A 55,602-nucleotide genomic window follows, 5' to 3' on the forward strand; every position below is an offset into this window, starting at 1 on the left:
TTGCTGCCCTGCTTCCGAAACGCCATCGAACAACACCCCTAAACCAATCAGGTGTTGCAGCGACCGCTTGAGCCCAAGCGCCAAATCCACGACCCTGGCCGCAATCTCAGCGGCCGCCCGCGGGCGTGAGCCGGTGCTGTCCTACTGCGACCGCAGTATCGTGACTGACTTGTCGATCTGCTTGAACGACGTGAACGTTTCGGCCGGAACACCGAACACCGCGGACAGCACGCGCGGCGGCAGTTTGCTGATGGATGCGCCGATCCCGATGTCGTCCTTGCCTTCCTGGGTGCTCGCGTTGAAGACGATGACCAGGTTGAGGTCTTCGGGGCCCTTGTTCTCGAAGTAGTGCAGCGAGCCTTGCGGCGCGAACACCACGTCACCGGGATGAGCGTCGAACGTTTCTGTGTTTCCAACGGGATCGAGCAGGGTCCAGGTAGCGACGCCACCGGTGATGACGTTGATCTCCCACGCGCTCGGATGCCAGTGCGGCTCCCGGATACCGCCCGGCTGCAACGTGACAAACACCACGCTGGCCTGCTGGCCCTTGAGAATTGGGAAGTTATCTTCGTGAGCCTGGCGCAGCGAGCCACCGTCGAAGGTGGTAGCGGGCAAGGCGCCAAGATGAAAGAGATGCGATTGCGTGGTGATCAGCTCGGCGGGTATCCGGGGATCCCCGAAACGTGCGGCGTCGTCGGTCACTGGCCCCTCCTCTTTATCGGTCGGATAGCCGGACGGGCCGCCGGACAACGCCCGGTCGACGCCCGCTCCGCTCAGTGCCGCCACTCCGGCAACGCCCGCACCTCCCAGTATTTTTCGTCGGTTGATGGGCATTCCCGGATAGTAGGAAACAAGGCTGTGCGAAGCCTGACAGGTCGGTGTCGAATAGTCGTGGAATCCGCTCGGCTCGCGAGAACTCACGCCCGGGCTTGAGTCTGGGCGCCGTCGTTGCCGTCGCGCAGGGAATGGATCATGCTCTGCAGGATCCGCAACGCGGCTGACTGCTCGGCCTCGGTCAGGCCGGCCAGCATGCGGACCTCGACGGATCGGACGGCGGCGCTCGCCTCGGTAAGGCTGCGTCGGCCGCGGGGCGTGAGCCGCGTGGGAAGAATCTTCCCGACGGGCGCCTCCGCGGGTCTGGTCACGTAGCCGTCGCGTTCGAGGGCCTGGAGCAGCACGTTCATCGACTGCCGTGTTACGAACGCGCCGCGCGCGAGTTCGGAGTTCGACAAGCCCGGTCGTTGAGCCAGCAGCTCGAGGCAGGCGTAGTGCGTCACGCTCATCCCGAGTGGCCGCAGCACCCGCTCCATGGCTGCCCGCAGGACGCTCGACGCCTCTTTCAGCAGGTAGCCCAGTGACGTCTCGAGGTCGACACCGTCTTGACCCATGTCAGTATTCTGACATACATTGATCTATGTCAGAAAACTGACACAACATGAAGGAGCATCATCATGCCCGTCACCGGCCCCGACTTCATCTCGCTGCAAGCGCGCGACCTCGACGCGTCACAAGCGTTCTACAAGCACTACCTCGGCCTCGTCCGCTCGAAGGCCGGACCTCCGCACGCCGTCGTCTTCGAGACGAAGCCGATCGCGTTCGCACTCCGCGACGTCATCCCCGGCACCGATCTCGCATCCGTGGCCCAGCCCGGCATCGGCGCCGCGATCTGGCTCCACACCACCGACGTCCAGGCCATCCACGATGCTCTCGCCGCCGACGGTCACACCATCGTCTCCGCACCGATCGACGGCCCGTTCGGTCGGACATTCACCTTCGCCGACCCCGACGGCTACCAGGTCACTCTCCACGACCGCGGTTGATCGGATGGTGGCGAACCGCCCACACGCTGTGAGCAGGGCGATTAGAGTCGGTGCATTCCGTTGGAAGGAGTCCAGAAATGGTCAAACCGTCGTTGACCAGGCTGGCCGTCGCGGTGGGTGGTGCGGCGTTGTCGTTGACCGCCGGGGCGGGAATCGCGTGCGCGGATCCCGATCTGGGTCCCATCGTCAATACCACCTGTACGTATCCGCAGGTGGTGTCGGCGCTCAACGCGCAAAATCCGGCCGCCGCCGCACAATTCAACTCGTCGCCGATGCAGCAGAACTTTTTGCGTCAGTTCCTCGCGGCCTCGCCCGACCAGCGCCAGCAGCTAGCCGACCAGCTTGCCAGCCAACCCGGCGCCGAGCAGAACTTGACGATCATCCAGGACGTCTTCAACACCTGCAACAACTACTGAGGCGTGCCTCAGTCCTTGACGAAGCAGTACATCCGGTACGACATCCGGCCGGTTTGCAGGGTCCGCAATACCCACGAGCCCTGCGCGCGGGTCAACCCGCGCACCAACCCCGGCACATGGCGGTTGATCACCTCTTGGGTGTGCTGCGACGTTTTCTCCAGCCCGCGCGCCACGTCCGCGCTGATGTCGCGCTGCGACAGCATCCGCAGCGGCGCGTTGGCCAGCGCCTCGTCCCAGGCGGCAAAAGCGTCGGTCAATCGCGAGTCGGCGTACAAGAAATGCCCGCCCGGACTCAGCACGCGCGCGACCTCGGTGAGAAAGACCGGGAAATGCGGATAGTGGACCGACGATTCGATATTGATCACCGCGTCGAAGGATTCGTCGGGAAAGGGCAGCTTCTCGGCGTCGCCCTGCACGAACGTCAGGCCGGGCACGTTGTGCCGCTTTTGACAAAAGGCGATACCGGCCGAGTTCAGGTCCAGTCCGGTGTAGGACGCCGGCTGCAGCACGCGCATCAGATAGGAGGCCCCGCCGCCGTGCCCGCACCCGACTTCCAGCACCCGCTTGCCCTTCAGATCCGCCGCCTGGGTCGCGGTGCGGTGGTAGAGCTGGATGCAGTACCGGTTGGGTTCATCGGCGGCGTCCAGCGGCAACACCATCACGGGATCTTCTTCGTAGCCGTAATTGATGAATACGACGTCGTCGTCGGCAAACCGGCGAGTCACAAACGGGTAAACGTACTTTTGAACGTGTTTGAGACCCAGCTTCTCGCCGAAGTTCCATTCGAGCGGATTCCGAAAGACGCGGTCTTTGAGGTCCATGGCCGGAGTATGACAGAGACGTCGGTGCGGTGCGGTTGATTGCGCAGGCCCGAATAGATTTATCCCGAATCCGGCGGCGCCGCCGTCCGTCAAGCAGCAGCTGCCGTCTGACGCGCGGCGCGTGCCAGCAGCTGTATGCCCGTCGTGATCTGGGACTCAGTGAGGTTCGCGTAGCCCATCACCAAGCCGGGCGGGGCAGCATCGGGGTCCGCGTACCACCGCCGCGTCGATTCGACACGAATGCCGAGTGCGGCGGCCGCCTGCACCAGGGCGTCGATGTCGCAGTCGGCTGGGAATCGTGCCATGAGTTGCACGCCCGCGGCAGCGCCGACCACGACGGCGCTGGGCAGGAACTGTTCCAAGGCAGCCAACAACGCGTTTCGACGCGACAGATACCGTCGACGCATCTGGCGCAGATGTCGGTCGTATTCGCCGGAATTCAACAGCTCGGCGAGCGCGATCTGATCCGTCACCGAGATTCCGCCATCCGCGAGCCCCTTCGCGGCGGCGACGCCTACCCGGTTGGCAGGCAGCGCAATCCAGCCAATGCGCAAGCCGGGGGCCAGCGTTTTGCTCACCGAGCCCAGGTAGATGACGTGTTCGGGCGCAAGTCCCTGTAGGGCGCCAATGGGGCGGCGGTCGTAGCGAAATTCAGCGTCGTAATCGTCTTCGATCACCAGGTTGCCGGCGTGTGCCCACTCCAGCAGGTCGGCACGCCTGGCGGCACTCATGACAACTCCGGTAGGCGACTGGTGTGCCGGTGTGGTGAGCACGGCGGTCGCCGTGCTCGCGCGGAGTACCGCGACATCCAACCCGTGCGCGTCGACCGGGATGGGTACCCCCTCAATTCCGTCGCCCCGGATCACCCCGCGGTGCAGCCAGAAACCGGGATCCTCCACGGCGATAGCGGGTTTCGCGTGCTGACGCAGCATCCGAGCGACCAGGCTCAGGCCCTGGGTCACCCCAGAGCACAGCACGACCCGATCGGGGCCGGCAACGATGCCACGGGTGCGTCGCAGATAGTCCGCCACGGCCCGGCGGGTGCCCGGCAGTCCCTGCGGGGACACGTACCCCAACGATTCGGAGGGCAGGTCGGCCAAGCCACGCCGTAGCGCATGTATCCAGGTGCCGCGTGGAAAGCTCCGCAGATCCGGGAGCCCGGGGCTGAAATCCACGTCGTACTGCGCAACGGGTGGCTCGTCCGCGGGGACGGTGTCGGCCCTGGTGTCGATCCTGGCGACGTAGGTGCCCGCACCGTGTCGGCTCACCAGAAAGCCCTCGGCCACCAGTTGCGCGAAGGCCTCAACGACGAGCCGACGCGAAACACCCAGGTCTGCCGCCAGCACCCGGCTCGACGGCATTCGCGTTTCGGGCCATAACCGACCGGTGCGGATCGCGTCCCGAAGGCTGCCGGTCAGTTGACGGTGCAACGGCTCAGGGCGATCGCGGTCCAGTTCCACCAGCACCTCTGGCCCGCAGGTGGCACCCAAAGACGTCATATCAGCGGAGCTTAATCGTGACCCACTGGTGAGCCGGCGCCGGTGGTACCCGAAAGTGCCATCAAAGTGGAGCCCAATCAGGCACCATTGCCCGGTTAGCGTGGCCTGCATGCCGGTCCTTCCTCAAGCAGCCCGCACCGGGTACGTCACTGCGGTGTTGGTGGTATTCGGTGGGTACTCGGCGGTCGTAGGCCTGTGCATGATGGTGGCGCCGGGCGCATTCTTCGACAGCCTGGGAGCGTTCGGGGTTCGCAACGATCACTACATCTTCGACGCCGGATCGTTTGAACTGCCTTTGGGTTTGCTGTTGTTGGCCGCGCTGCGATTACCGACGTGGCGGCCCGCAGCGTTGGCCTACGCCACTGCGCATTGGGCCCTGCACGCGCTCAGCCATGGCCTCGACACCGATCACGCCGACGGCCGGAGCATCGGACTGGCCGAGTTCGGCGGGCTGGCCATTGGCACGATCGCACTGGGGGTGGCGGTAGCGCTCACGCTTCCACGGCACATCAGCCTGAACGACAAGGAGGATCGATGAAGGTTTTGGTAGCCGGTGCCACCAGCGTGCCGGGTCCGCCGGTAATCCGCGCCCTGTGCGAGCAGGGTCACGACGTCGTCGGGCTCACCCGGTCGTCCGCTAAGGCGGCTGCGATTGCCGAGAGCGGCGCGCGCCCGCTGGTCGTCGATGTACTCGACGCCGCGCAGACTGTCGACGCTCTCGCTGAGGTTTCCCCCGATGTGGTGGTCTCGTTGTTGATCACGCTCCCCAAGCGAGGCCCGATGCGGATGCGGGATTTCGAACCCACCCGGATGCTGTGGGATCGCGGGGTGCCGAATCTCGTGACGGCCGCGCAACGCGCCGGAGTCCGTCGGATCGTGGCCGAGTCAGTGATTTTCGCCTATGGATACGCCCCGACTGGGGACGTCATGCTGGACGAATCCGACCCCTATCCGGGCCCGCCACCGCGCCGCGGGGCGCCCATGCTCGAGGCGATGCGAGGGATGGAACGGGCGGTGCTGTCCTCCGGCGACACCACGGCCACGAAGGGAATCGTGTTGCGTTACGGGGCTTTCTACGGACGAAACGTTCCACACGCCGAGATGATCACGACGTTGGTGAAATGGTGGGCGCTGCCCGTTCCGGGTGGCGACGGAATACTGTCCTGGATCGATATCGACGACCTCGCCCGAGCCACGGTCGCCGCGATCGACCACGGTCGCGGCGGCCAGATCTACAACATTGTCGACGACACTCCGCGGTCCTTCCGCGACTACACCACCGACCTCGCCACCCGGCTGCACCGTCCCCGGCCGATAACCGTGCCGAACCGGCTCGTGCGCCTGGCCGCCCCGTACATGGCCGAAGCATTCGGTACCGCACGGTTGCCGGTGTCCAACGCAAAGGCCAAAGCCGAGCTGCGGTGGACCCCAGCCGACCGACGGTGAACGAGGACCCGCTACCAGCCTGACTACTGCGGTAACCTCATTCTCATAGCGTCGGGAATGCAGGAGGCGAGATGTCCACGGTCGACACCAACGACACCGACGAACCCGTCACCCGCGATGCCCGGTTCATCAAAACCGCGATTGCGATCCTGGGCGAGACCGGGCGCACCGACTTCACCGTGCAAGAGGTGGTGGCCCGCTCCAAGACCTCACTGCGCGCCTTCTACCAGCATTTTTCCAGCAAGGATGATCTGCTGCTGGCGCTGTTCGACAAGACCATGGCGCAGACGGCGCACGCCTGGCGGGCCGAGACCGCCGGCCTGGACAGCGCGTCGGCGCTGAAGCTGGTGATCGACCGGATCAGCGCCCAACCCGAATCGAGCACCCAGGACAGCCTGAACCGGGCGCTGAGCCTGTACAACCAGCACCTGGCCGAGACCCGACCGCGGGACTACGCCCGGGTGCTGTCCCCGCTGCACCAGTTGTTCTGCGACCTGGTGCAGCGCGGGGTCACCGAGGGGGCATTTCGCCCCGGACTCAACGTGGGCTCGGCGGCGGCGATCGTCATGCAGACCGTGCTGGGTGCGCTGCGGTTGCATTGGCTCGGCGCCGAATTGACCGGCACCCCGATCGACGCCGGCCAACTGCACGACTTCTGTGTCGGTGCGCTGACCGCGGACGCCGACCCACCCGCCCCGGCGACGTCGCTCGGTGACGTGTTCGATCAGATCGGGATGCGGGGTACCGCGCTGGGCCACGCCGGCGACGACAGCTATGTCACCGAAATCCCGGTCAGCCCCTTGGTGGTCAACACCTCCGGGGCGCTGCAGGGCGGGCTGATCGCCACCCTGGCCGACGTGGCCGCCGGGGCGTTCGGCCTGCGGTTCATCCCGCCGGGTCACGGGTTGACCACCGCCGATCTGGCGGTGCGCTACCTGCGCCCGATTCGCGACGGCGCGGCGCGGGCGGTGCCCAAGATCTTGCGGGCGGGCCGGCGTTCGGTGATCGCCCAGGTCGACATCTTCCGCAGCTCCGACGACGAACTGGCGGCCACCGCCACCCTCAACTTCGCCGTGGTCGACTACCCGACCGACGGCGCGGCGCCCCGCAATACCTAATCCGCATTCGTCCTATTACCGTCGTCACCCTCCGGTGGTAACGTCATTACCGCGATGCGTTAGCCCATTTGCGTAAGCCGCTGTCCAGGAGGTTGCCATGCCGTCTCGCGAGCTTTCCTTCCCGGTGTTCGACGCCGACAACCACATGTACGAAACCGAGGAGGCGCTGACCAAGTTCTTGCCGGATAACCGCAAGCACGTCATCGACTACGTCCAGGTGCGGGGCCGCACCAAGATCGTCGTGCGCGGGCACATCAGCGACTACATCCCCAACCCCACCTTCGAGGTGGTCGCGCGCCCCGGCGCGCAGGAGGACTACTTCCGGCACGGCAGCGGCGGCAAGAGCTACCGCGAGGTGATGGGTGAGCCGATGAAGGCGATCCCCGCGTTCCGCGAGCCGGGCCCGCGGCTGGAGGTGATGGACGAACTCGGCGTCGACTACGCGCTGATGTTCCCGACCCTGGCCAGCCTGGTCGAAGAGCGGATGAAAGACGATCCCGAGCTGATCCACGACGTCATCCACGCGCTGAACCAGTGGATGTATGAGACCTGGTCGTTCAACTACCAAGACCGTATCTTCGCCACCCCGGTGATCACCTTGCCGATCGTCGACCGCGCCTTAGAAGAACTCGAATGGTGTCTGGAACGCGGCGCCAAAACGGTGCTGGTGCGGCCGGCCCCGGTGCCCGGCTACCGCGGCACCCGCTCGTTCGGGCTGGAGGAGTTTGACCCGTTCTGGCAGGCCTGCATCAAGGCCGGCATCCCGGTGTCGATGCACGCCTCGGACAGCGGCTACTCCGAATTCCTCAACGTGTGGGAGCCCGGCGACGAATTCCTGCCGTTCAAACCCACCGCGTTCCGGATGGTCGCGATGGGCAAGCGTCCGATCGAGGACGCGATGAGCGCGCTGGTGTGCCACGGCGCCCTGTTCCGCAACCCGGAATTGCGGGTGCTGTCGATCGAGAACGGCGCCGACTGGGTGCCGTATTTGTTCAAGCAGTTCAACAGCGTCTACGCGAAGATGCCGCAGTCGTTTCCGGAGGACCCGGTCGAGGGGTTCAAGCGCTGCGTGTACATCAGCCCGTTCTGGGAGGACAACTTCGTCGACATCGCCAAGATGGTGGGCTCCGACCGGATCGTGTTTGGCTCGGACTGGCCGCACCCCGAGGGCCTCAAAGACCCGATCACCTTCGTCGACGACTTGGCCGGTCTGCCGCAGGCCGACATCGAAAAGATCATGGGCGGCAACATGATGGAGCTGTTCAAGATCGCCAAGCCGGTCCCGGCCTAGGGGCGCGGCCCTTCTTCAGCCGCGAGCGTGCGCAGTTGTACGGCGAAACACGCCGAAACCCGTACAACTACGCACGCTCGCGCGCAGGGTGGCCCGCGCCCGAAACGCCCGGCCCGCGTGCTTAGTGGCGCACCTGGTTGAACGGCACGCCGCGGTCGGCGGCGTATTCGCGGGGGAAGTTCAGCACCCGTTCGGCGATGACGTTGCGGGCCATCTCGGTGGACCCGCCGCCCAGACACACCGTCTGCCGGGACAGGTAGCGCAGCCCGGTCTCCAGGCCGTCGCCGGGTTCGCCGACTACCCCGGCGGTTCCGGCGATCGCCAGCGCGGTGTCGACGTCGGTGGTCACCGTCTCGGCGTGGAACAGCCGGATCAATGTTCCGCCGGCCGGCGGCAGGGTGCCCGCTTGCACGCTGCGGGTGACGTGGTCGACCAGCTGATCGCTGACCGCCCGGTGCACCAGCGCCCGCCCGGCCAGCGCGCGCACCCGCTCGTTGTCGGCCTGGCCAGTCTTTTCCGCCAGCGCCACATAGTCGACCGGGGTGGACCGACCGCCCTCGCTGCCGATGCCGCTGGCGAACTCCGAACCCTGCCCCACCGCGCGGCGTTCGTGATACAGCTGCCGCGACGCGACCGCCCAACCGTTGTCCACCTCCCCGACCACGGCGTCGTCGCCGACGTCGACGCCGTCGAGGAACTCCTCGCAGAACTCGGTGGATCCGTTGAGTTGGGTGATGCGCCGCAACGTGATTGCCGGGTGGTTGATCGGCACCAGGAACATGGTCAGCCCCTCATGCTTGGGCACCTCCCAGTTGGTGCGGGCCAGGCACAACCCGTAGTCCGCGGCGAAGGCGCTGGTGCTCCACGTCTTTGCCCCGGTGATCACCCAGCGGTCGCCGCGGCGCTCGGCCCGGGTGATCACCCCGGCCAGATCCGATCCGCCGCTGGGTTCGGACAACAGCTGCACCAGCACCTCGTCGCCGCGCAACGCGGCGGTGAGGTGGCGCTGCTTCTGCTGCTCGCTGCCGGTGTCGAGCAGGGTGGCGCAGCAGATGGTGAACGTCGGGGTGTTGAGGATCAGCGGCATCTCATAGCTGAGGCTCTCCTGGTCGAAAGCGCGCTGGTAGGGGTAGTCCAGCCCCAGGCCGCCGTATTCGCGGGGGAAGCAGATCCCGGCGAAACCGCCGTCGTAGAGCCGTTTTTGCAGGTCCCGGGCGCGCTGCCAGCAGCGTTCGTCGTCGCGGTCGGCGACCGGCGGCGCGGTCGGATCGATGCGCGGCATGTTCTCCGCCAGCCAGGCTGTGGCCCGGGCCCGGAACTGCTCCACCGTTTCGGTCATCACAGCGACCTCCCCGCTTCCGCGCCGGCATACACCCGCAGGTTGTGTTCCTCGGGGGTGCCGAACATGGCGCGGTACAACGTGACTCGGCGCAGATACAGGTGCAGGTCGTGTTCCCAGGTGACGCCGATGCCGCCGTGCAGCTGGATGCAGTCCTGCACGATCCCGGGGGCCATCTCCCCCACATACGACTTGGCGATGCTGGCCGAGCGCCCGGCTTGCGGTGCGCGCGCGGCAATGTCGGCCACCGCGGCCGCGGTGGTGGCCCGGCAGGCCTCCAGCCACATCTTCATGTCGGCGAAGCGGTGTTTGAGCGCCTGATACGACGCCAGCGGCCGGCCGAAGGTGTGCCGATCCCGGGCCCAGGCGACGGTGAAGCCGAACACGGTATCCAAGATGCCGACCACCTCGGCGCACTGCAGCACCTGGGCGAGCTGGCTTTGCCGGTCGATGAGGGCCGCGGTGTCCTCGGCGTCGCCGACGGCCGCGGCGGACTCGACGCGCACCCCGTCGAACCGCACCCGGGCGTACCGCTTGACCAGGTCGATCGACTGCTGCGCGGCGATCCGCACGCCCGGCGCGGTCGTCGGGACCAGGAATTGCCGCACCGCGCCGTCGCAGCGGGCCACCACCAACAGCAGCTCGCTGTCGGCGCCCGCCTCGACCCGGTCCTTGACCCCGTCGATGCGGTAGCCGGCGGCGGTGCGGGTGGCGGTGGCCGACGGTTCCAGCGGCGCCCAGCCGCGGCCCGGTTCGTAGACCGCCCAGGACGCCACCGTCTCGCCGGAAACCAGCGCACCGATGGTGGCGGCGTGCGGCCGCGGATCGGCGCAGCCGGTCAGCCCGGCCAGCACGGTGCTGACCGGGTACAGCGGCCCGGGCGCCACCGTGGCGCCGATCCGCTCGGCGAGCATGGCCAGATCCGCGACCCCGTTGCCCGAGACACTGCCCCCGCCGAACTCCTCGGGAACCAGCAGACCCGTCCAGCCCAGCTCGGCGACCCGACGCCACCACTCCCGGTCGAAGGAGATCCCCGCGGCGTGCAGCTCCCGCACTTTGCTCAGCGGCGTCTCTTGCTGCAGAAACGCCTGCGCGGTCGAGGCGAAGAGTATGTTCTCGGGGGAATCGACGGCGGTCATGTTGCTGATCGGTCCTCATCGGAGTTCGAGTGTCTGCGATGCTAGCAACAAGCGATACCGTAAAAGATACCGGAGTGCAGTCGATAATGACGTTGACGAGCGTGGGCCCGCGTGGCTGAGGACCCCGAAGCGGTGGAGGCAGCGGAGGCCCCAGACGCCACCGACGCCGCCGAGGCCGAGGTTGACGAGCCGGCACCGAAGCGCCGTCCGGCCTGGGCGTCGACGGCGCTGACCGCCGCCGCACTCGTCGTCATCTGCGGTTTGCTGGGGTCAAGCGCCTACCTGGGCTGGCACCACCACGCCGCCGCCCACCAGCGTGCGCAGACGGCCGCGTTCGCCGCCGCCGCCAAGCAGGAACTAATCAACCTGACCTCGTTCAACTACACCCACGCCAAGGACGACGTGCAACGGGTGCTCGACAACGCCACCGGGGAGTTCAAGGACGACTTCACCAAGCGGGCCGACGATTTCACCGGGGTGGTCGAGCAGTCCAAGGTGGTCACCGAGGGCACGGTGACCGCGGTCGCGGTGGAGTCGATGAGCGACGACTCCGCGGTGGTGCTGGTGTCGGCGACCTCCAATGTCACCAATGCCGCGGGCGCCCAAGAAGAGCCGCGCGCCTGGCGGATGCGGATGACGGTCAGTCGCGACGGCGATCAGTACAAGGTGTCGAAAGTCGAGATGGTGTCGTGACCGCCGAACCCCGCGGCCGACGGCCGCTGTCGAGCTGGCGGATCGAGCTGAAAGTCGTTCCGACCGTGCTGGTCGCGCTGCTGCTGGCGTCGGCCGGCCTGACCGCGTGGCTGTATTTCGGCTGGTACCGCACCGACCAGCGCACCGACGAAGCCGTCGCGCAGGCGGCGGTGCGGGCCGCCTCCGACGGCATGGTGGCGATCCTGTCCTTCTCCCCCGAGACGGTCGACGCCGACGTCAACGCCGCCAAGTCGCACCTGACCGGCGACTTCCTGTCCTCCTACGACGACTACACCCGCAAGATCATCGCGCCGGCCGCCAAGGACAAGTCGGTGCAGATCACCGCCGCGGTCGTCGGCGCCGCCGTCGCGGAGTTGGCTCCCGACTCGGCCACCGTTCTGGTCTTCGTCAATCAGACCACCACGAGCAAAGACAAGCCCGGCCCGTCGGTGGCGGCCAGCAGCGTGTTGGTGAACTTGGCCAAGGTCGGCGACACCTGGCTGATCTCGAAGTTCGAACCGGCCTGACCCGCCGCCCCGGACCGCGGCAGCCGCACCGGATCACCCGAAAGGGGTGACACTGAATCGATAATTTGTAAAGCTAGGGGGCCAGCTGGTGACCGATGGCCGAGGAGCGGATCCGCGATGACCGAAGTGCAGAGCGACACCGGGGTGTTAGCCGGCGAGGAGCGGATGCTCATCGACGGCGAGCTGCAGCACACCGCCAGCGGCGCCACATTCGACGTGATCCACCCGGCCAGCGAAGAGGCGGTCGGGCAGGCCACCGACGGCACCACGGCCGATATGGACCGGGCGGTCGCCGCCGCACGGCGGGCGTTCGACACCACCGGGTGGTCGCGCGACGTGGAGTTCCGCTACCACTGCCTGACCCAGCTGCAGGAGGCGTTGACCCGGAACAAGGAGCGGCTGCGCCGGATTCTGGTGACCGAGGTGGGCTGCCCGATTGCGGTGACCGGCAGCCAGATCGAGGATCCGATCGCCGAAGTCGGGCATTGGGCCAACCACGGCAAGGACTTCGCGTACCTGGTCGACACCGGGGTGCACCCCACCCAGCTGGGCCCGGCCCGACGCAAGATCCACTACGACGCGGTGGGTGTGGTCGGGGCGATCACACCGTGGAATGTGCCGCTGTACCTCAACATCGCCGAGACCGTGCCGGCGTTGATGGCCGGCAACACCGTGGTGCTCAAGCCCGCGCAGCTCACCCCGTGGTCGGGCAGCGAGCTGGGCCGCATCGTGGCCGAGGAGACCGACATCCCGCCGGGTGTGTTCAACGTGGTGGTGTCCAACGCCAACGAAGTGGGGGCCGCGCTGGCCGCCGACCCGCGCGTCGACATGATCACCTTCACCGGGTCGACGGCCACCGGCCGCGCGATCCTGGCCGCCGGGGCGGCGACGGTGAAAAAGACGCTGCTGGAGTTGGGCGGCAAGTCGGCGCACATCGTGCTCGACGACGCCGATTTGGGGGCCGCGCTGCCGATGGCGGCGATGATGGCCTGCGTGATGAGCGGCCAAAGCTGCATTCTGCCCAGCCGGATCCTGTTGCCGCGCAGCCGCTACGACGAAGGCGTGGAGATCCTCAAGGCCAGCATGGAAGCGTTCCCGGTCGGCGATCCGTGGGATCCGGGCAAGCTGCAGGGCCCGCAGATCAGCGAGACGCAACGCCAGAAAGTGCTGGGGCTCATCGGCTCCGGGGTGGAGGCCGGGGCCAGTGTCGTCACCGGCGGCGGTGTCCCCGCGGAGCTGCCCACCGGGTATTACGTGGCGCCGACGCTGCTGTCCGGGGTCGATCCGGATGCCCGGATCGCGCAGGAGGAGATCTTCGGCCCGGTGCTGACCGTCACCGGCTACGACGGCGACGACGAGGCGATCGCGATCGCCAACAACTCCATCTACGGCCTGTCCGGTGAGGTGTCGTCCGCCGACGTCGACCGCGCGCTTGGCGTCGCGCAGCGGATGCGGACCGGCAATGTCACCATCAACGGCAAGTCGCACTTCGGGATCACCAGCCCGTTCGGGGGCACCAAACAAAGCGGGCTGGGCCGGCGCAACGGCGCCGAGGGTTTCCTGGAATACCTGGAATCCAAGACCATCGGGTTGCCCGAGTAAGTCGGTGGACGTCCAGCAGATCGGCGACCAGCTGGCCATTGCGGCGTTGCTGGCCACCTACGCCCGCGCGGTGGACACCAAGGACTGGGCGCTGTACCGGTCGGTGTTCACCGACGACGCCGTCATCGACTACACCTCGGCGGGAGCGATCGCCGGGCCCCGCGACGAGGTCGCCGACTGGTTGTGCGCCGGGTTCGCCGCGATCGAAATGAGCATGCACTACATCACCAATATCGAGAGCGACGTCGACGGCGACACCGCCCGGGTGCGGGCCATGTTCTACAACCCGATGCAGCTGCCCGGCGTCGACGGGCTCAGCTACTGCGGCGGCTACTACCACCACCAGCTGGTGCGCACCGGCGACGGGTGGCGCAGCCGCAATCTGCGGGAAGAAAACGTCTGGTTCGTCAATGGGCCGGTCGGTCCATGAAGTTCTGGTCGGGCACCGCATTCATGAAGACCGCGGAGGCGCCGCTGGTGGCGCAGCTACTCGACGAGGCCGGCTTCGACGGCATCACCTGCTCGGATCACCTGATCTACCCGCGGGAGCTGGCCTCGCCGTACCCGTCGCCCACCGGAAAACCGATGTGGTCCCCGGAGACGGCCTGGCCGGACTCCTGGGTGCTGATCGGGGCGATGGCCGCACTGACCCGTCGGCTGCGGTTCTCCAACGCCGTCTACATCGCCCCGGCCCGGCCGCTGCTCGAGGTCGCCAAGCAGGTGGCCACCGCGTCGGTGCTGTCGGGGGGCCGGGTCACCCTGGCGGTCGGGATCGGCTGGATGCGCGAGGAATACGAGCTGATGGGCCAGGATTTCGCGACGCGGGGGCGACGGCTCAACGAGATGATCCCCGCGCTGCGCGCGCTGTGGCGCGGTGGCTGGGTGTCGTGGGACGGCGAGTATTACCGGGTGCCGGAGCTGATGATCGAGCCGCACCCGGAGGCGCCGGTGCCGATCCTGTGCGGCGGCGAGTCCGAGGCCGCGCTGCGGCGCGCGGCGCGTTGCTGCGACGGCTGGGTCGGCGCGGCCTACCCGTGGGATGAGGCGGTCAGTTATGTGCACCGGCTGCACGCGTTGCGGCGCGAATACGGCCGTAACCGTGAGCCGTTCGAGATCATGCTGGCACTGCGCGAAACGCCGTCCGCTGACTTGTTCAAGCGGGCCGAGGACGTCGGCATCACCGCGGTGATGTGCAGTCCGTGGGCCGGGGCCGAGGATGTGCTGTCGGGCAACCACGATCCGCTGCGCCTGGACGCCGAGCGGTACCGGCCGCACATCGAACGGTTCGCCACGAACATCATCGCGAAGACACGCTAGGAGGTGGCCCGATGCGCAACCGGTTCGTCGCGGCGACGCTGATCGTTGGGCTGGCGGCGGTCGCCGGCTCGGGCTGTTACGGGCAGTCCAAATCGCTGCCGCAGAAAACCGCGCACATCACCGTGGACGGCAACAGCCGTACCTCCCACGCCATCTCGTGCACCCAGGTGCAGTCGTTGTTGACCGTGGAGATCGGGGTGGCGCCCGGGCGGGTGCGGGCACTGCTGGAACTGCAGCCCGACAAGCCGATCCCGCAGACCGTCGACATCGAGAACTTCAACGGGTTCCACGGCGTGGCGAACGCGGGGGCCGGCAAAGCCCAGGCCACGTTCCGCGACTCGACCTACACCATCACCGGAACCGCCGAGGGCACCGACCCGGACCACCCGGACCGGGCCAAGGCGGCCAGCTTCCAGATCGAGACGCAGTGCTGAGCTAATCGGCCAGGATGCGCCATTCGGCGGCGTCGCGCTGCTGGCGCCAGAACTCGTCGAAACGTCCGCCGGCGGCGCGGAGTTCGTCGATGCTGCCGTCCTCCACGACCCGGCCGTGGTCGAAGAAGAGCACCCGATCGGCGTGCCGGATACTGGCCAGCCGGTGCGCGACGATCACCCGGGTGCGCGACCGCAGGTCGGCGGTGAGCGCGTCGACGACCGCGGTCTCGTTCTCGGTGTCCAGCGCGCTGGTGGCCTCGTCGACCAGCAGCACCGGGGCGGGTTTGAGCAGCGCGCGGGCGATGCTGACCCGTTGGCGTTCCCCGCCGGACAGCGCCGCCCCGGCCTCGCCCACCACAGTGGCCTCGCCGTCCGGCAGCCGGCCGGTGAGCTCGTCGACCCGGGCCAGGCCGACCGCCCGGGCGATCGCGTCGTCGCCGGCGTCGCGGTCCCCCACCCGGATGTTGTCGCGGATGGTGCCGTCGAACAGGTAGGGATGCTGGAACACCACACTGCTTGCGCCGCGCCGGGTTTCGGGGTCCAACGTGGCGGCGTCGACCCCGTCGATCAGGACCCGGCCGCCGGTCGGCGCGTGCAGGCCGGCGATCAGCGCCAAGATGGTGCTCTTTCCCGATCCCGACGGCCCGACGATCGCCGTGGTGCTGCCCGGCGCCAGCGCGAAGCTGACCCCGTCGAGCACCGGGTCGCCGGCGGCGTCGTAGCGGAAGGTGACGTTGTCGAACTCGATGCGGGGGGCCGCCGTGTCGGTGGGCAGCGTGCCGGTTCCCGCCGTCACCGCCGGTGCGGTGAGCACCGACCGGATCCGGTCCAGGGTGGCGCGGGTGGACTCCAGTGCCGGCGCCAACTCGCTGATGGTGGTGAACGGTTCCAGGTAGCGGGCCATCACCACGATCAGCGCGATGGCCTCGGCGACGGTCAGCGTGCCGGTCAGGGTCAGCGCGGTGGTCGCCCCGGCCAGCAGGATCAGCGCCAGCTGGCTGGCCAGGCTGAACAGCAGCTGGCCGGGGATCTGCATGAGCAGCAACCGGATCGCCGCGCCGTGTTGGGCGTGCAGCGCGTCGCCGACCAGGCTGCGTTCCGGTTCGACGCGGCGGGCGGCCCGCAACGCCTGCTGGGTGCGGGCGAACTCGATAATGCGTTCGGTCAGTGCGGTGTTGGCGTCTCCGGCGGCGGCGTCGGCGCGCCGCGCCAGCCCGCTGGACGCCCACAACGCGCCCAGCATCAGCGGCACCCCCGCCAGCGCCGCCGCGCCGAGCTGCCAGGAGATCGGCAACAGCGCCAGCGCGATCGCCGCCGGCAGCAGCACGGCCGCGATCAGCGGGGTCAGCAGGTTGACGACCAGGCTGACCAGTTCGGGGCCGGTGGCCGCGATCGCCTGCCGCGCGGCGGCGGTGTTGTCGGCGGTGAACCAGTCCAGCCGGACCCGGGGCAGCCGGTCGGCGACGTCGTGCTGGGTGTGGTCGAGCACCGCGAACCCCAGGTCGAAACCGAGCCGGGCGGTGGCCATGTCGATCACCCAGCCGACGGCGGTGGCCACGGTCAGCCAGCCCAGCCACGCCAGCGCGTCACGCGGTGTGTCGCTGAACAGCGCCCCCACCAACGGCACCAGCAGCACGGTGGCCACCGCCCGGGTCAGCACCGACAGCAGGGTCAGCACCATGTAGCGGGCGACTTTGCCGCGCCGGTCGTGCGGGATCAGCCGCAGCAGGGTGGCGATCATTGCAGCACCTCCGGGGCCGCGGCCACGGTGTGGCGTTGTCCGCTCTCCCACAGCCGGCGGTACCGTCCGCCAGCGGTGAGCAGCTCGTCGTGGCTGCCGCGTTCGACGATCCGGCCGTGATCGAGCACCACGATCTGGTCGGCGGCGGTGATGGTGTGCAGTCGGTGGGCGATCACCAGCACGGTGCGATCCTTGGTCAGTCGGTTAAGTGCTTGCTGCACCAGGTATTCCGATTCGGGGTCGGCGAAGGCGGTGGCCTCGTCCAGGATGAGCACCGGCGTGTCGGCCAGGATCGCGCGCGCGATGGTGAGCCGTTGGCGCTCCCCGCCGGACAGCGCGGTGCCCGCGCCCAGCACGGTGTCGTAGCCGTCCGGCAGGCGCAGCACCCGGTCGTGGATTTGCGCGTCGCGGGCGGCGGCCTGCACCTGCTCGACGGTGGCGTCGGGCACCGCCAGCGCGATGTTGTCGCGCACGGTGCCGTGCACCAGCTGGGTGTCTTGCAGCACGAACCCGACCCGCCGGTACAGCTCGTCGGCGCTCAGCGACCGGATGTCCTGCCCGTCAACGCGGATCGCGCCCCGGTCGATGTCGTGGAACCGGGCCAGCAGAGCGGCCAGCGTCGACTTGCCGGACCCGGACGGGCCGACGAGGGCGGTGACCGTGCCGGGCCGCAGGGTCAGCGACACGTCGTTGATCACCGGGACGCCGGGCCGGTAGCCGAAGCTCACCTGGTCGAACTCCACCGTGCCGGACGGTTCGGCACCGGGCTGAGCCTGCTGGACTTCGAGTTCGGGTTCGTCGAGGGTGATCTGCAGCCGGCGGGCCGCCACCATGCCGGCACGGATGCCGCCGAGCCCCAACCCGATGCCCAGTAGCCGGGCGCCGAAGGTGGTGCCCAGCAACAGGAACGGCAGCAGGTTCACCGGGTCCATCCGGCCGGTGACGATCAGCAGGGTGCCGACCACGGTGATCAGCCACAGGAACGTCGAGGGGCGGGTCACCAGGTCCATCAGGGTCTTTTTGCCGATGAACGGACGCTGCCAGTCCACCAGGAACCCGATGTACTCGTCGAGGCGGCGACGGAAGGCCGACGCGGCCGCACCGCCGAAGATCCGGATCACCGGCTGGCCCTCCAGGTAGGTGCCGGCCTCGCCGTTCATCCTCTCCGCCCACCGCTGCGCCTGGATGATGCGCGGACCGGATTGCACCGTCATCGACGACATCACCACCAGATAGACCAGCACCGGGACGAACAGCACCAGCGCCACCCGCCAATCCACCACGAATAGGTAGACCAGCACCGCCAGCGGGGCGATGACCGCGGCGACCGCATCCGGGATGGCGTGGGTGACCAGGTAGTGCAGCGACAGCGTGTCGTCTTGCACCAGCTGCTTGATCGAGCCGGAGCCGCGGGCGGTGAACCAGCCCAGCGGCAGCCGGGAGAGCTTGCGCAGCAGCCGGGATCGCAGCCCGCGGGCGAACCGGACGTCGACCAGGTGCAGCCACAGGGTCAGGCCGGCGCCGAGCACGGTGCCGACGCCCAGCAGCGACACCGCCGCCAGCCCGACCGTCCACAGCCGCGACTGCTCGGCGCCGGACACCAGCAGCCGGGCCAGTTCGACCAGCAGCACGAACGGCGCCAGCTGCAGCAGCGTGATCACCGCCTGCAGCAGCCCGGAGACGATCAGCGGCACCTTCAGCGGGCCCAGCAGCCGGCCGGCGGCCTGGGCGCGCCACCGGCCCGGGACGGCCGGCGGCGGCTGGTCGGCGGTCTCGGTGGCCGGCGCCTCGGTGTCCGGCTCGTCGGGCGTCTCGGTGTCCGGCTCGGCCGTGCGCAGCGTGCCCATCGCCCGGCCGGCGGTCCAGTACGCCTGCGCGTGGATCTCGGATTTGGGAAACCCGAACTCGTCGCGCAGCCGCGCCCGAATGTGCTTGAGGGTGGCGGCTTCCGGGGTGGCCCACGCGTACCAGTTCGACCAATCCCGGGTCTCGATCCCCGCCGCCAGCGACGTCGCGTCGCGGCGGGGCACCCAGTGCACCCGCAGCCGCGGGTGCTGGGCGAGCGGGATCAGCGCGTCGTGGTCGTCGTGGCGCTCCAGATACAGCTCGATCGGCACGTCATCCGGGACGGTGCCGATGATGCCGTTGATGCCGGGGATCGAGGCCGAGTCGCCGAGCAGCAGGTAGCCGGCGGGCTGTTCGTCGGGAATGTCGAAGCGCGCCGAACCCATCAGCGTCATCACCGAGATCGTGGTGCCGGGCTCGACGGTGCGGGCCCACCGCGACGCCGGCCCGGCCGGCTCATGCAGCACCACATCCACCGCGAATTTGCCGGTGGCGGCGTCGCCTTCGGAGATGGTGTAGGCGCGCTGGTGCTCGGTGTTGGACCCGTCCGGGTCCGGAAACCAAAACCGCAGCCAGGCGGTGGGTTCCACGACCGCGTCCTCGAACAGGGTCTCCGACACCATCCGCACCCGGAGGAAATGCGGTGCGATGTGGACGGTTTCGAGCACCGTGGCGGTGTGATCGCGCGCGCCGAAGCCGCGCAGCATCGCACCCTGCAACCCGCGTCCCATTAGCGGTCCTCTCTGGCGGCGGTGAGCTCCGCCACGACGTCGTGGATGGGGCGCGCCGGGGGGATCGCCGACACCAGGCCCCGGATTGCCGCGGTCAACAACAACCGCACGAACTCCGCGCTGGACACCTGCGGCAACGCCGAATGCGTCGCCCCGAACTGCGCATCGGCCACCAGCCGGTCGGCGACCGCGTCGCGCTCGGCGGCGAATCCGCCGGCGTCGTCGCCGCCGGTGGCCTCGGCGTTGCTCTCCTCGCGCGCGGCCAGGCTGATCGCCAGGGTGGCGACCGCGCTGCCGAGCACCACGGCGGCCTCGGCGACGTAACCGCGCCGGCCTAGTGCCTCGACCTCGTCGGCCAACAACCGCGCGCCGGCGGTACCGCGCGGAAACAGCACCTGCAGATACGACGCCAGCCCGCGGTGCGCGGTGGCGAACTCGAACAGTTGCAGGCCGAAGGTCAGCAGATGGCGCTCGGTGTCGGCGCTGGGCTCGTCGCGCAGCTCGAGGTCGGCCAGCAGGCTCTCGCCGACCAGGCGTTCCAGCTCCCAGCGGCCCTCGACGTGCCGGTACAGCGCGGTCGCCGACACGCCCAGCCGGGCCGCGACCGCGTTGACGCTGAGCCGTTGCATGCCCAATTCACGTCCGGCCCGGACGATGTCATCGACCGCGATGAGCGGGGGACGTCCCCCGACCCGCGACGCAACCGCCATGCGCACACCACCTTGAGTAAGTTACCCCCACAAACTAAGGGTGACCTTACCGAGAGTCAACCGCTACGTCGCGGGTGGGCCCGATTCGACGTGCACGCCCCACCGCGGCAGAGCTGTGGGCCGGACAACCAGCATTCCGAGATATATGGTGCCACCGGTAGTACCATATGTTCGTGGAGAAGACGACGGTCTACCTGCCGGGCGACCTCAAGGAGGCACTCAAGCGCGCGGCTCAGCGGCGCGGAGTCTCGGAAGCTGAAATCATCCGCGAATCCATCCGCGCCGAGGTAGGCGGCATCAAGCCGCGGCCGCGTGGCGGTCTGTATTCAGGCTCGGAGCCGATTGCTCGACACGTCGACGAGCTCTTGGATGGATTTGGCGAACGATGATCGTCGACACCAGCGCACTGCTTGCCTACTTCGATGCTGGTGAACCCGACCACGATGCGGTCTCGCGCGTCATCGATACCAGCGACGAGGCGCTCGTCGTCTCGCCGTACGTCGTCGCCGAACTTGACTACCTCGTCGCCGCCCGAGTCGGTCTTGATGCAGAGCTGGCCGTGTTGAGAGAGCTATCCAGCGGCGCCTGGGAGCTGGCCAGCTTTGCGGTGGGCGAGCTGGAGCAGGCCACCTCGGTCATTCAGAAATACGGTGATCAGCGCATTGGCGTCGCCGACGCATCCAACGTGGTGCTAGCCGACCGGTACCGCACCAGGACGATGGCGACGCTCGACCGGCGGCATTTCGAGGTACTCCGGCCGCTTAGCGGGGGACGGTTCCGGGTCGTGCCGTAATCCATTTGCCCCATCGATTCGTCAGGGTCATCGAGACACACGCACGTCGGTTCGACGCGGTCGGCGGCGTTGGCGGGTCGGCTCGATTCCGAGCGCAAGTTGGAGCTGGCGTGCCCACCAGCGCACCTGGGTAGTCGAGTCGCTTGCCGCGCCGCCGGTGAGGCCGGCACTGCGCCGGAAGGCGCTTCCGTAGAGAGCCTCTGTCGCCATTGCCTGGTGCAGCGCCGCGACTGCCAGCCGGGTGTCGTCGATCGACTTCCCTTCCGGCCGAAGCTGATGCAGGGCGTCGGCGACGGGATCGAGGATACCGCCGCCCCGGTCGCGCCAACCCGCCGCGTGTAGCGCCGCCGCAAGCTCGCCGTAGCCGCGCCGGTAGAAGCGCTCAAGCGACTCGACGAGTTCGACGAGATCGGCGCCGCGGTCTAGCCAGGCCGCGAGGACTTCCTGCAGCGCGGCACGAAGCTGGCGCCCACCGTGTCGAAGCAACTCGGCGAGCAGCTTGTCGCGGTTGCCGAAGTGATGCGTGACACCGGCGTCGGTCATGCCGATCTGCGCGGCCACCGCGCGTACCTGCACGGCGGCGGCGCCGCCCTGAGCGAGCAACGCTGCGGCAGCGTCGAGGATTAGCCCGCGAGCTTCGTCGGGGGGCCTTCGCGTTCTCGCGGTGGCGGTCACGAACCGCAATGTTACCTTGACCCGCCAAGGTACCTGTCCGTAACGTTACCTTGGCTACACAAGGTAGAAGGGTGTGGTCTTGTCGACGATTCGACACCGCAGTGAGCGGCGCTGACGTGCAGCCGATCGCGGTGGTACGCCGAGGTGTGGGCCCGCAGGTCCTGCTCATTCACGGCGGCGCCAACCCGGAGATCACCTGGTCGGGCCTGGAGCCCTTGACGTCGCGCTGGACGCTGGCATACGTCTACCGTCGCGGGTTTGCGCCCAGTCCGCCGGCTCCCGGCGAGCGCCAGGACTTCGACGTCGACGCCGGCGATCTCGCCGCCCTGTTGGACGGCCGCTCGCACGTCGTGGCGCACTCCTACGGCGCGTTGGGTGCCGTCCTCGCCGCCACACGCAGGCCCACACAGGTCCGTTCACTGACGTTGATCGAACCGGCGTTTTTCTTGCCACCCGACGATCCCGAGGTAGCTCGCTTCCGGCGCCTCGGCGATGCAATGCTCGCCCACGGCCTAGACACCGACCCCGCCGTGTTGCGCGAGTTCCTGCGCGCCGCCGGCGCCCCGGTTCCAGACGAGGGGCCACTGCCCGAGGCGGTCGCGCGGGGAGTGCGTCGCAACCACGGAAGCCGCTCACCTGGCGAGGCGAACCTGGAATTCGACATCATCCGAAGTCTCGGTATCCCCACCCTTGTGGTTTCCGGCCAACACACGACAGCCGCCGAGCGCATGTGCGACGCCACCGCTAACCAGTTGTACGCCCAGCGAATAGTCGCACCGGGCGCCGGCCACTTCGTCGCCGCAGCACCCGGTTTCGCCGCACAACTCGACCGCTTCCTCACCTCGGTGAGCTAGCGGTGGACCGCTTATCGCGTTTGTCGCGAACGATCGTCAGTCCGGCAACCGGACGACTTCTGCTGAGCTGCCGTCGAAGTCTTGCTACCGGCCGAAAACAGCTTCTGAACTGCGTCGACACGTTTACAGCTATGGTGCGGGCGGAGGGACTCGAACCCTCACGCTCTTTCGAGCACGGGCACCTAAAACCCGCGCGGCTGCCGATTACGCCACGCCCGCAAGCCCACCGATCCTACCGCTCAGTCGACCGGCGAACGTGTCGGTGGTGTGCCGTACGTTGGCGCACATCACGAAAGAGGCCGGAGCATGCGGTGTGCAGAGGAATTCGACACTGTTCAGCGGCTCATCGCCGACGGTATCAACGACTGTGCGATTGCACGCCTTACCGGCATTCCACGGCCTACCGTGCGTGATTGGCGGCGTCGGCCGCAGATTCGATCGCGACAGTCACGCGAACCAGGCAGTTGCACCCACGATTTCGCGAGCCTTCCGGTGGAGGCCTATTGCTATCTACTCGGCCTTTACCTCGGCGACGGGTGCATCTCGCGACTCCCCCGAGTGTGGCGTCTCCGGATTACCCTCGACGCGAAGTACCCGGGCATCATCCAACGCTGTCGCGAGGCCATCGACATACTCATGCCAGGGCAACACGCGGCGCTACTGCGACGTTCCGACAGCTGCACCGAGGTCTCGCCTCTGCTCCAAGCATTGGCCGTGTTTATTCCCTCAGCATGGCCCCGGCAAGAAGCACTTGCGGCCGATCCGACTCGAGCCCTGGCAGGAGGCATTGGTCAGCCAGGCCACCGAGGAATTCGTTCGCGGTCTCATTCATAGCGACGGCTGCCGCACCGTCGCCAACGATCGCGGTGTGCGCAGCGTCCGCTACCACTTCTCAAACCGATCCGACGACATTCGGGACCTGTTCTGCGCGGCGCTGGACGCCCTCGGGATTCCGTGGACCCGGAACAGCAGGTACGAGGTCGCGGTATACCGCAAGGCGGCGACGGCGCGACTCGACGAATTTATCGGGCCGAAGGCGTGAGCGGTACCGTCAAGGGGTGCCCACTACACGGCGTCGGAGGCCAGCGCTCGTCGCGCTGGTGATCGTCGCTGCCTGCGGTTGCCTGGCCCTGGGCTGGTGGCAGTGGACCCGGTTCGAGTCGGTGTCGGGCACCTATCAGAACCTGGGCTATGCCCTGCAGTGGCCGCTGTTTGCCGGCTTCTGCGTCTACGCCTACCGCAAATTCGTCCGCTACGAAGAGGCCCCGCCGGAGCCGGCGAAAGGCGTGACCGAAATCCCGCCGGGGCTGCTCCCCGAGCGGCCGACGCCCGCCGCCCCGCCGCCCGATGACCCCGCGTTGCGGGAGTACAACGCCTATCTGGCCCAGCTCGCCAAATCCGATGAACGACAGAACAGGACCACTGCATGACCACCCCCGAGACACCCGCACCCGCCGCCACCCCGGTCGAGAAGATTCGTCCCGCGCTGCTGGGCTATCGCGTGATGGCCTGGGCGACGGGTATCTGGCTGCTGGTGCTGTGCGGTGAACTCGTCGCCCACTACGCCTTCGGCCAGGGCATCAAGTGGATCGGTGTGGTGCACGGCTGGGTGTACTTCGTCTACGTGTTGGCCGCGTTCAACCTCGCGGTCAAGGTGCGCTGGCCAATCGCCAAGACCATCGGGGTGCTGCTGGCCGGCACCATCCCGCTGCTCGGCATCATCGTCGAACACTTCCAGACCCGCAGCGTCAAGGCGCAGTTCGGCCTGTAAGCCCGCCGACTGTGCGAACTCATACGCTTCGAGGCCGTTTTGCGTATGAGGCCGCACACTCGGCGAAAAGGCGTCACGCAAGCGCCCGCAGCGCCGGCAACAGCAGCGCCAACGCCCGGCCGCGGTGCGACACCGCGTCCTTTTCGGCGGGCGACAGCTGCGCGGCGGTGCGATCACTGCCGTCCGGGAGGAACACCGGGTCGTAGCCGAAGCCGCCGTCGCCGCGCGGCGCCCGCGCGATCCGGCCCGGCCATTCGCCGCGCACCACCGTCTCGCCCGCCGCCGACACCAGCGCACACGCCGACACGAACGCCGCCCCGCGCCGCTCGTCGGGCACATCGGTCAGCTGGGCGAGCAACAAAGCGGTGTTGGCGGCGTCGTCACCGTGCACCCCCGACCACCGGGCCGAGAGCACCCCGGGCATGCCGTTCAAAGCCGCCACCGCCAGCCCGGAATCGTCGGCGACACACGCCAGCCCGCTCGCGGCGAACCCGTCGCGGGCCTTGGCCAACGCGTTGTCCTCGAAGGTCGCGCCGGTCTCGGGCGCCTCGTCGAACGGCGGCACGTCCTCCAGCGACAGCAGCGTCACCCCGGACAGCCCGGCACCGTCGAGCACCCGGCGCAGCTCGGCCAGCTTCTTGCGGTTGCGGCTGGCCACCAGCAGGGGCGTCAGGTTCCGAACGCTTTCTTGGGCTCGGGCCCCTCGGGCAGCACACCCGGATACGGCAGCTCCAACGCCTCGCGCTGCACGGCGAACAGCTGCTCGCAGGCGGCCAGCGCGGCATCCAGCATCTTGTCCAGGGTGGAACGCGGGAAGGTGGCGCCCTCCCCGGTGCCCTGGATCTCCACCAGGGTGCCGGTGTCGGTGGCGACCACGTTCATGTCGACCTCGGCGCGGGCATCTTCCTCATAGGGCAGGTCGACGCGGACCCGGCCGTCGACCACCCCGACGCTGACCGCCGCGATCGCGCAGGACAGTGGCCGCGGATCGGACAGCTTGCCGGCGGCGGCCAGGTAGGTCACCGCGTCGGCCAACGCCACGTAGGCGCCGGTGATCGCCGCGGTGCGGGTGCCGCCGTCGGCCTGCAGCACATCGCAGTCCACGGCGATGGTGTTCTCCCCCAGCGCGGCCAAATCGATGCAGGCCCGCAGCGACCGGCCCACCAGCCGGCTGATCTCCTGGGTGCGTCCGCCGACCCGGCCCTTGACCGACTCCCGGTCGCTGCGGGTGTGGGTGGCCGCCGGCAGCATCGCGTACTCGGCGGTGAGCCAGCCCAGCCCGGATCCCTTGCGCCAGCGCGGCACCCCCTCGGTGACGCTGGCCGTGCACATCACCCGGGTCTGGCCGAATTCGACCAGCACTGAGCCGGCCGGGTGGGCGGTGAAACCGCGGGTGATCGTCACCGGGCGCAGCTCGTCGTCGAGGCGGCCGTCTTCTCGTTTGGACACGCGCCAACCCTAGCCGGTGCGGCTGCCCGCTAGCGGCCGACCTCAATCGTTTCGCCGCACACCACGGCGTGCACCGGGCCGTCGAACTCGGCCTTGGCCTCGCTGATCACGTCCTCCCGCGACGTCCACGGCGGGATGTGGGTGAGCAGCAGCTCGCGGACCCCCGCGGCGGCCGCGGCGCGCCCGGCTTCGGTGCCCGACATGTGCAGTCGCGGCGGCCGGTCCGGGGCATGGGTCCAGGAGGCTTCGCACAAAAACACGTCGGCGTCGCGGGCCAGCTCGATCACCGCATCGCAGTAGCCGGTGTCGCCGCTGTACACCAGCGACGCGCCGGACGGATCGGTGACCCGCAGCCCGTAGGACTCGGTGGGGTGGCACACCTGGCGCGGCAGCACCGTCAACGCGCCCAGCGTCACCGGTTCAGCGTCGACCCAATGTCGGATCTCGAAGATGTCGGAGACGTCGTCGATCTCGCCGCCGTACGGCGACGACGCCGCCCCCAGCCGCGACCAGGTGTCGCTCGGGCCGTACATCAACGCCTTGCCGACCGGCGGCGACGGGTGATAGCGCCGCCACACGAACAGCCCGGGCAGATCCAGGCAGTGGTCGGCGTGCAGGTGCGACAACAGCACGTGCACCGACCCGGGATCGATGTGCCGCTGCAACGTGCCCAGCACCCCGCCCCCGAAATCGACCACCAGCGGCGGCGTGTCCGGCGCCCGCAACAGGTACCCCGATGCCGGCGAATCCGGGCCGACAACGCTGCCGGAACAGCCGAGCACGGTGAGTCGCACGGACACTACTGTGCCATGCCCAACGAAGCGGTGACGCAGACATGGCAGCTTTGCGCGCTATTCATCGCGCGAATCACTCCGGCACACCGACGTGACGGCGGGCGGATTGGACACCGGTTATGACCGGACCCAAAAAACGGGCCGCCAATGCGGTGAACGCCTCCGGGTCGCCGGTGGCCTCGAATAGCCGGGTGGCCGGCGCGGTCTCGTGCGGGTGCAGCAGGTCGGATTCGGTGAGCACCCGCAGCAGCTCCTTGGCGGTCTCCTCCGCGCTGGACACCAACGTGACGTGCTCGCCCATCGCCAACTGGATCAGCCCGGACAGCAGCGGGTAGTGGGTGCAGCCCAGCACCAGGGTGTCCACCCCGGCCCGCTGCAGCGGCTCCAGATACCCCTCGGCCAGGCCCAGCACTTGGCGGCCGCTGGTGACGCCGCGTTCGACGAAGTCGACGAACCGCGGACAGGCCACCGCGGTGATCTGGGTGTCGCGGGCGGCGGCGAACGCGTCCTGGTAGGCGTGGCTGGTGATGGTGGCCTGGGTGCCGATCACCCCGATGCGCCCGTTGCGGGTGGCGGCCACCGCCCGGCGCACCGCGGGCAGGATCACCTCCACCACCGGCACGTCGTAGCGCTCCCGGGCGTCCCGCAGGCACGCCGAGGACGCGGTGTTGCAGGCGATCACCAACGCCTTGACGCCGCGGTCGACCAGGTTGTCGCCGATGGCCAGGGCGTGCGCCCGGATCTCGGGGATGGTCAGCGGCCCGTACGGGCCGTTGCCGGTGTCGCCGACGTAGATGACGTCCTCGTCGGGCAGCTGGTCGATGATCGCCCGCGCCACGGTCAGCCCGCCGACGCCGGAATCGAAAATCCCGACGGGTGCCCGGCGCGCGCTCATGCCGGACGCGACTTCTTCAGCGCACGCTGCTTGCGTTCCGGCCCGGACAGCAGATAAGCCGCCAGCACCCCGGCGAGGGCGCCGCACAGATGCCCCTGCCAGGACACCCCGTGGCACTTGTCCAGCACCGGCACGGCGCCGACCAGGATGCCGCCGTAGGCGAACAGCACCACCAGCCCGGTGACGATGTCCCACACCCGGCGGATCAGCCAGCCGAACACGATCAGAAACGCCAGATAGCCGAAGATCAGGCCGGACGCCCCGATGTGGTCGGATTCGAAGCGGCAGGCGCCGACATTGCCGATCAGCCAGGTGCCGAAACCGCCGACGATCCACACGATCGCGGTGGCCCACAAAAACCGGGACAGCCCGGCCAGCGTCATCAAAAACCCCAGCACCAGCAGCGGGAAGGTGTTGGAGATCAGGTGCGACCAGTCGGCGTGCAGCAGCGGCGCGAACAGGATGCCCCACAGCCCGTCGGCCTCCAGCGGCCGGATGCCGTTGGCATCCAGGTCGTGGTCGGTCACCTGGTCGACGAGTTCGACGACGTAGAGCAGCGCCACAAAACTGAGGATGGTGGCCCCGCCGACCTGCCACGCCGGCGGCTTGGTCGGCGCCGGGGTGACCGGCTGACTCACGCCCATAGCTGCCCTTCCAGCGCGTCTTCGGCGTCGTCCAGGCTACCGGCGTACGCGCCGGTGGACAGGTATTTCCAGCCCGCGTCGGCGACCACGAAGGCGATGTCGGCGCGCTCGCCGGCCTTGATCGCCTTGGCCGCCTGCCCGAGCGCGGCGTGCAGCACCGCGCCGGTGGAGATGCCGGCGAAGATGCCCTCGGTCGACACCAGCTCCCGGGTGCGGCGCACCGCGTCGGCGGCGCCCACCGAGTACCGGGTGGTCAACACCGCCGGGTCGTACAGCTCCGGGATGAAGCCCTCGTCGATGTTGCGCAGCGCGTACACGCCTTCCCCGTAGCGCGGTTCGGCGGCCACGATCTGCACCTCGGGCACCTGCTCGCGCAGGTAGCGTCCGGTGCCCATCAGGGTGCCGGTGGTGCCCAGCCCGGCGACGAAGTGGGTGATCTCGGGCAGGTCGGCCAGCAGCTCGGGGCCGGTGCCGACGTAGTGCGAGTCGGTGTTGGCCGGGTTGCCGTACTGGTAGAGCATCACCCAGTCCGGGTTGGCGGCGGCCAGCTCCTTGGCCCGGGCGACCGCGGTGTTCGACCCGCCCTCGGCCGGGGAGAAGATGATCTGGGCGCCGTAGAGCTCGAGGATCTGGCGGCGTTCGATCGAGGTGTTCTCCGGCATCACGCAGATCATCCGGTAGCCCTTGAGCCGGGCCGCCATCGCCAGCGAGATGCCGGTGTTGCCGCTGGTGGGTTCCAGGATCGTCGCGCCGGGGGTCAACACCCCGTCACGTTCGGCCTGCTCGATCATCCGCAGCGCGGGGCGGTCCTTGATCGAGCCGGTCGGGTTGCGGTCCTCGAGTTTGGCCCACAGGCGAACGTGCGGCTCGTCGTCCCAGCGCGGCGACAGCCGCGGCAGCCCGACCAGCGGGGTGTTGCCCAGCGCCCCCAGCAGCGAGTCATACCGGGCCACTAGCCACCCGCCACCGCGGGCAGGATCGTCACCGTGTCGCCGTCGGCGATCGCGGTGTCCAGGCCGCCGGAGAACCGCACATCCTCGTCGTTGACGTAGATGTTGACGAACCGGTGCAGTTTGCCGTCGTCGACCAGGCGCTGCGAGATCCCGGAGTAGTTGGCCTCCAGGTCGGTGATCACCGCGCCCAGCGTGTCGCCGGTGGCGGTGACGCGTTTCTCGCCGCCGGTGTGCGGGCGCAGGATGGTCGGGATGGACACGGTGACGCTCATGCGGGCTCCTCATAGCTGGAAACGATGCGGACGGGTTCTTCGGTGACGACGCCGTCGACGATGCGGTAGCTGCGCAGCTCGTGGGTGTCGGGGTCGCGGGTGGACACCAGCACGTAGTGGGCGTCGGGTTCGGCGGCCAGGCTCACGTCGGTGCGGCTCGGGTAGGCCTCGGTGGCGGTGTGCGAGTGGTAGATGACGACCGGCACCTCGTCGGCGTCATCCATCGCCCGCCACACCCGCAGCTGCTCGGCGGAATCGAACCGGTAAAACGTCGGGGAGCGTTCGGCGTTGAGCATGGCGATGTGCCGCTGCGGGCGGTCGCTGCCGTCCGGGCCGGCCAGCACCCCGCAGGCCTCGTCGGGATGGTCGGCGCGGGCGTGGGCGACCATCGCGTCGACCAGGTCGGCACGAATCACCAGCACGTCAACGGCTCCTTTTCACTCGAATGCTCCGGGCAACAGGTCGCGGTAGGTCGGTATTCCGGCCACCGGGTCGGCGGCCAGCACCCCGACCAGCACGGCGCGGGCCACGCAGTCCGCCGCGGCCGCGCCCACCGCGGTGACCAACGCAGTTTCCGGGGACAGCCCGGCGGGCGTGTCGGCCGCCGGTGCCACCTCGACCGCACCGGTCGCCAGCGCAAACACCGTATCGCCATCCAGCGGGGTGTGCGCGGGCCGGATGGTGCGGGCCAGCCCGTCCTGGGCGGCGATCGCCACCCGCCGGCACCCGGCCGGGGACAGCGCGGCGTCGGTGGCGACCACCCCGATCGTGGTGTTCAGCGGGCTGCGGGCGGCGTCCAGTTCGGCCAGCGCGGCGATCTGCGGCGCCGGCGGCCGGCGCAACCCGAACTCGTCGATCAGGTAGGCCAGCCACGGCAGCCCGGTGGCCGGGTCGACGACGTTGCCGGCGGCGTTGACCGCCACCACCGCGCCCACCGTCACCCCGATGTCCAGCCGGATCGACGCGGTGCCCACCCCGCCCTTGAGCACCCCGGCGCGCGCCCCCACCCCGGCGCCCACCGTGCCGAGGGCGACCTCGGTGCCGGCCGCCTCGGCGGCGGCGTACCCGAACTCGGCGGTCGGGCGGTGGCCCCAGGCGCCGACCGGCAGGTCGAAGATGACCGCGCCGGGCACGATCGGCACCACCCCGCCGTCCATCGCGATGCCGCGGCCGCGCTCCTCGCACCAGCGCATCACCCCGTCGGCGGCCGCCAGCCCATAGGCGCTGCCGCCGGCCAGCAGCACCGCGTCGACGTAGCGCACGCTGTTGGCCGGGTCCAGCAGGTCGGTTTCGCGGCTGCCGGGCGCCCCGCCGCGGGCGTCGACCGCGCCGACGGTGCCCGGCGGGGCCAGCACCACGGTGACCCCGCTGGCCCACCCCGCACCCAGGGTCGCGTCCGGGTCGAGCCGCTGGTGGTGGCCGACCCGGATCCCGGCGACGTCGGTGATGGCGCTCATCGGTTCCCGATCAGCGCCAGCACCAGGTATTCCTGCAGCACGGTCAGCCACTGGTAGACGTCGAAGTGGGCGGCCAGCGGATGGTCGGCGGGCAGCCGCTCCGGCCCGCCCGGCCCGATGTCGAGCATGGTGCCCAGCGCTAACCGCACGTCGTTGACCGCCGCGATCCAGGCGTGCGCGTCGTCCTCGGTCAGCTCGAACCGGCCGCCGTCGGCGGGCACGGTCGCCAACACCCGTTGCGCGGTCTCGCGTTTAGCCGCGATGATCTCGGGTTCGTGGATGCTGCGCAGCGCCGCGTTGAGGCTGTCGGCGGCCCCCGAGCCGGCCGGGTGGTCGTTGGCCGGTTTGTAGAAATCCGGCAGCAGCCGCCGCAGCGTGGCGTCCGCGGGGGGTTCGGTGTTGCCGGTCTTCATCCCGGTGATCTGCTCGAGTTCGTCTGGCGGCGAGGACGATTCCCGCTCGTCGAGCATGCCGACCACCGACCCGACCAGGCTGGTGATCAGCGCGGCCTCGTGCGGATCCAGCGCCGACCGGAAACGGGGACCGTCAGCGGTCTGCACCCGCTTCCACTTGCGCACCCAGCGACCCTAGTCAGCGGTCCTGCTGCAGCGTCGCCCACAACCCGGCGGCATGCAGTTTGGACACGTCGACCTCCATGGACTCCCGGCTGCCCGCCGACACCACCGCCTTGCCCTCGGTGTGCACCTGCAGCATCAGCTTGGTGGCGTGGGGTTCGCTGTAGCCGAACAGCTTCTGAAAAATGTAGGTCACATAGCTCATCAGGTTCACCGGATCGTCCCAGACGATGGTCACCCACGGGCTGGCCGTGTCGTCGGTGGCATCGACCTGCCGGTGTTCGGTGGTTTTCGGCGTGACCGGCGGGGACGTCGCTGCTGACGCAACCATAGCTGCCAGGATACCGAGCTAACCGGCGGTGGCGACCAGCCGATACGGTGGCGGGGTGAACGACTGGGCCCGCGCCGGGCTGCTCACCGACAAATACGAACTGACCATGCTGGCGGCGGCGCTGCGCGACGGCACCGCGCACCGGTCGACGACCTTCGAGCTGTTCGCCCGCCGGCTGCCCGACGGGCGCCGCTACGGGGTGGTGGCCGGCACCGGCCGGTTCCTGGAAGCGTTGGGCCAGTTCAGGTTCGACGACGACGCGATCGCGTCGCTGGCCGAATTCCTGGACGCCCACACGGTGGCGTATCTGGCCGACTTCCGGTTCACCGGGGACATCGACGGCTACGCCGAGGGCGAGCTGTACTTCCCCGGCTCCCCGGTGCTGTCGGTGCGCGGCAGCTTCGCCGAGTGCATCGTGCTGGAAACCCTGGCGTTGTCGATCTTCAACCACGACACCGCGATCGCATCGGCGGCCGCGCGGATGGTCAGCGCCGCCGCCGACCGGCCGGTGATCGAGATGGGGTCGCGGCGCACCCACGAGCAGGCCGCGGTCGCGGCCGCCCGGGCGGCCTACCTGGCCGGCTTCGCCGGATCCTCCAACCTGGAAGCCCAGCGCCGCTACGGGGTGCCGGCGCTGGGCACCAGCGCCCACGCGTTCACCCTGCTGTATGCCAGCGCCGGCGGCCCCGACGAGGTGGCCGCGTTCCGCGCGCAGGTCGCCGCGCAGGGGGTGGGCACCACGCTGCTGGTGGACACCTACGACGTGACGACCGGGGTGGCCAACGCGGTCGCGGTCGCCGGCCCGCAGCTGGGCTCGGTGCGCATCGACTCCGGGGAGCTGGGGGTGTTGGCCCGCCAGACCCGCGACCAGCTGGACCGGCTGGGCGCCACCGGCACCCAGATCATGGTCTCCGGGGACCTCGACGAGTACTCGATCGCCGCGCTGCGCGCCGAACCGGTGGACAGCTACGGGGTGGGCACCTCGCTGGTCACCGGGTCGGGGGCGCCGACGGCGAGCATGGTCTACAAGCTGGTCGAGGTCGACGGGGTGCCGGTGCAAAAACGCAGCGCCCGCAAGGAGTCCCGCGGCGGCCGCAAGGAGGCGCTGCGGCTGTCCCGCCCCACCGGCACCCTCCTCGAGGAGATCGTGCACCCGGCCGGATCCCCGCCGCAGGTCAGCGAGGACAGCCGGGTGCTGACCGTCCCGCTGGTGCGCGACGGGCAGCCGGTGGCCGACCGAGACGTCGGCGCGGCGCGCAAGCTGGTGGCGGCCGGCTTGCGCAGCCTGCCGTGGGAGGGTCTGATGTTGTCGCACGGCGACCCGGCGATCCCCACCGTGCAGATCCCGGTCAGCACTCGATAACCAGGAGCAGCCACGCCCGACCCGTCCGTGCCCGACCTGCTGGCCACCGCGGTGGCCGCGTTGGGCGGAACCGAACGCGCCGGCCAGGTCACCATGGCCGACGCCGTCGCGCGCGCCTTCGACATCGGCGAGCACCTGGCGGTGCAGGCCGGCACCGGCACCGGCAAGTCGCTGGCCTACCTGGTGCCCGCGCTGGCCCGCGCGGTCGCCGAGGACGCCCCGGTGGTGGTGTCCACGGCGACGATCGCGCTGCAACGCCAACTCGTCGACCGCGACCTGCCCCGGCTGGCCGACGCCCTGGCCGACGCGCTGCCCCGGCGACCGCAGTTCGCCCTGCTCAAGGGGCGCCGCAACTACCTGTGCCTGAACAAGGTGCACGGCGGCACCGCGGCCGCCGACGAGGAACCGCCGCAGGAGGAGCTGTTCAACGCGGCCGCGGCCACCGCGCTGGGCCGCGACGTGCAGCGGCTGACCGCCTGGGCGTCGGACACCGACACCGGTGACCGCGACGACCTCAAACCCGGCGTCCCGGACCGGTCCTGGTCGCAGGTCAGCGTGTCGGCGCGGGAGTGTCTGGGCGCGGCCCGCTGCCCGTTCGGCACCGACTGTTTCGCCGAACGGGCCCGCGCGAAGGCCGGGCAGGTCGATGTGGTGGTCACCAACCACGCCCTGCTGGCCATCGACGCGATCACCGACTCCGCGGTGCTGCCCGAACACGAGCTGCTGGTGATCGACGAGGCCCACGAGCTGGTGGACCGGGTGACGGCGGTGGCCACCGGGGAGCTGACCGCGACCGCGCTGGGGGTGGCGACGCGCCGGATCACCCGGCTGGTGTCCCCCGAGCTGGTGCAGCGGCTCGAGGCCGCGTCGGCGACCTTCACCTCGGCGATCCACGACGGCACCCCGGGCCGCGTCGATTACCTCGACGAGGAGTTGGGCACCTACCTGACGGCGCTGCGGGACGCGGCCGGCGCGGCGCAGGCGGCCATCGACACCAGCCCCCGCGACCCGCAGGCGGCCGCGGCCCGCACCGAGGCGGTCGCGGCGCTCAGCGAGATCGCCGAGACCGCCACCCGGGTGCTGGATTCGTTTGTGCCCGCCATCCCCGACCGCACCGAGGTGGTGTGGCTGGCCCACGACGAGATCCGCGGGTCGGTGTCACCGGTGTTGCGGGTGGCGCCGCTGACGGTGGCGGGGCTGCTGCGCACCCGGCTGTTCGCCCGGTCGACGACGGTGCTGACCTCGGCGACCCTGACCGTGGGCGGCTCCTTCGACGCCATGGCCGCGGCCTGGGGGTTGACCGGCGGCGAGGCCGAACCGCGGTGGCGGGGCCTAGACGTCGGCTCGCCGTTCACCCACGCCAAGTCCGGCATCCTCTACGTGGCCGCGCACCTGCCCCCGCCGGGCCGCGACGGCACCGGGTCGGCCGAGCAGCTCACCGAGATCGCCGAGCTGATCACCGCCGCCGGGGGCCGCACCCTGGGCCTGTTCTCGTCGATGCGGGCGGCCCGGGCGGCCGCCGAGGCCATGCGCGACCGGCTGACCAGCCCGGTGCTGTGTCAGGGCGACGACGCCACCGCGGCGCTGGTCGAACGGTTCGCCGCCGACCCGGCCACCTCGCTGTTCGGCACGCTGTCGCTGTGGCAGGGTGTCGACGTGCCCGGCCCGTCGCTGTCGCTGGTGCTCATCGACCGCATCCCGTTCCCGCGGCCCGACGATCCGCTGCTGACCGCCCGGCAGCGGCGGGTGGCCGCGCGCGGCGGCAACGGCTTCATGGCCGTCGCGGCCAGCCACGCGGCGTTGCTGCTGGCGCAGGGCGCGGGGCGGCTGCTGCGCCGCGTCGACGACCGCGGCGTGGTCGCGGTGCTGGACTCCCGGATGGCGACCGCGCGCTACGCCGGGTACCTGCGCGCCTCGCTGCCCCCGTTTTGGCACACCACCGACGGCGCCCGGGTGCGTCAGGCGCTGGGTCGGCTGGCCTCGGCGTGAGGTGAACGCCGCCGCCACCAGGGCGGCGGCCGCACTATCCTGGAACGATCCGGCAGCCAGCGCCCCCGAGAGGTAACCACCGATGCGTCGACGACACCTGGGGCGTGTCCTGGCCGCGGTGGCCGCGCTGCTGACGCTCACCTCGTGTGCCCGGGTGCTGGACGGGCACCCGGTGTCGGTGTTCGCCGACCCGTTCCGGGTCGGCGGCCTGGAGGCCGTCGACGGGCCGACCGGGCTGCGTCCCGACGCCGCCGAACCGACCCGCGACGTGGAGCACACCGACGGCGGGCGGGTCGACACCCTGGCCGAGCAGTCGGTCAGCGACCTCGAGGAATTCTGGGGGGACAACTTCTCCGACAGCTTCGCGGGCCGGTTTCGGCCGGTGGACCAGCTGGTGTCGTGGAGTGCGCTGGACGTCGGCGGCCGGTTCTGCGACACCGGCACCTTCAAGCTGGTCAACGCCGCCTACTGCAAACTCGACAACACCATCGGCTGGGATCGCGGGGTGCTGCTGCCCGCGCTGCGCGAGGCCTACGGCGATATGGCCATCCCGATGGTGTTGGCCCACGAATACGGCCACGCGATCAGCAAACTGGCCAAGCTGACCAAAAAGCGCACCCCGATCCTGGTCGCCGAACAGCAGGCCGACTGCTTCGCCGGGGTCTACCTGCGGTGGGTGGCCCAAGGCGATTCGCCACGCTTCACGCTGAGCACCGGGGACGGGCTGAACGCGGTGCTGGCCGCGATGCTGGTGCTGCGCGACCCGGTGCTGCACGAGGAGGACATCGAGGGCGGCGGCAACGAGCACGGTTCGGCGTTCGAACGGATCTCGGCGTTCCAGTTCGGGTTCACCGAGGGCGCCGCGTCGTGCGCGGGGATCGACGTCAAGGAGATCGACGCCCGGCGCGGGGCGCTGCCGGTGGCGCTGCAACGCGACCAGACCGGGGAGTGGCCGGTCAGTGAGGACTCCGCGCGCACCATCATCGACGCGATGGCCACCGTGTTTCCGCTGGCCAACCCGCCGCAGCTGAGTTTCGACGCCGACGCGGCCGAGTCCTGCGGCAACGCCCGACCCAGCCCGCCGGCGTCGTACTGCCCGGACAGCAACACCATCGCCGTGGACCTGCCCAAGCTGACCAAGATGGGCGTCCCCCGCGAGGGTGACCCCGGGTCGATGCTGTCCGGCGACAACACCGCCTACTCGGTGCTGGAGTCGCGCTACATGCTGGCGGTGCAGGCCGACCGCGGCGGCCTGGTGCTCGACAACGCCAAGGCCGCGCTGCGCACGGCGTGTTTGACCGGGGTGGGCACCACCGCGCTGTCCAACGGCGTCAGCACCGGCAACGGCCACAGCGTGGCGCTGACCGCCGGCGACCTCGACGAGGCGGTGTCGGGGCTGTTGACCAACGGCCTGGCGGCCAGCGACATCAACGGCGAGACCGTGCCGGCCGGGTTCTCCCGCATCGACGCCTTCCGCACCGGGGTGCTCGGCGACGTCGACCGCTGCATCGCCCGCTTCACCTGAGGCCCCGGCCACATCCTGGCCGTCCCGGCCGGCCCTCCCGGCCGTCCTGGCCTTCCCGGCCGCGAACGTGCGCAGTTGTACGGGTTTTCCGCCAAAAGCTGGCATTCTGCGCACGTTCGCGGCCAAGGCTAGGCCAGGGTGACCAGGCCCAGCTCGTTGGGGGCGGCCAGCATCGGGTGGTGGGGCAGCACCCGCACCGTGTAGCCCACCGACCCGGCCACCGGCAGCGGCGTGGTGGTCACGAAGATGTCGGCGCCGCCGGCGGCACCGCTGTGCGTCATCGCGACGGTCACCGGGTCCTGCAGCACGTCACCGGCGTCGACGCGGCCCAGCACCGCCTGCACGGTGACCTCGTCGGGCCGCAGCCCGGCCAGCTGCACCGTCGCGGTCAACGTCAGTTTCGACCCCAGCAGCGGGGTGTCCGGCAGCCCGGTGCCGTCGACGTCGGTGATCCGGATGTTCGGCCACGCCCGCTGGGCGCGCCGACGGTAGTCGGCCAGCTCGCGGGCGGCGTCGAACGCGGCGCCGTCGCCGCCGACGACCGCGCGCACCGACTGCGCCGCCGGGGTGTAGTACGTCTCGACGTAGTCGCGCACCATCCGCGACGCCATCACCTTGGGCCCCAGCGTCGCCACGGTGTGGCGCACCATCTCGATCCACCGCCGCGGCACCCCGTGCTCGTCGCGTTCGTAGAACTTCGGCGCCACCGAGGTCGCCAGCAGGTCATACAGCGCACTGGCCTCCAGGTCGTCGCGGCGGCCCTCGTCGGCCACCCCGGCGGCGGTCGGGATCTCCCACCCGTTTTCGCCGTCGTACCACTCGTCCCACCAGCCGTCCCGGATGGACAGGTTCAGCCCGCCGTTGAGCGCGCTTTTCATCCCCGAGGTGCCGCACGCCTCCAGCGGGCGCAGCGGGTTGTTCAGCCACACGTCGCAGCCCCAGTACAGCCGCCGGGCCATCGACATGTCGTAGTCGGGCAAAAACGCCACCCGGTGCCGCACCTCGGGCCGGTCGGCGAACCGCACCACCTGCTGGATCAGCGCCTTGCCGGCGTCGTCGGCCGGGTGTGACTTGCCGGCGACGATCAGCTGAATCGGGCGCTCCTCGTCGAGCAGCAGCCGCTGCAGCCGCTCCGGATCGCGCAGCATCAGCGTCAGCCGCTTGTAGGTGGGCACCCGCCGGGCGAATCCGACGGTGAGCACGTCCGGGTCGAAAGCCGTTGCGATCCAGCCGAGTTCGGCCTCCGACGCGCCACGTTCCCGCCAGGACCGGCGCAGCCTGGTTCGCACGTCGTCGATGAGCAGCGCGCGCAGCTGCGACCGGATCCACCACAGATGCCCGGGATCGACCTGCTGCAGCCGCTGCCACACGGTGGGCTCGGACAGCGAATCGGAGCCGGCCAACTCCCGGCCCAGCTGCAGCCACTGCGGCGCCGCCCAGGTCGGCGCGTGCACCCCGTTGGTGATCGACCCGATCGGCACCTCGGTGCGGTCGAACCCGGACCACAGGTCGTTGAACATGGCCCGGCTGACCCGGCCGTGCAGCAGCGACACCCCGTTGGCCCGCTGCGCCAACCGCAATCCCAGGTGGGCCATGTTGAACGTCGTCGGGTCGGGTTCGGCGCCCAGCGCCACGATCGCGTCGGAGGACACCCCGGGCAGCAACCCGGCCGCTCCGTCGGCCCCGAGGTAGCGGCGCACCAGCTCCACCGGGAACCGGTCGATGCCGGCCGGCACCGGGGTGTGGGTGGTGAACACCGTCGAGGCACGCACCACGGTCAGCGCGGTGTCGAAGTCCAGCCCGGCGTCGGTCATCAGCTCCCGGATGCGTTCGGCGCCGAGGAATCCCGCATGGCCCTCGTTCATGTGGAACACCTCGGGCTCCGGCAGCCCTTCGAGCGCGGTGAACGCCCGGATCGCCCGCACCCCGCCGACCCCGGCCAGGATCTCCTGTTTGATCCGGTGCTCCTGGTCGCCGCCGTACAGCCGGTCGGTGACCCCGCGCAGCTCGTGCTCGTTTTCGCCGATGTCGGAGTCCAGCAACAGCAGCGGCACCCGGCCGACCTGCGCCACCCAGATCCGGGCCCGCAGCCGGGCGGCGTCGGGCAGGGCCAGTTCGATCAGCACCGGCGCGCCGCCGGCGTCGGTGAGCAACCGCAGCGGCAGGCCCTGCGGGTCCAGCGGCGGATAGGTTTCGTGCTGCCAGCCGTCGGCGGTCAGCGACTGCCGAAAGTAGCCGGAGCGGTAGTACAGGCCGACCGCGATCAGCGGCACCCCCAGGTCCGAGGCGGACTTCAGGTGGTCGCCGGCCAGGATCCCCAGCCCGCCGGAGTAGTTCGGCAGCACCTCGGCCACCCCGAACTCCATCGAGAAGTAGGCGATCGACGTCGGCATCGCGGTGCCATTGTATTGCTGCTCCTGGTACCACAGCGGGCGGCTCAGATAGTCGTTGAGGTCGGCGGCCAGCGCGTCGAGCCGCGCCACAAACCCCTCGTCGGTGGTCAGCTCGTCGAGCCGGGCCGGGCTCACCGCGCCCAGCAGCGCCACCGGGTCCTGGCCGCAGCGCACCCACAGCTCCGGGTCGATGGCGGCAAACAGATCCTGGGTGGGCTGCTCCCAGGACCACCGCAGGTTGATCGACAGCTGCTCCAGCGCGGCCAGGCGCTCGGGCAGGTGGGCGCGGACGGTGAACCGGCGGAGGGCTTTCACGCGTGCATAGCCTACCGACGATTCGGTTGCGCGCAGGTCGCGAAGCGAGCGCTGCACCCGGCGCAGGTATAGCCCGGCCGTTACGGTGGGTATGAGACGCGCAGGGATGTTCGGCGACCAGTAGGACGGAGTTGATTGGGTGCCTGGCCGGGTCGAGATCGATGACGTCCAGCCCGTCGTATCGTGCGGCGGCTATCCGGCCAAGGCGGTGGTCGGTGAGGTGGTCCCGGTCTGCGCCACGGTGTGGAGCGACGGCCACGAGACGGTCGCGGCGACCCTGGTGGCGCAGTATTTGGGGCCGCACTATCCGCAGCCGGCCACCCGGCACCGCATCGCCACCCCCGATGCGGCGCCGCAGGTCGAGCCGATCTCGGCGCCGATGACGATGGGCGTGGAGCCCTACGTGTTCCACGGCCAGTTCATCCCCGACCGGGTGGGGTTGTGGGGGTTCCGGGTCGACGGCTGGGGCGATCCGATCGACACCTGGCGCCACGCGGTGACCGCCAAACTCGACGCCGGTCAGGGCGAAGCCGAGTTGTCCAACGACCTGCTGATCGGGGCGCGGCTGTTTGACCGGGCCGCCGCGGCCGCCCCCCGGCGCCGACGCCAACCGCTGGTGGCGGCCGCGGCAGCGCTCCGCGCCCCGGGCGATCCGGTGAGCCGGGCCGCGCCGGCGCTGTCCGCCGAGGTCACCGAGGTGCTGGCCGGCCATCCGCTGCGCGACCTGGTCACCCAGGGCCACCAGTTCACGGTGTGGGTGGATCGCCCGCTGGCCCGGTTCGGCGCCTGGTATGAGATGTTCCCCCGCTCGACCGGCGGCTGGGACGCCGACGGCGCCCCGGTGCACGGCACCTTCGCCACCGCCGCCGCGGCGCTGCCCCGCATCGCCGAGATGGGGTTCGACGTGGTGTACCTGCCGCCGATCCACCCGATCGGCAAAGTCCACCGCAAGGGCCGCAACAACGCGGTGACCGCCGAACCCGGCGACGTCGGCTCGCCGTGGGCGATCGGCAGCGACGAAGGCGGACACGACGCCATCCACCCCCAGCTGGGCACCGTGGAGGACTTCGACGAGTTTGTGGCCGCCGCGCGCGACCTGGGCCTGGAGGTGGCGCTGGACCTGGCGCTGCAGTGCGCCCCGGATCACCCGTGGGCCCGCGCCCACCGGCACTGGTTCACCGAGTTGCCCGACGGCACCATCGCCTACGCCGAGAACCCGCCGAAGAAATACCAGGACATCTACCCGCTGAACTTCGACACCGATCCCGCCGGCCTGTACGAGGCGGTGCTGGCGGTGGTGCGGCACTGGGTCGAGCACGGGGTGACGGTGTTCCGGGTCGACAATCCGCACACCAAGCCGCCCGACTTCTGGGCCTGGCTGATCGGTCAGGTCAAGGCGACCGACCCCGACGTGGTGTTTTTGTCCGAGGCGTTCACCCCGCCGGCCCGCCAATACGGGTTGGCCAAGCTCGGCTTCACCCAGTCCTACACCTACTTCACCTGGCGCACCTCGAAGACCGAGCTCACCGAATTCGGGCAGGAGATCGCCGAATTCGCCGATTTCCGCCGGCCCAACCTGTTCGTCAACACCCCCGACATCCTGCACGCCAGCCTGCAGCACGGCGGTCCGGGCATGTTCGCCATCCGCGCGGTGCTGGCCGCGACCATGAGCCCGGCCTGGGGAATGTACTCCGGCTACGAGCTTTTCGAGCACCGCGCGGTGCGCGACGGCAGCGAGGAGTACCTGGACTCGGAGAAATACCAGTTGCGGCCCCGGGATTACGCGGCCGCGCTGGCCGAGGGCCGGTCACTGGAGCCGTTCATCACCCAGCTCAACGCGATCCGCCGCACCCACCCGGCACTGCGGGAGTTGCGCACCATCAGGTTCCACCACCTGGACAACGACGCGTTGCTGGCCTACAGCAAGTTCGACCCGAGCACCGGTGACTGCGTGTTGGTGGTGGTGACGCTCAACGCTTTTGCCGCCGAGGAGGCGACGTTGTGGCTGGACATGGCCGCACTGGGACGCGAACCCTACGAACAGTTTTGGGTGCGCGACGAAATCACCGGCGAGGACTACCACTGGGGGCAGGCCAATTACGTGCGCATCGACCCGGCACGCGCGGTCGCCCACATCATCAACATGCCGCTGATACCGGAGGAATCCCGAACGACACTGTTGCGCCGGGGGTGACGGGCACATGAAACGAACCGAACAGCTGGACAGTCCGCATCTGGCACCCGACCGCACTGAGCTGGCCCGGTTGCTGGCCGGGGTGCATCACGACCCGCACGCCATCCTGGGCGCCCACGAATACGGCGATCACACCGTGATCCGCGCGTTGCGCCCGCACGCGGTGGCGGTGACCGCGCTGGTGGGCGGTGACCGCTACCAGCTGCGGCATCTGGAGTCGGGCCTGTTCGCCGCCGCGCTGCCGTTCGTCGACCTGATCGACTACCGGCTGCAGGTGAGCTATCCCGGCGCCGGCGACGCGCTGGACACCCACACCGTCGCCGACGGCTACCGGTTTTTGCCCACCTTGGGCGAGGTCGACCTGCACCTGTTCGCCGAAGGCCGCCACGAACGGCTGTGGGAGGTGCTGGGCGCGCATCCCCGCTCGTTCACCACCGCCGACGGTGTGGTGGCCGGGGTGTCGTTCGCGGTGTGGGCCCCCAACGCCAAGGGGGTCAGCCTGATCGGCGACTTCAACGGGTGGAACGGCAACGATGCGCCGCTGCGGGTGCTCGGCTCCTCGGGGGTGTGGGAGCTGTTCTGGCCGGGCTTCCCGCCCGACGGGCTGTACAAGTTCCGGGTGCACGGCGCCGACGGCGCCGTCACCGACCGGGCCGACCCGTTCGCGTTCGCCACCGAGGTGCCGCCGCAGACCGCGTCGCGGGTGAACGTCAGCACCTACACCTGGCGCGATCACGACTGGATGGCGCGGCGCGCGCAGCACAACCCGGTGCACGAGGCGATGAGCACCTACGAAGTGCACCTGGGCTCGTGGCGACCGGGGCTGAGCTACACCGAGTTGGCCCGCGAACTGGTGGATTACGTGGTGGCGCACGGCTTCACCCACGTCGAGATGCTGCCGGTCGCCGAGCACCCGTTCGGCGGGTCGTGGGGGTATCAGGTCACCTCGTACTATGCGCCGACGTCCCGGTTCGGCAGCCCCGACGAGTTCCGCGGGCTCGTCGACGCGCTGCACCAAGCCGGGATCGGCGTGATCATGGACTGGGTGCCGGCGCATTTCCCCAAAGACGCCTGGGCGCTGGGACGTTTCGACGGGACCCCGCTGTATGAACACTGGGACCCCAAACGCGGCGAACAACTCGACTGGGGCACTTACGTCTTCGACTTCGGCCGACCCGAGGTGCGCAACTTCCTGGTGGCCAACGCGCTGTACTGGCTGACCGAATTCCACATCGACGGGCTGCGGGTGGATGCGGTGGCCTCGATGCTGTACCTGGACTATTCGCGCCCCGCGGGCGGCTGGACGCCCAACATCTACGGCGGCCGGGAGAACCTGGAGGCGGTGCAGTTCCTGCAGGAGATGAACGCCACCGCTCATCGGGTCGCGCCCGGCATCGTGACGATCGCCGAGGAGTCGACCTCCTGGCCGGGGGTTACCCGACCGACCAGCCTGGGCGGCCTGGGCTTTTCGATGAAGTGGAACATGGGCTGGATGCACGACACGCTGGACTATCTCAGCCACGACCCGGTTCACCGCTCCTATCACCACCACGAGGTGACATTCTCGATGCTGTACGCGTTCAGCGAGAACTACGTGCTGCCGATCAGCCACGACGAAGTGGTGCACGGCAAGGGCACGCTGTGGGAGCGGATGCCCGGCAACGACCACGTCAAGGCCGCCGGGCTGCGCAGCCTGCTGGCCTACCAGTGGGCGCACCCGGGTAAGCAACTGCTGTTCATGGGCCAGGAGTTCGGCCAGCGCGCCGAATGGTCCGAGGAGCGCGGGGTGGACTGGTTCCAACTCGACGAGCACAGCTTTTCGACCGGCATTCTGCGCCTGGTCGACGACATCAACGCCCTCTACCGGCGTCGGCCCGCGCTGTGGAGCCAAGACACCCACCCCGACGGCTATTCCTGGATCGACGCCAACGACTCGGCCAACAACGTGTTGAGCTTCCTGCGGTACGGCAGCGACGGGTCGGTGCTGGCCTGCGTGTTCAACTTCGCCGGCACCGAGCACGCCGACTACCAGCTGGGGCTGCCGGCCGCCGGGCGGTGGCGCGAGGTGCTCAACACCGACGCGACCGGCTACCACGGTTCCGGGATCGGCAACCTCGGCGGGGTGGACGCCGTCGAGCGGCCCTGGCACGGCCGCCCCGCCTCGGCGGTGCTGGTGCTGCCGCCGCTGGCCGCGCTGTGGCTCGAACCCGAGTAGCGGCCGTGTGTCGGCCCCGCGAACGTGCGCAGAATGCCAGTTTTTGCCGCTGTGCGCGTACAACTGCGCACGCTCGCGCCGGGGAAACCGGCGGCTAACCTCAGTACAGCGCGTTGGCGAGGTTGCGCCGGGCGGCGATGACGTCGGGGTCGGCGGGATCGAAGATTTCGAACAGCTCGATCAGCCGGGTGCGCACCGCGGTGCGCTCCTCCCCCGCGGTGCGCCGCACCAACGCGATCAGCCGGTCGAACGCCGCGGCGACGTCCTGGTTGAGGATCTGCACGTCGGCGGCGGCGAAGGCGGCCTCGATATCACCCGGACCGGCGTCGGCCACCGCGACCGCGTCGGGGCGCTGCGCGGTGGCGCGCTGCAGGAACGCGATCTGGCGCACCGCCGCCTTGGCTTCGACGTGATCGGGGTCGGTGTCCAGGATCGCCTGATACGCGGTGCGGGCGGCGGCGAAGTCGCCGGCCTCCAGGTGCTGGCGGGCCTGGGCCAGCGCCGGGTCGACCTGTTCTTCGGCGGCGTCGGTGGCACCGCTGAGCTTGCCGGCGGTCGCCGACAGCACCGAGTCCACCCAGCGCCGCAACTGGTCGGCGGGCTGCACGCCCTGAAAGCTGGTCAGCGGTTGGCCGGCGCCCAGGGCGACGACGGTGGGCACCGCCTGCACCCCGAAGATCTGCGCCACCCGGGGGCTGGTGTCCACGTTGACCGCGGCCAGCGCCCACTTGCCGTTATCGGCGGCCGCCAGCTCGGCCAGGGTTTCGCCGAGCTGCACGCACGCCTCGCTGCGCGGCGACCACAACAGCACCACGACCGGCACCTGGTTGGACCGGACCAGCACCTCGTCTTCGAAGTTGGTCTCGGTGACTTCGGTGCCGAACTGCCCGGTGGTCGCGCCGCCACCCGACGCGGTCTGCTGGGCGCGTTGCTTGAGTCCAGACAGGTCTACCGCGCCGGCCATGGCCGGTGCGATCGGAGGTCGCGGTCGGGTCACGCCGTCAAGTCTGTCACAACGCCCAACCGGCGCCTCAGCCGCTCAGCCGGTGACCTCGCCCCCGCCGACCGGCGGTTATGAGCAAGATCACACGGTCCGCCCGCCGGCACCGCCAGCAAACCCGACCTAGCCGGCCCGCAGGATCAGCGCGTCGCCCTGGCCGCCGGCGCCGCACAGCGCCGCCACCGCGTAGCCCGACCCCCGGCGTTTGAGCTCCAGGGCGGCGTGCAGGGTGATCCGCGCCCCGGACATGCCGATCGGGTGGCCGACGGCGATCGCCCCGCCGTGCACGTTGACGATGTCGGGGTTGATCCCCAACTCGCGGGTCGAGGCCAGCGCCACCGCGGCGAACGCCTCGTTGATCTCCACCACGTCGAGCTGGTCGAGCGCGATGCCTTCCCGGGCGACGGCCTTCTTGATGGCGTTGGCCGGCTGGGACTGCAACGTCGAATCCGGCCCGGCCACCACGCCGTGCGCGCCGATCTCGACCAACCAGTCCAGCCCGAGCTGTTGGGCCTTGGCCTTGTTCATCACCACCACCGCGGCCGCACCGTCGGAGATCTGCGACGACGACCCCGCCGTGATGGTGCCGTCCTTGCGGAACGCCGGCCGCAGGCCGGACAGCGACTCGGCGGTGGTGTTGGCACGGATGCCCTCGTCCTCGGTGAACTCCAGCGGATCCCCCTTGCGCTGCGGGATCTTCACCGGAACGACCTCGTCGGCGTACACGCCGTCCTTCCACGCCGCGGCGGCCTTCTGGTGGGACACCGCCGCGAACTCGTCCTGTTCGGCGCGGGTGAACTGGTCGGCGTCGTTGCGCTGCTCGGTCAACGCCCCCATCGGCTGATCGGTGAACACGTCATGCAAGCCGTCGTAGGCCAGGTGGTCGAGCACCGTGACGTCGCCGTACTTGTAGCCGGCGCGGCTGTCCATCAGCAGGTGCGGTGCCTTGGTCATGGACTCCTGGCCGCCGGCCACCACCACATCGAACTCGCCGGCCCGAATCAGCTGGTCAGCCAGCGCGATGGAGTCGATCCCGGACAAGCACATCTTGTTGATGGTCAGCGTTGGCACGTCCCAGCCGATCCCGCCGGCCACCGCCGCCTGCCGCGCCGGCATCTGACCCGCGCCGGCGGTCAGCACCTGGCCCATGATCACGTATTCCACCAGGGCCGGCGGCACGTTGGCCTTCTCCAGCGCGCCGGCGATCGCGATGGCCCCCAGGTCACTGCCGGAGAAGTCCTTCAACGACCCCATCAGCTTGCCGATCGGGGTGCGGGCCCCAGCAACGATTACCGACGTGGTCATGACTACCTCCAAAGCGGGCGGGGACGGCCGATCTGGCCGATCGGTGCAGCGCAATCTTTCCCATCAGGTTACCGTTGCGTTATGACCACCGATCAAGCTGACGCCCGTCCCGCCCTGGCCACCGCCCTGGTAACGGCGATCGACCACGTCGGTATCGCGGTGCCCGACCTGGACGCCGCCAAGAAGTGGTACCACGACCGGCTCGGCATGATCGTGCTGCACGAAGAGGTCAACGACGAGCAGGGCATCGTCGAGGCCATGCTCGCGGTGCGCGGCGCCCCGGTCGGCAGCGCCCAGATCCAGTTGATGGCCCCGATCGACGATTCCTCGACGATCGCGAAGTTCTTGGACAAGCGCGGCCCCGGCCTGCAGCAGCTGGCCTACCGGGTCAGCGACATCGACGCCCTGTCCGAGCGGTTGCGCGACGAGGGTGTCCGGCTGCTCTACGACGCGCCCAAGCGCGGCACGGCAAACTCGCGGATCAACTTCATCCACCCCAAGGACGCCGGCGGGGTGCTGATCGAGCTGGTCGAGCCGGCCGCCGAGTCAGCTCACTAAGGGCTAGGACCACTTTCGGGTCGGGCCGCGGGTTGCGCGGTTGGCCCAACACGGCGTGTGCCAGTGCCGCCGGTCGTCCACCCCGGCCGCACCGGCGTCCACCCGCCACACCACCACATGTGCGGTGCCGGAACGGATTTCGTGATCACAACCCGGGCAGCGGTAGGTTTTGACCGCCCGGGCCCCGGCGATGGTGCGCACCTCGTAGGAATACCCGTCGGGTCCGGTTTCGACCCGGTGCGGAACCGGTAACGGCCGCAACGGCTGCTGCCGGCGCGACGGGCTGCGGCGACGGGCCATGCGACCAAGCCTAATGGTCGGGGTCAGGCCAGCGCAGACAACGCCACCGCGGCGTCGTATCCGGTGAACCCGTCCAGTTCGCCGTCCCGCAACCGGTTCACCCAGCCCGGGTCGGCCAGCAGCGCACGACCGATGGCCACCACGTCGAACTCGCCGGCGTCGAACTGCTCGACCAGGCGGTCGACGGGCGCGGGCCTGATCACCTCGCCCGGCTTTTCGCTGCGGAACTGCGTTTCCAGCCCCACCGACCCGACCGCGATGACCGGTGTGCCGGTGACCTTCTTGGTCCACCCGGCCAAGCTCAGTGCGGGGTCGTGGTCGGGGAAACCCGGCAGATAGTGTCGGCGGGTGGAAGGGTGCAGCACGTCGACGCCGGCCTCGACCAGCGGGGCCAACAGTTCCTGTAATTGGGTCGGGTCGGCGGCCAGGGATGCCGCGTAGTCGGTGGCCTTCCACTGGGAGAAGCGGAAAATGATCGGATAGTCCGGCCCGACCGCGGCCCGCACCGCGGCGACCACCTCGGCCGGGAAGCGGGTCCGCGCGGCCAGCGATCCGCCGTAGCCATCGGCACGCAGATTCGTGCGCTCCCAGAGGAATTGGTCCAGCAGGTAGCCGTGGGCGCCGTGCAACTCGACCGCATCGAAGCCGACGTCGCGCGCGGTGGCGGCGCCGTGCGCGTACAGCGCCGAGATCTCTTGCAGTTCATCGGTTTCCAGCGCCCGACCGCGCGGCTTGCCGTGCCCGTCAACGCCCGACGGGCTGACCGGCACCACCCCGTCGGCGTCGTCGCGCAGCACGCCCTGGTGCCACAGCTGTGCGGCGATGGTGGCGCCCTCGCCGTGGACGGCGTCGACGACGCGGCGCCACCCCGCGAGCACCTCCTCGCCGGCCAGCGTCGGGACGGTAAACGGGTAACCCGCAGCCGGGTCCGGCAGCCGGACCCCTTCGGTGAGGATCAGCCCGACGCCGCCGGCTGCGCGCCGTCGGTAGTACTCGGCGACGTCGGCGCCCGGGATTCCGCCGGGCGAAGCCTGGCGGGTCATCGGCGCCATCGCGAACCGATTCGGCACGGTCAGCGAGCGGACCGTCAGCGGTGCGAAGAGATCATCGATTGCCATGGACCGCGCAACGCGCCCCGGTGGGTGCCTATTCCGTCCCGGCACTGTGATCGCCGACGCACACTCAAAACAGCCGGAACTCGTCGCTGTCCAGGCCGCGCATGCTGTCGTAATCGAGTGTCACGCAACGGATGCCGCGATCGGTGGCCAGGTTGCGCGCCTGCGGCTTGATTTGTTGCGCGGCGAACACCCCGCTGACCGGCGCCAGCACCGTGTCGCGGTTGAGCAACTCCAGATAGCGGGTGAGCTGTTCGACCCCGTCGATCTCGCCGCGACGCTTGATCTCCACCGCCACCGACCGACCGAGTTCGTCGCGGCACAACAAGTCGACCGGCCCGATCGGGGTCATGTACTCCCGACGCACCAGGGTGTAGCCCTGGCCGAGCAACTCGACGTGCTCAGCCAACAGCTCCTGCAGGTGCGCTTCCACGCCATCCTTGACCAACCCGGGGTCGAGCCCGAGTTCGTGGCTGGAGTCGTGCTCGACGTCCTCGACGGTGATCCGCAATTGTTCCCCCGCCTTGTTCTCCACCACCCACACCGGGACCTCGCCATCGAGTTCTTCGGTGAGTCGACACGGGGGGCTCATCCAGTTCAGCGGCTTGTAGGCGCGGTCGTCGGCGTGCACGCTGACCGAACCGTCGGCCTTGATCAACAGCAACCTGCGCGCCGAGGGCAGATGCGCGGTCAGGCGTCCCACATAGTCGACGGTGCACTGGGCGATCACAAGACGCACCCGATCCACCTTAGGGGTACGCCCCGAAATTGCCGCGGACGAACTAGGCTGACGCCAAATGATGGCCAAGAAGACGGCGGCCCAACGCCTGGGCCGACTGCTCGAGGCGATGACCCGGCAAAGCGGTCGGCTGCCCAAGACACCGGAGTACGGATCCTGGCTGCTCGGCCGGGTATCGGAGAACCAGCGTCGCCGCCGGGTGCGCATCCAGCTGATGATGACCGTCGTCATCGTGGGCACCAACCTGATCGGGATCGGTGTCGCACTGCTGCTGGTAGGGGTGGCATTTCCGTCGCCCAGCGTGTTCAGCGACGCGCCGGCGTGGCTGACGTTCGCGGTGGTCCCGGCCTACATCGCCACGGCGCTGGTGCTGGGCACCTACTGGATCACCCGGCGCACGGTGCGCAAGCTGCGCTGGGCGATCACCGAACGCAAACCCACCTACACCGACGAACGCAACACCTTCCTGGCGCCGTGGCAAGTGGCCGTTGTGCTGCTGATCCTCTGGGGTGTCGGGACCGCGCTGTTGACGCTGCTTTATGGCCTGGCCAACAGCGTGTTCATCCCCATCATTGCGTTCGTGGTGGGGATCTGCGGCGTGCTGGTGGCCACCGGTTGCTATCTGCTCACCGAGTTCGCGTTGCGCCCGGTCGCCGCGCAGGCGCTGGCCGCCGGGCGACCGCCACGACGGTTGGCGCCGGGCATCATGGGCCGCACCATGACGGTGTGGATGCTGGGTTCGGGTGTGCCGGTGCTGGGCATCGCGGTGACCGCATTTTTCGCCCTGGTGCTGCGCAACCTCACGCTTTCCCAGTTCGGGGTGGCGGTGCTGATGCTGGCGACCGCCACCTTGATTTTCGGGTTCGTGCTGATGTGGATCCTGTCCTGGCTGATCGCGACCCCGGTCCGGGTGGTGCGGGCCGCCCTCAAACGGGTGGAACAAGGCGACTTGCGGGCCAACCTGGTGGTGTTCGACGGCACCGAACTCGGGGAGCTGCAAAGCGGTTTCAACGCGATGGTCGCCGGCCTGCGGGAGCGCGAGCGGGTCCGCGACCTGTTCGGTCGCCACGTGGGGCGCGAAGTCGCCGCCGCCGCCGAACGCGAGCGACCCCAGCTCGGCGGCGAGGAGCGCCATGTCGCAGTGGTTTTCGTGGACATCATCGGCTCGACGCAGTTGGTCACCGGCCGGCCCGCGGTGGAGGTGGTCGCGCTGCTGAACCGGTTCTTCGCGGTGGTCGTCGACGAGGTCGACAAACATCACGGCCTGGTCAACAAATTCGAGGGCGACGCCGTGCTGGCGGTGTTCGGTGCGCCCAACAACCTCGAGCATCCCGAGGACTACGCGCTGGCGGCGGCCCGGACGATTTCGGCCAGGCTGCACCGTGAGGTCCCCGAATGCGAGGCCGGGATCGGGGTGGCCGCCGGCCAAGCGGTGGCCGGCAATGTGGGCGCCAAACAGCGTTTCGAATACACCGTCATCGGCGAACCGGTGAACGAGGCGGCCCGGCTGTGCGAGCTGGCGAAATCCGAATCCAGCCGGCTGCTGGCGTCCTCGGCGACCGTGCAGGGGGCCAGCGAAAGCGAGCGGGCGCGTTGGACTTTCGGCGATACGGTGACGCTGCGGGGGCTCGATCAGCCGACCCGGTTGGCGGTGCCTGCCTCCTAGCCGGGCTAGCGCCGCGGCGGGCCGAACAGCCAGGCCTCGGCGGCGGCGACCGCGTCGTCGACGGTGGTGAAGGTCACCGCCTGCGCCGGTGAGCCCGGCGCGACCACCGCACCGTCGGGATCGACCAGAAAACCCCGCTTTCCCGCGGCCTGCAGCATCGCGCCCAACCCGGCGAGCATGGCGCGGGCCGCACCGTTGATGTCGTCGACCCGCGACACGTCCAGAATGGCGGCGCTGAATTCACCGGATTGCTGCCGCGCCATCCGCAGCACCTGCTCGGCACCGGCGAACAGCAGATCGCCGTGCACCTCGTAGACCCGCACCCCGTCGCGGACGTCGTAGGTGGCGCGCAGCGTCGACCGCGCCTGCAGCGGCACACTCAAAAAGTGCAGACCGAGTTGCGCGGATAGGCTGCGGCACACCGCTACACCGCGCACGCTGTTGCCCTTGGCATCCAAAAGCGGTGAATACACGCCGATTCCGAGTTGTCCCGGCAGTACCGCGACGATGCCGCCGCCGACACCGCTTTTGGCCGGCATCCCGACGGCGCTGACCCAGTCGCCCGCCGCGTCGTACATGCCGCAGGTCAGCATCACCGACAGCGTGCGCCGCACCACCGCGGCGTTGGTCACCCGGCGACCGGTGAACGGGTTGATGCCGGCCCGGGCCAGCGTCGCGCCCATCCGGGCCAGGTCGGTGCTGGTGACCCGCAGCGAACACTGCCGGTAGTAGACGTCGAGAATCTCGTCGGGGTCGCCGTCGAGCACATCGAAGCTGTCCAGCATGTAGGCGATCGCCCGGTTCCGGCTTCCGGTGGCCTGCTCCGAGCGGTACACCGCCTCGTCGAGCGGCAAGTGCCGTCCCGCGCAGGCGGAGTAAAAGTCACGGATCAGCGCGAACCGCGCATCCGGTGAGGCACCGGGGATCAGCGACACCGCGGCGATCGCCCCGGCGTTGATCATCGGGTTCTTGGGGACCTTGGTGACATCGTCGACGCTGATCTCGTTGAAGGCCTCGCCGGAGGGCTCCACCCCGATCCGGGCGTCGACGGCCGCCTCACCGATCTGATCGAGCGCCAGCGCATAGGTGAACGGCTTGGACACCGACTGGATGGTGAATTCGACGTCGGCGTCGCCGGTTTCGTAGACGTACCCGTCGCCCGACGACAGCGACAACCCGAAGCCCCGCGGATCGACGCCGGCCAGCTCCGGAATGTAGTCGGCGACCGCGCCCTCGCCGGTCGCGGCGTGTTCGGCAAGGATCCGGTCCAAGTAGCTCTGCACCAGATCGGCCACATTCGGATCCTAGGCGGTGAGGTGGCGATAGCACGCCTCCAACAACGATGTCGGTTTTCCGCTAGTGCTGTCGCCGGCGGCGTGTAAGTCTTGCAAATGTGTACGACGACTTCGACCGGTGCTACCGCGCGGTGCAGTCCAAGGACGCCCGCTTTGACGGGTGGTTCGTGACGGCGGTCGTCACCACGGGCGTGTATTGCCGCCCCAGTTGCCCGGTGCGGCCGCCGCTGGCGCACAACGTGCGTTTCTACCCCACCGCCGCGGCGGCCCAGCGAGACGGCTTCCGGCCGTGCAAACGGTGCCGGCCCGACGCCACCCCCGGTTCGCCGCAATGGAATGTGCGCGGGGACGTGGTGGCCCGCGCCATGCGGCTCATCGCCGACGGGACCGTCGATCGCGAGGGGGTCGTCGGCATGGCCGCCCGGTTGGGCTACACCACCCGGCAATTGCAGCGGCTGCTGCACAGCGAAGTCGGGGCCGGCCCGCTGGGCTTGGCCCGCGCGCAACGCACCCAGACCGCCCGGGTGCTGATCGAGACCACCGAGCTGCCGTTCAGCGACGTCGCCTTCGCGGCCGGGTTTTCCAGCATCCGCCAGTTCAACGACACGATCCGGGAAGTCTGCCGCAGCACCCCCACCCAGCTGCGCCGGCACGCGGCCAGCCGCGCGCACCGCCAGCCGGCCCCGCCCAGCCCCGGTGCGCTGTCGTTGCGGCTGCCGGTGCGCACCCCGTTCGCCTACGAAGGGGTGTTCGGTCATCTGGCGGCCAGCGCCATCCCCGGGTGTGAGGAGGTGCGCGACGGCGGTTACCGGCGCACCCTGCGGCTGCCGCACGGCACCGGAATCGTCGCGCTGCGCCCGGCTCCCGACCACGTCGGCTGCCAGCTGGTGCTCGACGACTTTCGCGACCTGGCCACCGCGATCGCCCGCTGCCGGCGCCTGCTCGACCTCGACGCCGACCCCGAAGCGGTCCTCGAGGTACTGGCGTCCGACCCGGACCTGCGCCCGATCGTGGCGACGGCGCCGGGTCAACGCATCCCGCGCACGGTGGACGAGGCCGAACTCGCCGTCCGGGTGGTCCTGGGCCAGCAGGTGTCCACCGCGGCGGCCCGCACCCACGCGGGGCGATTGGTCGCGGCCTACGGCCAGCCGGTCCACGACGCCGGCGGCGCGCTGACCCACACCTTCCCGTCGATCGCCGACCTCGCCGAGATCGATCCCGCCCATCTGGCGGTGCCCCAGGCTCGGCGACGGACGCTGCGCGCGCTGATCGCCGGGCTCGCCGACGGCGACCTGGTCTTAGACGCCGGCTGCGACTGGGACCGCGCCCGCCAGCAGCTGCTGGCGCTTCCCGGTATTGGACCGTGGAGCGCCGAGGTGATCGCCATGCGGGGCCTCGGGGACCCCGACGCCTTTCCCGTCACCGACCTCGGCGTCCAGGCCGCCGCCAAACAGCTTGCCCTGCCTACCGATTCGCGGGCATTGACCGAGCGCGGCGGCCGGTGGCGGCCGTGGCGCTCCTACGCCACCCAACACCTGTGGACCGCGCTCGATCACGCCGTCAACCATTGGCCACCGAAGGAGGTCGCATGACCCGCTACCGCATTATCGACAGCCCGATCGGTCCGCTCACCCTGGCGGGCACCGGCTCGGCACTGCAGCATCTGCGGATGGTCGACCAGACCTACGAACCCGACCGCGCCGACTGGGTGCGCGACGACAACGCCTTCGGCGCCGCCGTCGACCAGCTCAACGCCTACTTCGCCGGTGAACTCACCTCGTTCGACGTCGAACTGGAGCTCCTCGGCACCGCGTTCCAGCGACGGGTGTGGTCCGCATTGCAAACCATTCCCTACGGCGACACCGCGTCCTACGGGCAGATCGCCGGCCAGATCGGTGCCCACGGCGCCGCGCGGGCCGTCGGGTTGGCCAACGGGCACAATCCGATCGCGATCATCGTGCCGTGTCATCGGGTGATCGGCAGCAACGGCAGCCTGACCGGCTACGGAGGCGGCCTGGACCGCAAACGCGCGCTGCTCGACCTGGAGAAAAGCCGAAGTTGCGCGACCCTGTTCGACTAAATAACTAGTCGGTGCAGACGGTGACGGTGATCGGGCTCCCGCCGTAGGCGGGGTTGGTGCCCGAGCCGAGCCCGGGGATGGTCACGGTGCTTCCCGGTGCGGCCGGCACGGTTCCGGAGGTGTTGGTGTGCGTGAGGTTGAATTCGCCGCCGTCGACGGTTTTTTGCCAGTTGACCGCACCGTCCTGATACCAGTACGTCACGTTGGTGTCGTAGATGATGCCGAGGATGTTGGTGTTTTCATGGCTGTTGGCGTTCAGTTGCGTTCCGTTGCGCGGCAAACAACCCGGGCCGTTGGCGGCCGCGCCGGGGCTGAACGCTAACGCTATCGCCGCGACGGCGGCCGCGACGACGGTGGTGGCGAAACTGCGCCCCAGCGATGCGAGTGCCATGGTGCCTTCTTCATCGGCCGTGCCAGGCGGCGTGTTACAAAAGCGGAGCGTCCTTGGCCTGGATACGAGGAGCCCGACACCAGGCCCCAAGCACCCGCGAGCAACTCGTAGGATCGGCACCACGCGGTGCCGATCCGGCCCTTGCGAGAGAGATTAGAAATCGAAGATGTCTGGCGTCGACGGCAAAGTTGTAGCCATCACCGGAGCTAGCAGCGGCATCGGGGCGGCGACCGCAGTCCTGCTCGCCGAACGCGGTGCAGTGGTGGTTCTCGCTGCTCGGCGGACAAGGCGACTCGAAGAACTTGCCGACAAGATCCGCGAACGCGGTGGGCGGGTTGTCACGTGCGCGACCGACGTTGCCCGCCGCGGTGATCTTGAGCGGCTCGTTGCCCGTGCCGTGGATGAGTTCGGCCGGCTCGACGTGCTGGTGAGCAACGCCGGCATCAGCAAGATCGGACCTGTCTCTGATGTCGACGTCGACGGATGGTCGGCGATGATCGACGTGAATCTCCGAGGCGTGCTATATGGCATCGCCGCAGCACTTCCGGTGTTTCAGCGACAGGGCCAGGGCCACTTCATAACCACCGTGTCAACCGCGGGACTCAAGATCGTGCCCAACATGGCGGTCTACGCGGCGACCAAGAATGCCGTGCGCACTCTCATGGAAGGGTTGCGGCAGGAGTCGACGGACGGCGCCGTGCGGACCACATCGATATCGCCGGGATTTGTCCGAACCGAACTCGACAGTTCGATCGAGGATCCAGCCCTCCGAGGGCAGATCCGCCGCAACATGGACGACTTCGGTATCCCGCCAGCGGCGATCGGGCGGGCCGTCGTCTTTGCTATTGAACAGCCGCACGATATCGAGATCGGCGACATCACCATTCGCCCCACGGTCCAGAGCTAGACCAATCAGCCTCCCGCCACCGGGGCCATCTCACGGGCTCCCGAAGAGCAGTCCGAAATCCGGCATCCACAGGTATTGACAAACCGTTCGGCTAACGAACGAACTCTCGAAAGAATTTCTTTATAGCGAGCGTACATACAACTGTTGGGACGCTTTATCGCATTCCTGGTGACGGCAATACATATGCCTGTGCCCCCCAATGATAATTGGGGGGCACAGGCTTTAATGTGTGTTCGGCGGTGTCCTACTTTTCCACCCGGGTGGGTAGTATCATCGGCGCTGGCAGGCTTAGCTTCCGGG

General features: G+C 69.3%; 58 protein-coding genes and 1 tRNA gene. 29 read left to right on the plus strand and 30 right to left on the minus strand.

Annotated elements, in window-relative coordinates; genetic code table 11:
• Positions 1-141: 141 nt before the first annotated feature.
• Positions 142-834 carry a cupin domain-containing protein gene (locus ACAG26_RS25545; protein WP_370485879.1) on the minus strand — a complete coding sequence of 231 codons (693 nt, stop codon included), beginning with the start codon at positions 832-834 and terminating at the stop codon, positions 142-144.
• Between the two features lie 83 nt (positions 835-917).
• Positions 918-1,388, minus strand: a complete 471-nt coding sequence (locus ACAG26_RS25550) for a MarR family winged helix-turn-helix transcriptional regulator (protein ID WP_370485880.1) — start codon at positions 1,386-1,388, stop codon at positions 918-920.
• Between the two features lie 63 nt (positions 1,389-1,451).
• Here ACAG26_RS25550 and ACAG26_RS25555 point away from each other — a divergent pair, with 63 nt between their 5' ends.
• Positions 1,452-1,820, plus strand: coding sequence for a VOC family protein (locus ACAG26_RS25555; RefSeq protein ID WP_370485881.1), 369 nt, complete (start codon positions 1,452-1,454; stop codon positions 1,818-1,820).
• A gap of 77 nt (positions 1,821-1,897) precedes the next feature.
• The gene (locus tag ACAG26_RS25560; protein WP_370485882.1) at positions 1,898-2,236 is read left to right on the plus strand and encodes a hemophore-related protein; all 339 of its coding nucleotides are present in this window, start codon (positions 1,898-1,900) and stop codon (positions 2,234-2,236) included.
• 8 nt (positions 2,237-2,244) lie between these two features.
• Here the strand turns inward: ACAG26_RS25560 and mtf2 are convergent, their stop codons facing one another.
• Positions 2,245-3,057 (minus strand): fatty-acid O-methyltransferase Mtf2, encoded by an 813-nt coding sequence (gene mtf2 / locus ACAG26_RS25565; protein ID WP_370485883.1) that lies wholly within the window; start codon positions 3,055-3,057, stop codon positions 2,245-2,247.
• 89 nt (positions 3,058-3,146) lie between these two features.
• Positions 3,147-4,556: a PLP-dependent aminotransferase family protein gene (locus tag ACAG26_RS25570; RefSeq protein WP_370485884.1), complete on the minus strand. Its 1,410-nt coding sequence runs from the start codon at positions 4,554-4,556 to the stop codon at positions 3,147-3,149.
• 109 nt (positions 4,557-4,665) lie between these two features.
• Between ACAG26_RS25570 and ACAG26_RS25575 the strand changes: the two genes are divergently transcribed.
• From ACAG26_RS25575 to ACAG26_RS25590, 4 genes are all read left to right on the plus strand, one after another.
• On the plus strand, positions 4,666-5,094 hold the full coding sequence (locus ACAG26_RS25575) for a hypothetical protein (RefSeq protein ID WP_370485934.1): 429 nt from the start codon (positions 4,666-4,668) through the stop codon (positions 5,092-5,094).
• Positions 5,091-6,002: an NAD-dependent epimerase/dehydratase family protein gene (locus ACAG26_RS25580; RefSeq protein WP_370485885.1), complete on the plus strand. Its 912-nt coding sequence runs from the start codon at positions 5,091-5,093 to the stop codon at positions 6,000-6,002. The genes ACAG26_RS25575 and ACAG26_RS25580 overlap by 4 nt, the downstream gene beginning before the upstream one ends.
• A gap of 71 nt (positions 6,003-6,073) precedes the next feature.
• Positions 6,074-7,120 carry a hotdog fold thioesterase gene (locus ACAG26_RS25585; protein ID WP_370485886.1) on the plus strand — a complete coding sequence of 349 codons (1,047 nt, stop codon included), beginning with the start codon at positions 6,074-6,076 and terminating at the stop codon, positions 7,118-7,120.
• Positions 7,121-7,217: 97 nt separating this feature from the next.
• A complete protein-coding gene (locus ACAG26_RS25590; protein ID WP_370485887.1) occupies positions 7,218-8,411 on the plus strand; it encodes an amidohydrolase family protein in 1,194 nt (397 codons plus the stop codon).
• A 121-nt stretch (positions 8,412-8,532) separates the two neighbouring features.
• On the opposite strand, the gene ACAG26_RS25595 is transcribed toward ACAG26_RS25590, so the two are convergent.
• The gene (locus tag ACAG26_RS25595) at positions 8,533-9,753 is read right to left on the minus strand and encodes an acyl-CoA dehydrogenase family protein (RefSeq protein ID WP_370485888.1); all 1,221 of its coding nucleotides are present in this window, start codon (positions 9,751-9,753) and stop codon (positions 8,533-8,535) included.
• Positions 9,750-10,889 (minus strand): acyl-CoA dehydrogenase family protein, encoded by a 1,140-nt coding sequence (locus tag ACAG26_RS25600; protein WP_370485889.1) that lies wholly within the window; start codon positions 10,887-10,889, stop codon positions 9,750-9,752. The genes ACAG26_RS25595 and ACAG26_RS25600 overlap by 4 nt, the downstream gene beginning before the upstream one ends.
• Positions 10,890-11,000: 111 nt before the next feature.
• On the opposite strand from ACAG26_RS25600, the gene ACAG26_RS25605 reads away from it, so the two are divergent.
• From ACAG26_RS25605 to ACAG26_RS25630, 6 genes are all read left to right on the plus strand, one after another.
• On the plus strand, positions 11,001-11,582 hold the full coding sequence (locus ACAG26_RS25605) for a hypothetical protein (RefSeq protein ID WP_370485890.1): 582 nt from the start codon (positions 11,001-11,003) through the stop codon (positions 11,580-11,582).
• On the plus strand, positions 11,579-12,109 hold the full coding sequence (locus ACAG26_RS25610) for a hypothetical protein (protein ID WP_370485891.1): 531 nt from the start codon (positions 11,579-11,581) through the stop codon (positions 12,107-12,109). Before ACAG26_RS25605 ends, ACAG26_RS25610 begins: the two co-directional genes overlap by 4 nt.
• A gap of 117 nt (positions 12,110-12,226) precedes the next feature.
• Positions 12,227-13,711: an aldehyde dehydrogenase family protein gene (locus ACAG26_RS25615; protein ID WP_370485892.1), complete on the plus strand. Its 1,485-nt coding sequence runs from the start codon at positions 12,227-12,229 to the stop codon at positions 13,709-13,711.
• A gap of 4 nt (positions 13,712-13,715) precedes the next feature.
• The gene (locus ACAG26_RS25620; RefSeq protein WP_370485893.1) at positions 13,716-14,141 is read left to right on the plus strand and encodes a nuclear transport factor 2 family protein; all 426 of its coding nucleotides are present in this window, start codon (positions 13,716-13,718) and stop codon (positions 14,139-14,141) included.
• Positions 14,138-15,028: a TIGR03619 family F420-dependent LLM class oxidoreductase gene (locus tag ACAG26_RS25625; RefSeq protein WP_370485894.1), complete on the plus strand. Its 891-nt coding sequence runs from the start codon at positions 14,138-14,140 to the stop codon at positions 15,026-15,028. The genes ACAG26_RS25620 and ACAG26_RS25625 overlap by 4 nt, the downstream gene beginning before the upstream one ends.
• Before the next feature lie 11 nt (positions 15,029-15,039).
• On the plus strand, positions 15,040-15,462 hold the full coding sequence (locus ACAG26_RS25630) for a lipoprotein LpqH (protein WP_370485895.1): 423 nt from the start codon (positions 15,040-15,042) through the stop codon (positions 15,460-15,462).
• 1 nt (position 15,463) lies between these two features.
• Here ACAG26_RS25630 and ACAG26_RS25635 read toward each other — a convergent pair whose 3' ends face one another.
• The 3 genes from ACAG26_RS25635 to ACAG26_RS25645 are packed head-to-tail and all read right to left on the minus strand — an operon-like array spanning position 15,464 to position 20,489.
• Positions 15,464-17,203, minus strand: coding sequence for an ABC transporter ATP-binding protein (locus ACAG26_RS25635; RefSeq protein WP_370485896.1), 1,740 nt, complete (start codon positions 17,201-17,203; stop codon positions 15,464-15,466).
• The gene (locus tag ACAG26_RS25640) at positions 17,200-19,779 is read right to left on the minus strand and encodes an ABC transporter ATP-binding protein/permease (protein WP_370485897.1); all 2,580 of its coding nucleotides are present in this window, start codon (positions 19,777-19,779) and stop codon (positions 17,200-17,202) included. Before ACAG26_RS25640 ends, ACAG26_RS25635 begins: the two co-directional genes overlap by 4 nt.
• Positions 19,779-20,489: a TetR/AcrR family transcriptional regulator gene (locus ACAG26_RS25645; RefSeq protein ID WP_370485898.1), complete on the minus strand. Its 711-nt coding sequence runs from the start codon at positions 20,487-20,489 to the stop codon at positions 19,779-19,781. The genes ACAG26_RS25640 and ACAG26_RS25645 overlap by 1 nt, the downstream gene beginning before the upstream one ends.
• Before the next feature lie 173 nt (positions 20,490-20,662).
• Between ACAG26_RS25645 and ACAG26_RS25650 the strand changes: the two genes are divergently transcribed.
• Both ACAG26_RS25650 and ACAG26_RS25655 read left to right on the plus strand, forming a co-directional pair.
• Positions 20,663-20,878 carry a CopG family transcriptional regulator gene (locus ACAG26_RS25650; protein WP_370485899.1) on the plus strand — a complete coding sequence of 72 codons (216 nt, stop codon included), beginning with the start codon at positions 20,663-20,665 and terminating at the stop codon, positions 20,876-20,878.
• Entirely contained in the window at positions 20,875-21,282 is a 408-nt protein-coding gene (locus ACAG26_RS25655) for a PIN domain-containing protein (protein ID WP_370485900.1), read from the plus strand. Before ACAG26_RS25650 ends, ACAG26_RS25655 begins: the two co-directional genes overlap by 4 nt.
• A gap of 27 nt (positions 21,283-21,309) precedes the next feature.
• On the opposite strand, the gene ACAG26_RS25660 is transcribed toward ACAG26_RS25655, so the two are convergent.
• The gene (locus ACAG26_RS25660; protein WP_370485901.1) at positions 21,310-21,957 is read right to left on the minus strand and encodes a TetR family transcriptional regulator; all 648 of its coding nucleotides are present in this window, start codon (positions 21,955-21,957) and stop codon (positions 21,310-21,312) included.
• A gap of 116 nt (positions 21,958-22,073) precedes the next feature.
• Here ACAG26_RS25660 and ACAG26_RS25665 point away from each other — a divergent pair, with 116 nt between their 5' ends.
• Positions 22,074-22,811 (plus strand): alpha/beta fold hydrolase, encoded by a 738-nt coding sequence (locus ACAG26_RS25665; protein ID WP_370485902.1) that lies wholly within the window; start codon positions 22,074-22,076, stop codon positions 22,809-22,811.
• A 132-nt stretch (positions 22,812-22,943) separates the two neighbouring features.
• Here the strand turns inward: ACAG26_RS25665 and ACAG26_RS25670 are convergent.
• Positions 22,944-23,030, minus strand: a tRNA-Leu gene (locus ACAG26_RS25670).
• A gap of 87 nt (positions 23,031-23,117) precedes the next feature.
• On the opposite strand from ACAG26_RS25670, the gene ACAG26_RS25675 reads away from it, so the two are divergent.
• From ACAG26_RS25675 to ACAG26_RS25690, 4 genes are read left to right on the plus strand one after another with little or no spacing between them, the layout of a single operon-like run.
• Positions 23,118-23,645, plus strand: a complete 528-nt coding sequence (locus ACAG26_RS25675) for a helix-turn-helix domain-containing protein (RefSeq protein ID WP_370485903.1) — start codon at positions 23,118-23,120, stop codon at positions 23,643-23,645.
• A complete protein-coding gene (locus tag ACAG26_RS25680) occupies positions 23,563-23,853 on the plus strand; it encodes a hypothetical protein (protein WP_370485936.1) in 291 nt (96 codons plus the stop codon). The genes ACAG26_RS25675 and ACAG26_RS25680 overlap by 83 nt, the downstream gene beginning before the upstream one ends.
• A 16-nt stretch (positions 23,854-23,869) precedes the next feature.
• A complete protein-coding gene (locus tag ACAG26_RS25685; RefSeq protein WP_370485904.1) occupies positions 23,870-24,241 on the plus strand; it encodes a hypothetical protein in 372 nt (123 codons plus the stop codon).
• On the plus strand, positions 24,238-24,582 hold the full coding sequence (locus ACAG26_RS25690; protein ID WP_370485905.1) for a DUF3817 domain-containing protein: 345 nt from the start codon (positions 24,238-24,240) through the stop codon (positions 24,580-24,582). The genes ACAG26_RS25685 and ACAG26_RS25690 overlap by 4 nt, the downstream gene beginning before the upstream one ends.
• A gap of 73 nt (positions 24,583-24,655) precedes the next feature.
• On the opposite strand, the gene rdgB is transcribed toward ACAG26_RS25690, so the two are convergent.
• From rdgB to clpS, 11 genes are all read right to left on the minus strand, one after another.
• On the minus strand, positions 24,656-25,255 hold the full coding sequence (gene rdgB, locus ACAG26_RS25695; protein ID WP_370485935.1) for an RdgB/HAM1 family non-canonical purine NTP pyrophosphatase: 600 nt from the start codon (positions 25,253-25,255) through the stop codon (positions 24,656-24,658).
• Positions 25,252-26,031, minus strand: coding sequence for a ribonuclease PH (gene rph, locus ACAG26_RS25700; protein ID WP_370485906.1), 780 nt, complete (start codon positions 26,029-26,031; stop codon positions 25,252-25,254). The genes rdgB and rph overlap by 4 nt, the downstream gene beginning before the upstream one ends.
• Positions 26,032-26,060: 29 nt before the next feature.
• On the minus strand, positions 26,061-26,831 hold the full coding sequence (locus ACAG26_RS25705) for a cyclic nucleotide-degrading phosphodiesterase (protein WP_370485907.1): 771 nt from the start codon (positions 26,829-26,831) through the stop codon (positions 26,061-26,063).
• 67 nt (positions 26,832-26,898) lie between these two features.
• Entirely contained in the window at positions 26,899-27,720 is an 822-nt protein-coding gene (gene murI / locus ACAG26_RS25710; RefSeq protein ID WP_370485908.1) for a glutamate racemase, read from the minus strand.
• Complete coding sequence (locus ACAG26_RS25715) at positions 27,717-28,364, minus strand: rhomboid family intramembrane serine protease (protein WP_370485909.1); 648 nt, start codon at positions 28,362-28,364, stop codon at positions 27,717-27,719. The genes murI and ACAG26_RS25715 overlap by 4 nt, the downstream gene beginning before the upstream one ends.
• On the minus strand, positions 28,355-29,317 hold the full coding sequence (locus ACAG26_RS25720) for a PLP-dependent cysteine synthase family protein (RefSeq protein WP_370485910.1): 963 nt from the start codon (positions 29,315-29,317) through the stop codon (positions 28,355-28,357). Before ACAG26_RS25720 ends, ACAG26_RS25715 begins: the two co-directional genes overlap by 10 nt.
• Positions 29,317-29,589, minus strand: a complete 273-nt coding sequence (locus tag ACAG26_RS25725; RefSeq protein WP_370485911.1) for a MoaD/ThiS family protein — start codon at positions 29,587-29,589, stop codon at positions 29,317-29,319. Before ACAG26_RS25725 ends, ACAG26_RS25720 begins: the two co-directional genes overlap by 1 nt.
• Positions 29,586-30,011, minus strand: coding sequence for a Mov34/MPN/PAD-1 family protein (locus ACAG26_RS25730; RefSeq protein WP_370485912.1), 426 nt, complete (start codon positions 30,009-30,011; stop codon positions 29,586-29,588). The genes ACAG26_RS25725 and ACAG26_RS25730 overlap by 4 nt, the downstream gene beginning before the upstream one ends.
• A 15-nt stretch (positions 30,012-30,026) precedes the next feature.
• Complete coding sequence (locus tag ACAG26_RS25735) at positions 30,027-31,046, minus strand: P1 family peptidase (RefSeq protein WP_370485913.1); 1,020 nt, start codon at positions 31,044-31,046, stop codon at positions 30,027-30,029.
• On the minus strand, positions 31,043-31,624 hold the full coding sequence (locus ACAG26_RS25740) for a DUF2017 domain-containing protein (RefSeq protein WP_370485914.1): 582 nt from the start codon (positions 31,622-31,624) through the stop codon (positions 31,043-31,045). The genes ACAG26_RS25735 and ACAG26_RS25740 overlap by 4 nt, the downstream gene beginning before the upstream one ends.
• A 13-nt stretch (positions 31,625-31,637) precedes the next feature.
• Positions 31,638-31,952 (minus strand): ATP-dependent Clp protease adapter ClpS, encoded by a 315-nt coding sequence (gene clpS, locus ACAG26_RS25745; RefSeq protein ID WP_071030013.1) that lies wholly within the window; start codon positions 31,950-31,952, stop codon positions 31,638-31,640.
• 28 nt (positions 31,953-31,980) lie between these two features.
• Here clpS and ACAG26_RS25750 point away from each other — a divergent pair, with 28 nt between their 5' ends.
• From ACAG26_RS25750 to ACAG26_RS25760, 3 genes are all read left to right on the plus strand, one after another.
• Positions 31,981-33,315 carry a nicotinate phosphoribosyltransferase gene (locus tag ACAG26_RS25750; protein ID WP_370485915.1) on the plus strand — a complete coding sequence of 445 codons (1,335 nt, stop codon included), beginning with the start codon at positions 31,981-31,983 and terminating at the stop codon, positions 33,313-33,315.
• Between the two features lie 27 nt (positions 33,316-33,342).
• Complete coding sequence (locus tag ACAG26_RS25755) at positions 33,343-35,304, plus strand: ATP-dependent DNA helicase (RefSeq protein WP_370485916.1); 1,962 nt, start codon at positions 33,343-33,345, stop codon at positions 35,302-35,304.
• Between the two features lie 82 nt (positions 35,305-35,386).
• A complete protein-coding gene (locus ACAG26_RS25760; protein WP_370485917.1) occupies positions 35,387-36,829 on the plus strand; it encodes a neutral zinc metallopeptidase in 1,443 nt (480 codons plus the stop codon).
• A 128-nt stretch (positions 36,830-36,957) separates the two neighbouring features.
• On the opposite strand, the gene glgP is transcribed toward ACAG26_RS25760, so the two are convergent.
• Positions 36,958-39,537 carry an alpha-glucan family phosphorylase gene (glgP, locus tag ACAG26_RS25765; protein WP_370485918.1) on the minus strand — a complete coding sequence of 860 codons (2,580 nt, stop codon included), beginning with the start codon at positions 39,535-39,537 and terminating at the stop codon, positions 36,958-36,960.
• 139 nt (positions 39,538-39,676) lie between these two features.
• Here glgP and ACAG26_RS25770 point away from each other — a divergent pair, with 139 nt between their 5' ends.
• Together ACAG26_RS25770 and glgB are read left to right on the plus strand one after the other, a co-directional pair.
• Positions 39,677-41,731 carry an alpha-1,4-glucan--maltose-1-phosphate maltosyltransferase gene (locus tag ACAG26_RS25770; RefSeq protein ID WP_370485919.1) on the plus strand — a complete coding sequence of 685 codons (2,055 nt, stop codon included), beginning with the start codon at positions 39,677-39,679 and terminating at the stop codon, positions 41,729-41,731.
• A 7-nt stretch (positions 41,732-41,738) separates the two neighbouring features.
• Positions 41,739-43,946, plus strand: a complete 2,208-nt coding sequence (gene glgB, locus ACAG26_RS25775) for a 1,4-alpha-glucan branching protein GlgB (RefSeq protein WP_370485920.1) — start codon at positions 41,739-41,741, stop codon at positions 43,944-43,946.
• A gap of 100 nt (positions 43,947-44,046) precedes the next feature.
• On the opposite strand, the gene ACAG26_RS25780 is transcribed toward glgB, so the two are convergent.
• Both ACAG26_RS25780 and ACAG26_RS25785 read right to left on the minus strand, forming a co-directional pair.
• Positions 44,047-44,943 carry a co-chaperone YbbN gene (locus ACAG26_RS25780; RefSeq protein ID WP_370485922.1) on the minus strand — a complete coding sequence of 299 codons (897 nt, stop codon included), beginning with the start codon at positions 44,941-44,943 and terminating at the stop codon, positions 44,047-44,049.
• 126 nt (positions 44,944-45,069) lie between these two features.
• On the minus strand, positions 45,070-46,251 hold the full coding sequence (locus ACAG26_RS25785) for an acetyl-CoA C-acetyltransferase (protein ID WP_370485923.1): 1,182 nt from the start codon (positions 46,249-46,251) through the stop codon (positions 45,070-45,072).
• Between the two features lie 81 nt (positions 46,252-46,332).
• Here ACAG26_RS25785 and mce point away from each other — a divergent pair, with 81 nt between their 5' ends.
• Entirely contained in the window at positions 46,333-46,809 is a 477-nt protein-coding gene (gene mce / locus ACAG26_RS25790) for a methylmalonyl-CoA epimerase (protein ID WP_370485924.1), read from the plus strand.
• Positions 46,810-46,812: 3 nt separating this feature from the next.
• On the opposite strand, the gene ACAG26_RS25795 is transcribed toward mce, so the two are convergent.
• The 3 genes from ACAG26_RS25795 to nucS form a co-directional block, all read right to left on the minus strand.
• Positions 46,813-47,109, minus strand: a complete 297-nt coding sequence (locus tag ACAG26_RS25795; RefSeq protein WP_370485925.1) for a hypothetical protein — start codon at positions 47,107-47,109, stop codon at positions 46,813-46,815.
• Between the two features lie 23 nt (positions 47,110-47,132).
• The gene (locus ACAG26_RS25800; RefSeq protein WP_370485926.1) at positions 47,133-48,227 is read right to left on the minus strand and encodes an NADH:flavin oxidoreductase; all 1,095 of its coding nucleotides are present in this window, start codon (positions 48,225-48,227) and stop codon (positions 47,133-47,135) included.
• A gap of 64 nt (positions 48,228-48,291) precedes the next feature.
• Positions 48,292-48,963: an endonuclease NucS gene (nucS, locus tag ACAG26_RS25805; protein WP_370485927.1), complete on the minus strand. Its 672-nt coding sequence runs from the start codon at positions 48,961-48,963 to the stop codon at positions 48,292-48,294.
• A gap of 58 nt (positions 48,964-49,021) precedes the next feature.
• Here nucS and ACAG26_RS25810 point away from each other — a divergent pair, with 58 nt between their 5' ends.
• The gene (locus tag ACAG26_RS25810; protein WP_370485928.1) at positions 49,022-50,629 is read left to right on the plus strand and encodes an adenylate/guanylate cyclase domain-containing protein; all 1,608 of its coding nucleotides are present in this window, start codon (positions 49,022-49,024) and stop codon (positions 50,627-50,629) included.
• Between the two features lie 5 nt (positions 50,630-50,634).
• Here ACAG26_RS25810 and glsA read toward each other — a convergent pair whose 3' ends face one another.
• Complete coding sequence (gene glsA / locus ACAG26_RS25815; protein ID WP_370485929.1) at positions 50,635-51,924, minus strand: glutaminase A; 1,290 nt, start codon at positions 51,922-51,924, stop codon at positions 50,635-50,637.
• 98 nt (positions 51,925-52,022) lie between these two features.
• Here glsA and ACAG26_RS25820 point away from each other — a divergent pair, with 98 nt between their 5' ends.
• Positions 52,023-53,516, plus strand: a complete 1,494-nt coding sequence (locus tag ACAG26_RS25820) for an AlkA N-terminal domain-containing protein (protein ID WP_370485930.1) — start codon at positions 52,023-52,025, stop codon at positions 53,514-53,516.
• Complete coding sequence (locus tag ACAG26_RS25825; RefSeq protein ID WP_370485931.1) at positions 53,513-54,004, plus strand: methylated-DNA--[protein]-cysteine S-methyltransferase; 492 nt, start codon at positions 53,513-53,515, stop codon at positions 54,002-54,004. The genes ACAG26_RS25820 and ACAG26_RS25825 overlap by 4 nt, the downstream gene beginning before the upstream one ends.
• Before the next feature lie 4 nt (positions 54,005-54,008).
• On the opposite strand, the gene ACAG26_RS25830 is transcribed toward ACAG26_RS25825, so the two are convergent.
• On the minus strand, positions 54,009-54,395 hold the full coding sequence (locus ACAG26_RS25830; RefSeq protein WP_370485932.1) for a hypothetical protein: 387 nt from the start codon (positions 54,393-54,395) through the stop codon (positions 54,009-54,011).
• A gap of 166 nt (positions 54,396-54,561) precedes the next feature.
• On the opposite strand from ACAG26_RS25830, the gene ACAG26_RS25835 reads away from it, so the two are divergent.
• Positions 54,562-55,302 carry an SDR family oxidoreductase gene (locus ACAG26_RS25835; protein ID WP_370485933.1) on the plus strand — a complete coding sequence of 247 codons (741 nt, stop codon included), beginning with the start codon at positions 54,562-54,564 and terminating at the stop codon, positions 55,300-55,302.
• Positions 55,303-55,602: the final 300 nt, after the last annotated feature.

The sequence above is a fragment of the Mycobacterium sp. pUA109 genome (assembly GCF_041287095.1).
GTDB lineage: Bacteria > Actinomycetota > Actinomycetes > Mycobacteriales > Mycobacteriaceae > Mycobacterium.

What these genes read in the sequence shown, in the direction of transcription:
- ACAG26_RS25545 (WP_370485879.1), bottom strand. Translation starts at nt 834, where the DNA reads ATGCCCATCAACCGACGAAAAATACTGGGAGGTGCGGGCGTTGCCGGA.
- ACAG26_RS25550 (WP_370485880.1), bottom strand. Translation starts at nt 1,388, where the DNA reads ATGGGTCAAGACGGTGTCGACCTCGAGACGTCACTGGGCTACCTGCTG.
- ACAG26_RS25555 (WP_370485881.1), top strand. Translation starts at nt 1,452, where the DNA reads ATGCCCGTCACCGGCCCCGACTTCATCTCGCTGCAAGCGCGCGACCTC.
- ACAG26_RS25560 (WP_370485882.1), top strand. Translation starts at nt 1,898, where the DNA reads ATGGTCAAACCGTCGTTGACCAGGCTGGCCGTCGCGGTGGGTGGTGCG.
- mtf2 (WP_370485883.1), bottom strand. Translation starts at nt 3,057, where the DNA reads ATGGACCTCAAAGACCGCGTCTTTCGGAATCCGCTCGAATGGAACTTC.
- ACAG26_RS25570 (WP_370485884.1), bottom strand. Translation starts at nt 4,556, where the DNA reads ATGACGTCTTTGGGTGCCACCTGCGGGCCAGAGGTGCTGGTGGAACTG.
- ACAG26_RS25575 (WP_370485934.1), top strand. Translation starts at nt 4,666, where the DNA reads ATGCCGGTCCTTCCTCAAGCAGCCCGCACCGGGTACGTCACTGCGGTG.
- ACAG26_RS25580 (WP_370485885.1), top strand. Translation starts at nt 5,091, where the DNA reads ATGAAGGTTTTGGTAGCCGGTGCCACCAGCGTGCCGGGTCCGCCGGTA.
- ACAG26_RS25585 (WP_370485886.1), top strand. Translation starts at nt 6,074, where the DNA reads ATGTCCACGGTCGACACCAACGACACCGACGAACCCGTCACCCGCGAT.
- ACAG26_RS25590 (WP_370485887.1), top strand. Translation starts at nt 7,218, where the DNA reads ATGCCGTCTCGCGAGCTTTCCTTCCCGGTGTTCGACGCCGACAACCAC.
- ACAG26_RS25600 (WP_370485889.1), bottom strand. Translation starts at nt 10,889, where the DNA reads ATGACCGCCGTCGATTCCCCCGAGAACATACTCTTCGCCTCGACCGCG.
- ACAG26_RS25615 (WP_370485892.1), top strand. Translation starts at nt 12,227, where the DNA reads ATGACCGAAGTGCAGAGCGACACCGGGGTGTTAGCCGGCGAGGAGCGG.
- ACAG26_RS25625 (WP_370485894.1), top strand. Translation starts at nt 14,138, where the DNA reads ATGAAGTTCTGGTCGGGCACCGCATTCATGAAGACCGCGGAGGCGCCG.
- ACAG26_RS25630 (WP_370485895.1), top strand. Translation starts at nt 15,040, where the DNA reads ATGCGCAACCGGTTCGTCGCGGCGACGCTGATCGTTGGGCTGGCGGCG.
- ACAG26_RS25635 (WP_370485896.1), bottom strand. Translation starts at nt 17,203, where the DNA reads ATGATCGCCACCCTGCTGCGGCTGATCCCGCACGACCGGCGCGGCAAA.
- ACAG26_RS25640 (WP_370485897.1), bottom strand. Translation starts at nt 19,779, where the DNA reads ATGGGACGCGGGTTGCAGGGTGCGATGCTGCGCGGCTTCGGCGCGCGC.
- ACAG26_RS25645 (WP_370485898.1), bottom strand. Translation starts at nt 20,489, where the DNA reads ATGGCGGTTGCGTCGCGGGTCGGGGGACGTCCCCCGCTCATCGCGGTC.
- ACAG26_RS25655 (WP_370485900.1), top strand. Translation starts at nt 20,875, where the DNA reads ATGATCGTCGACACCAGCGCACTGCTTGCCTACTTCGATGCTGGTGAA.
- ACAG26_RS25675 (WP_370485903.1), top strand. Translation starts at nt 23,118, where the DNA reads ATGCGGTGTGCAGAGGAATTCGACACTGTTCAGCGGCTCATCGCCGAC.
- ACAG26_RS25690 (WP_370485905.1), top strand. Translation starts at nt 24,238, where the DNA reads ATGACCACCCCCGAGACACCCGCACCCGCCGCCACCCCGGTCGAGAAG.
- murI (WP_370485908.1), bottom strand. Translation starts at nt 27,720, where the DNA reads ATGAGCGCGCGCCGGGCACCCGTCGGGATTTTCGATTCCGGCGTCGGC.
- ACAG26_RS25715 (WP_370485909.1), bottom strand. Translation starts at nt 28,364, where the DNA reads ATGGGCGTGAGTCAGCCGGTCACCCCGGCGCCGACCAAGCCGCCGGCG.
- ACAG26_RS25725 (WP_370485911.1), bottom strand. Translation starts at nt 29,589, where the DNA reads ATGAGCGTCACCGTGTCCATCCCGACCATCCTGCGCCCGCACACCGGC.
- ACAG26_RS25735 (WP_370485913.1), bottom strand. Translation starts at nt 31,046, where the DNA reads ATGAGCGCCATCACCGACGTCGCCGGGATCCGGGTCGGCCACCACCAG.
- clpS (WP_071030013.1), bottom strand. Translation starts at nt 31,952, where the DNA reads ATGGTTGCGTCAGCAGCGACGTCCCCGCCGGTCACGCCGAAAACCACC.
- ACAG26_RS25760 (WP_370485917.1), top strand. Translation starts at nt 35,387, where the DNA reads ATGCGTCGACGACACCTGGGGCGTGTCCTGGCCGCGGTGGCCGCGCTG.
- glgB (WP_370485920.1), top strand. Translation starts at nt 41,739, where the DNA reads ATGAAACGAACCGAACAGCTGGACAGTCCGCATCTGGCACCCGACCGC.
- ACAG26_RS25785 (WP_370485923.1), bottom strand. Translation starts at nt 46,251, where the DNA reads ATGACCACGTCGGTAATCGTTGCTGGGGCCCGCACCCCGATCGGCAAG.
- mce (WP_370485924.1), top strand. Translation starts at nt 46,333, where the DNA reads ATGACCACCGATCAAGCTGACGCCCGTCCCGCCCTGGCCACCGCCCTG.
- ACAG26_RS25795 (WP_370485925.1), bottom strand. Translation starts at nt 47,109, where the DNA reads ATGGCCCGTCGCCGCAGCCCGTCGCGCCGGCAGCAGCCGTTGCGGCCG.
- ACAG26_RS25800 (WP_370485926.1), bottom strand. Translation starts at nt 48,227, where the DNA reads ATGGCAATCGATGATCTCTTCGCACCGCTGACGGTCCGCTCGCTGACC.
- ACAG26_RS25810 (WP_370485928.1), top strand. Translation starts at nt 49,022, where the DNA reads ATGATGGCCAAGAAGACGGCGGCCCAACGCCTGGGCCGACTGCTCGAG.
- ACAG26_RS25825 (WP_370485931.1), top strand. Translation starts at nt 53,513, where the DNA reads ATGACCCGCTACCGCATTATCGACAGCCCGATCGGTCCGCTCACCCTG.
- ACAG26_RS25830 (WP_370485932.1), bottom strand. Translation starts at nt 54,395, where the DNA reads ATGGCACTCGCATCGCTGGGGCGCAGTTTCGCCACCACCGTCGTCGCG.
- ACAG26_RS25835 (WP_370485933.1), top strand. Translation starts at nt 54,562, where the DNA reads ATGTCTGGCGTCGACGGCAAAGTTGTAGCCATCACCGGAGCTAGCAGC.